Origin of the sequence: Staphylococcus petrasii, assembly GCF_002902565.1 — a bacterium.
Lineage (GTDB): Bacteria > Bacillota > Bacilli > Staphylococcales > Staphylococcaceae > Staphylococcus > Staphylococcus petrasii.
The window spans coordinates 1-46,072 of the sequence record NZ_PPRC01000004.1; the positions used below are offsets into that span (position 1 = coordinate 1).

Genomic DNA, 46,072 nt, shown 5'->3' on the forward strand with positions numbered 1-46,072 from the left:
GTCACACCTGTTCCCATGCCGAACACAGAAGTTAAGCTCCTTAGCGCCGATGGTAGTTGGATTTACGTTCCGCTAGAGTAGGACGTTGCCAGGCAATTAAATCGTATGGATGCGATGAGCCGATATCGAGACCGTAAGGTCTCTTTTTTTATGTCTAAAATTAAAGTAATTATACTTGGGTATGTTTATTTAGCTTTATGAAGAGAAGATGTGCACCTCAAAAGTTGGATTTAACTTCTAACTTATTAAGGTGCATTTTTATGCCGAAAATTAAACATTGATTGTTATTTAAGTTGAGTGTATTACCGTTAATTTTACATAAAAATATAATAATATTTGTATTGATTTAAGTTGTTGTAAATAGTATTCTAAAATATGAGCATGGAGAAAGATAGATAAACCTCCTAATAAGTATATTAATAAGGAGAAAAGAAATAATTGAATAGAAATAACAACAAGAATAGACATTTTCAACCGAATATTCAAAACAAATATTCTATTAGAAAATTTTCAGTAGGCATCGCATCAATTTTAGTAGGATCTTTTCTAGTATTTGGGGTAAATAATGAGGCACATGCTGCCGAAGTAAAAGGTGATATTAAAGCTTCTGATAAACAAAATAAGGAAGAACAAAATCAAACGTCTTCAACAAATTTAACTTCTCCTCAAGTACAACCTAATCAAAATGATAATTTGAAAAAAACTAATTCTGAAGATAATACTTCAAATAATCCTAATGTAGAAAACATAGAAACTAATAATAATTTAAAAGCAGTGCCTTCGCAAACGAATGAACAAAAAGACACAGATAACAATAACCATTCATTAACAAATAATAATACGCAAAAAGTTGATAACGCTCAACAAGTTACACAAAAAGATGTAGATAATGGTACAAATGTTTCACAAAATAAAAAATCGGTATCTGAAAATAGCCATGATAATGTTGATAACCTTTTAAATAATAATACTAGCTCTAAACCTGTAAAAACTACTAGTCCAGTAATCAAAAAACGTACTAAACGAGATGTGAGCGATGATAGTTTAGCTGGTGATTTTGTATTTAGTGGTACAAGTAGCCATGATAAAAATTATAATATATCATCTGATCTTATAAATAATCGCCGTGAAATGAATACATCATTTTCATTTACAGGCTCTGGACATGGAGCTATTAATGATGGGAAATTAGTATATGAAGCACCTAAAAAATTTATTATTTCTGCACCTACATTTTCAAACTCTGAATATGTAACTAGAAAAACAGATTTATCTGATACAGACACTTGGCGCTACCAATTTGATTTAAGACCTATCGCTGGTACTTCAGCTGGTCAAATTAATATCAATCAAATTGTAGGTGGAATGATTTGGACTGGTCCTGGTGAGGGTGATGTAGTTACTACTACCATGAAGATGTATCAAGGTGATAATTTAGTAGCTACTAAACAAACTAATGCCACTTTTGACCATGTTAAAGGAGGTATATATGTAGATCGTGGGCAAACGCCTCCTAATTCAATTTGGAAATTAGCACCTAAACCCCCTGCTAATACAACACCGACTATTGGTATGTTAAAAGAAGATGGCACAGTATCTGACAAGAGTGATAATTACCGTTATCAAGTTCCTTTACCAAGTGATAAATGGTTCTTAGAAAATCGTGACGATGCTATTACGCCAAGATATTATAGTCGTTATACTGATTTTACTTATAATATTCAAAATGTACCAAGCTGGCTTGAACTAGACCCAGAGGCTAAAAGTAATCAGTTCTGGACACAAGATGCATCGGGTATTCATATGCATTTAAATGAAGGACAAATATTACCTTATATGGGATATTATCCAGTTCTAAAATTGAAAAAAGATGCTTTAACACCAGACGTTTTACAACAATTTAAAGATAATGGTTTTATTAAAACAAATATGAATTGGCAAACGGTTGGTCGCTTACCTAATGGACAAGATTACATTCAAAATGTACCAGACCCAGAAGGTATCAAGTTTAGAATGATCAATGAAGCCGGCAAAGCAACAAGTGATGTTTATTTTAATACATTGCGTACTTTAGATGCGTCTCGCTTATTCACTAAGAGTGATCATACACATGAACAATTTAGAATAACTAAAATGGTTAATAACCGAGATCAATCAAATAAATATGTGCCAACTTATATGCATTCAATTCAAATGCCGACAGGCCAAGATGGGGATTATTTTACAACATTTACCTTACCACCAGAGAAAATTAATTATAATAATGGTTCAGCAAATAAGGATGGTTCAAAAGGTATCGCATTAAAATCACCATTTGTTTTATATGGGGTAAATAGTGATGGTTCAACAACTAAATTAGCCCAATGGACTGAATTAAATAACAGTAATAAAACATATCATTTTGGTAAAAATAAATATAGTCATCTCGTATTACAAACACCAATAATAAGAGATACAGTATCACCAGATAGTGAAGTTCTAAAAGAAATTTATGGTTGGTCTGCTGATGTGACTTATGCAGTAGATGATCATAGATGGGACACAGCGGCTAAAGATGATAATGTACAACGCATGCAAAATGGTTTGATTGTGGATCAAGTCCCTCAAAATAGTCTTCCAACGGCAAGCAGTGTACCAACTCGTAGTTTATCGGGCCATTTACTTAATGGTAATTATTCATATATTCATACAAAAGAGGCATTTCCTCACACTCTAACGCAAACTGTAGTTAGAAATACAAATGCTTCTTCTGGAAACTTACTAAATTATAATGATAAAGCCAATGTCGTTATCAAAGCTAATACAAAAGAATATATGAAGTATTTAAGTGAGGAAGCATCGAATAATACTTCGGATATTGTGAATGATAAACTGGATAATATTAAAAATGTTTATTTATCATTAAGTGTGCCAGATGGTACAGCACTTGGTAACGCCCGTTTATGGAGTAACAATGAACTTATCCGTACATCTAATGGATGGACTGATGGATACTATGAAACGACATCGACAAATATTTTGAAAAAACGACCAGTTATAGAACCAGTAAAAGTGGTTACTAACTATAAAAATAGTGGAAGAACTTTATATATTTATAAAGCTCCTGAAGGTTATGATTGGAATAAATCAGAAAAGAACGCTATAACATCACGTAGCTCATTATCTCAAGACACAGCAGAAATGACTTTTGATATTTATAATAGAGGAACGTTACCAGTAGGTACTTATTCAATTCGTTATGCGACTATTTGGGATAAAAATTCTGAAATGGTACGTCCAACAACTGCACAATCGCTTGATAATAACCAACTTGAGTTATCAGATGTTATCACCGAAGATTTAAGTGCTAATGAAAAATATGTGTCAGTCATTGATATACCATTTAAAATTGCATTAGCGAAAGAATTTGCCTCTACTTTAACTATTGGTAAAACGTCATCAAATAGTTTTGATAAATCTCAAGTTGATGTCAATCTTGGAGATAGTGTTAATTTACAGACATCAACAGTAAACTTTACTAATAGTGATGGTGTATTGAAAGAGATTGTAGTCACAATTCCAAAAGATAATGTAAAAACAAATTTAACTGCTTTAGTTCCTGATACTGACAAATATAGAGTTGTTTATACTACTGATAGTGATGTACAGAATGGCACTTATACTTCAAATCCAACTGATTTAACAAAAGTTACGGCGGTTAAATATGTTTTCGATACACCGCTTGTATTGAAAAAAGGAGATAACTTCCAAACGAACGTGCGTGTTACCGTTCCAGAAGATGCTCCTATTTTAACTAAATCACATTCTCAAATCTTCACACGCGGAGTAGATAATTCATGGCTAGCAGGTAATAAAGTAGAGCTTGAAACTGAAGATAATAGAGGTACTTTAGTTGTTAACTATACTGATGAAAACGGTAATGTTATTCAAAGTCCAATTACATCTCAAGGACCTAAAAATACTGAATATAATGCAAGTGTTCCTCAACTAATTAATAATCAAAATAGACATTATAAATTTATTAGAGTAGATAATCAGTTTGAACCAATTTTAGGTCAATATATTAAAGCAGAAACTAAAACTGTACATTTAATTTATACTGAAGTATTTGAAGGAAATGTAATAGCAGACTTTAAAACGGCGGATGGAGAAGTACTAAGTCCACAAGTGACTGTCGCTAACCGTGAAATTGAAGGTACGAACTATACAGCTACAGCTGCGACAATTCCAAATCGTGTTTCTTATGAGGAAAATGAAAATGGACGCGTTAAGAAAACAATAAGTTATCGTTTAGTTGCAACTCCTGAAAATGAGAGTGGTACGGTAGTTGGTAAACAGACTATAGAAGTTCATTATGTCTATGAACCAGTAGTAACTTATGAACAGGTTCCAAATGATCCGCCACAAGTGGAAATACCAGTATTAGAAGTGACGCGATATGTAGATACCGAAGGTAATGAACTCAAAGATACAGAGGAAGGAACATTACCACCACCAGGCATTATTGGAGATAAATGGCAATATACAAAACGAATGACACAAGAAGACGGTATTACAACATATGTCTATGAACGTATCCAAACAGAGATACCAAATGATCCACCACAAGTAGAAATACCAGTATTAGAGGTAACACGATATGTAGATACTGAAGGTAATGAACTTAAAGATACAGAAGAAGGAACATTGCCACCGCCAGGTATTATTGGAGATAAATGGCAATATACAAAACAAATGACGCAAGAGAATGGCATCACAACGTATGTGTATGAACGTATTCAAACAGAAATACCAAATAATCCACCACAAGTGGAGATTCCAGTATTAGAAGTGACGAGATATGTAGATACTGAAGGTAATGAACTCAAAGATACAGAAGAAGGAACATTACCACCACCAGGCATTATTGGAGATAAGTGGCAATATACAAAACAAATGACTCAAGAGAATGGCATCACTACATACGTATATGAACGTATCCAAACAGAGATACCGAATGACCCACCACAAGTGGAGATTCCAGTATTAGAGGTAACACGATATGTAGATACCGAAGGTAATGAACTCAAAGATACAGAAGAAGGAACATTACCGCCACCAGGCATTATTGGAGATAAATGGCAATATACAAAACAAATGACACAAGAAGACGGTATTACAACATATGTATATGAACGTATTCAAACAGAGATACCAAATGATCCACCACAAGTGGAGATTCCAGTATTAGAAGTAACGCGATATGTAGATACCGAAGGTAATGAACTCAAAGATACAGAGGAAGGAACATTACCACCACTGGGTATTATCGGAGATAAGTGGCAATATACAAAACAAATGACACAAGAAGACGGAATTACAACGTATGTGTATGAACGCATCCAAACAGAAATTCCGAATGACCCGCCACAAGTAGAGATTCCAGTATTAGAAGTAACGCGATATGTAGATCCTGAAGGAAATGAACTCAAAGATACAGAGGAAGGAACATTGCCACCACCAGGCATTATTGGAGACAGATGGCAATACACAGGTAAAGTCACAAGCGAGGACGGAATTACAACATATGTGTATGAACGCATTCAAACAGAGATACCAAATGACCCACCGCAAGTGGAGATTCCGGTATTAGAAGTGACGAGATATGTAGATACCGAAGGTAATGAGCTCAAAGATACAGAAGAAGGAACGTTACCGCCACCAGGCGTCATTGGAGATAAATGGCAATATACAGGCAAAGTTACAACTGAAGATGGCATCACAACGTATGTGTATGAACGCATCCAAACAGAAATACCGAATAATCCACCACAAGTGGAGATCCCGGTATTAGAAGTGACAAGATATGTAGATCCTGAAGGAAATGAACTCAAAGATACAGAAGAAGGAACATTACCGCCGCCAGGCATCATTGGAGATAAATGGCAATACACAGGCAAAGTCACAAGTGAAGATGGCATCACAACATATGTATATGACCGTATTCAAACAGAGATACCGAATGACCCACCACAAGTGGAGATTCCGGTATTAGAAGTAACAAGATATGTAGACCCTGAAGGAAATGAGCTCAAAGATACAGAGGAAGGAACATTACTACCACCGAGTGTTATCGGAGATAAATGGCAATATACAGGAAAAGTTACAACTAAAGATGGTATCACAACGTATGTATATGACCGTATTCAAACAGAAATACCGAATGATCCACCGCAAGTGGAGATTCCAATATTAGAAGTGACAAGTTATGTAGATATAGATGGCAATGAAGTGAAAGTTCCAGAGGAAGGAACATTACCGCCACCAGGCATCATTGGAGATAAATGGCAATACACAGGCAAAGTCACAACTAAAGATGGCATCACAACATATGTGTATGAAAAAATTCAAACCCAAATACCAAATGATCCACCGCAAGTGGAAATACCAGAATTAGAAATAACAACATATATAGATACAGATGGAAATGTAGTGAAAGACCCAGAAAAAGGTATTGTACCGCCGCAAGGCATCATTGGAGATAAATGGCAATATACAGGCAAAGTTGTAACTAAAGATGGTATCACAACGTATGTATATGAAAAAATCCAATCAAAAATACCAAATAATCCACCACAAGTGGAAATACCGGAATTAAAAATAACAACATATATAGATACAGATGAAAATGTAGTGAAAGATCCGGAAAAAGGTATTGTACCGCCACCGAGTGTTATCGGAGATAAATGGCAATATACAGGCAAAGTCATAACTAAAGATGGCATCACAACGTACGTATATGAAAAAATCCAATCAAAAATACCGAATCATGCGCCACAAGTGGATATTCCTGAACTACAAATTACGCGCTATATCGATAAAAATGGTCATGAAATTACAACAGTAGAAAAAGGTAAAAAACCACCTTACTTATTAATTGATGGTGGATGGAGATATACAGGTATTGTGATTGAAAATAATGGCATCACAACATATGTGTATGAAAAAGTGAAAGATAAAACATCACATGAGCCTAAAAAAGTTCATACGTTTACAAAAGAAAAAGAGAAACAACCTTTAAAACCACATACTACGCAAAAACCTAAGACAGCTTTATCTACTGAGGTAAAACCGCATAAAGTTGAATTACCGAAAACTGGGGAAACTAATACTAACCCAAGTGCATTAGCTAGTATTTTATTAGCTATTGGTTCATTATTTGTCTTCAGAAGAAAAAAAGAAGACGTTAAAAAGAATCAACATTGATAAAATACATGTGTGAAAAACTCATGACGAATCATAGAAGGAATCTGAGACTGCAATAGTGTCTCAGGTTCCTTTTTTATATTGAAGTATGTTTTTTCTTTATTAATAATTAAGTTATTGATTTACATTTTTAATGCAATTCCATAGAATTTTAAGCGAAGGAGTGCTTAAAAATGATAATTAGAGCTTTGGAAGAAACTGATTTGAAATTTGTGCACCATTTAAATAATGAATATTCGATTATGGCTTATTGGTTTGAAGAACCGTATCAATCGCTTAGTGAACTAGAAAATCTTTATCAAAAGCATATTTTGGATGAGTCAGAGCGACGATTCATCATTGAAGATAATCATATTTCACTGGGTGTAGTGGAATTAGTAGAAATTAATTTTGTACATCGAAATTGTGAAATCCAAATTATTATTGATCCCATACACAGTAATAAAGGTTATGCTAAAAAAGCTTTTAAGATGGCAATTGATTATGCTTTTTTAGTATTGAATATGAATAAAGTCTATTTATATGTAGATGTAAGAAATGAAAAAGCCGTACATATTTATAAAAGTAATAATTTTATTGTTGAAGGTAATTTACAAGAACATTTTTACACGCGTGGTGAATATAGAGACTGTTATGTAATGGGATTATTAAAATCTAATTGGTTAAATAAACGCCAAGGGGATAATGATTTATCCAATATTCGATAATTATTTTAAGAAAGTGTGTCTACCTTGAATACGCCAATTACTCAAAAATTAAATGAATTGATTGATCATAAAGCAATTCCTCTGCATGTGCCAGGTCATAAGAATATGACTATAGGACATCTTAATAAATTAAAATTTGAAATGGACATGACAGAAATCACTGGTTTAGATGACTTACATCATCCTGAAGAGATTATTTTAGAGAGTATGCAGTCTATTAATAAACACCCAGATTATGAGGCATACATGCTAGTCAATGGGACGACTTCAGGCATTTTATCTGGGATTCAAGCATTTTCTTCTATTGAAGGTAATTATTTAATAAGTAGAAATGTACATAAATCTGTTTTTCATGGGATTGATTTAACTCAACAAAATGCTGATATTATGCCCATGATGATTAGCGATATGAGTCGTCAGTATATCGCTCCTGATTTGACTCAGGCTCAATTTGATAAACAGAAGTTAGCTATTATGACATATCCTAATTATTACGGTGAATGTTTTGACATTAAAGAAGCAGTGGAAACGTTGCATCAACATGATATTCCAGTATTAGTAGATGAAGCGCATGGCGCGCATTTTAACTTGCCACATTTTCCTAAATCAGCGTTAGAGGTAGGGGCTGATTATGTGGTGCAGTCTTATCATAAAACATTGCCTGCATTGACGATGGGTTCGGTGTTATTTATTCATAAAGATGCACCGATGAAAGAGGAAGTTATTCGATATTTAGGGTACTTTCAAACGTCGAGTCCTTCCTATTTAGTAATGGCAAGTATTGAATTAGCTCATCAGTTTTTTAAAGACTATGATAGTACTTTATTTTTTGAAAAAAGAGACCTACTACTGCAAGTTTTAGAAAAAACAGGATTTGAAGTAATTAAAGTAGCCGACCCTCTAAAAGTACTTATTCGTTACCCTGGTTATTCAGGACATGAAATCCAAACATGGTTTGAAGCGCAACATATTTATCCTGAATTGGCTGACGAATATCAAGTTTTACTTGTCTTGCCATTATGGCATCAGCAAGATAACTACCCATACACTGACTTATTGGATAGAATAAGAGCGATAGAATTGCCGCCTCCTAAAACAACGGTAGATGAAGCGTTCCCTCTACCTGTTAATGAAGGGACATATATACCACGCGCTATAACCTCTGCGACATGGGTCGATTTAGACCACGCGATAGATCAAGTTTTAGCGAAACATATTATTCCGTATCCTCCAGGGATACCCATTTTCCTAAAAGGCGAACGCATTACACAGAATATGATAAAATTGATGCGATATTATCTTCAACAAGGTGGTAGAGTTGAAGGTATTAATAACGATAAAATATTAGTTAAGGATGAATAATATGTCTGCATTTATAACATTTGAAGGACCAGAGGGATCAGGGAAAACGACTGTGCTTAAACGTGTAGCTGAGAAATTAGCGCAAGAGTATGACGTTATAGCAACGAGAGAACCTGGTGGCGTCCCAACTGGGGAAGAGATTCGTAAAGTTGTACTTGAAGGGGATAAAATGGATATTCGCACAGAAGCCATGTTATTTGCTGCTTCAAGAAGAGAGCATTTAGTGGAAAAAGTCATACCTGCATTAAGTGAGGATAAAATTGTATTATGTGATCGATATATTGATAGTTCGCTTGCTTACCAAGGCTACGCACGGGGTATAGGTATTGAAGAAGTGAAAAAGTTAAATGATTTTGCGATAAATGGTCTTTATCCAGATGTCACAATCTATCTTGATATTACGCCGGAAGTAGGACGAAATAGAATATTACAAAATCAACGTGATCAAAATCGACTAGATAAAGAAGATATGGCTTTTCATGAAAAAGTGATTGAAGGTTATCACCAAGTTATTGATGAATCGCCGAATCGTTTTAAAGTAGTCGATGCTACGCAAAGTATTGAAGAAGTAGTAACAGAAACATATGAGATTATTTTAAATTATTTAAAAAAATTATGATATAATATCTAGAAGAGGTGTTTTAATAATGAAAATGATTATAGCGATCGTCCAAGATCAAGATAGTCAAGAACTTTCAGACCAACTCGTAAAACATAACTTTAGAGCTACAAAATTAGCAACTACTGGTGGCTTCTTAAGAGCGGGAAATACTACATTCCTATGTGGTGTAGATGATGACCGTGTCGACGATGTTTTATCAGTAATTGATAATACTTGTGGTAACAGAGACCAACTTGTTTCTCCAATGACGCCAATGGGTGGTAGTGCTGATTCGTACATACCTTATCCAGTGGAAGTTGAAGTTGGAGGCGCTACAGTATTTGTAATGCCAGTCGAAGCATTCCACAGATTTTAATAATTAAGATAATTAATGTAGGAACAAGAATTTAATGACACCTTAGATGATGATACAATATTCGGCTGCTGTGATAGGCAGCCTTTTTATATAAGTAAAATGAATAAGGGGTATGCAAAATGGATGAACTACACAAACTAGCTAATGCGTACCGTTCGAATAAACTCTCTCATGCGTATTTATTTGAAGGCGATGATGCCGAGTCCATGCGTCACGTAGCTATGGAATTTGCAAAACTTATTCTTTGTGATGGAGACCAACAATGCGAGTTGAAAGTGGATCACTACAATCAACCGGATTTTATGTATGTAGCTTCAGAAGAAAATGCAATTAAGAAAGAACAGATTGAGCAACTTGTGCATCGCATGAATCAACTTCCAATTGAAGGTAAGTACAAAGTTTATATTATAGAAGATTTTGAAAAGTTAACTGTTCAAGGGGAAAATAGTATATTAAAATTTTTAGAGGAGCCGCCTGATAATACAGTGGCGATTTTAATGTCTACGAAACCTGAACAGATATTAGACACTATTCATTCACGTTGCCAACACGTTTATTTTAAACCAAGTGATAAGCAACATTTTATAGATAGATTAGTGGAACATGACATAAATCGTGCAGTAGCTGAAATGTTGAGTACGTATACAACACAATTAGATACTGCTAAAGATTTAAATGAAGAACACGATTTAATCGCGCTTAGGAAAGTGATTGTTCACTGGTGTGAATTATTAATAACGAATCAACCTATGGCGTTAATTGGGATTATAGATTTATTAAAGAATGCGAAAAATCGTAAATTACAAACGCTCACTTTATCTGCAGTGAATGCTTTCTTTGAAGATATTATGCATGCTAAAGTAGAGACGAAAAATGAATATATTTATTCGGATTTGCAAGCAGAAATTGAATCATATGCAAAACAACTAACATTTAATCAAATTATATTAATGTATGATCAAATTACAGAAGCACACAAAAAATTAATGCAAAATGTTAATCCGACGCTTGTATTTGAACAAATAGTTATAAAAGGTGTGAGATAAAATGCCAAACATCGTAGGTGTACAATTTCAAAAAGCCGGGAAATTGGAATACTATGCGCCTAAAGATTTAGACTTACAGAAAGACGACTGGGTCGTTGTCGAATCTAAGCGAGGCATTGAAATTGGTAATGTGCAATTTCCATCTAAAGAGGTGGACGAAGGGGATGTCGCATTACCTTTAAAAGAAATTATAAGAGTAGCCACTGAGGAAGATATCCAAACTTACTATCGTAATGAAGCGGATGCTGATGATGCATTAACTCTATGCAAAGAATTAGTGAAAGAACAACAATTAGATATGCGTTTAGTAAATTGTGAATATACGCTTGATAAATCTAAAGTGATATTCAACTTTACTGCAGATGACCGTATCGACTTTCGAAAATTAGTTAAAGTTCTGGCACAAAATTTAAAAACACGTATCGAATTAAGACAAATTGGCGTGCGTGATGAAGCTAAATTACTCGGAGGCATTGGTCCGTGTGGACGCTCATTATGTTGTTCTACATTTTTAGGGGACTTTGAGCCAGTGTCTATTAAAATGGCGAAAGATCAAAACTTATCCCTTAATCCAACCAAAATTTCTGGTGCGTGTGGACGTTTGATGTGCTGTCTTAAATATGAAAATGATTTCTATGAAGAGGCAAGAGCGCAATTACCAGATGTGGGCGACCAAGTGAAAACGCCAGAAGGCCAAGGCCGCGTAGTTGGTTTGAATATATTAGACATTTCAATGCAAGTTAAAATTGAAGGTCTTGAACAACCGCTAGAGTATAAAATGGAAGAATTAAAAGCTTTAAATTAAGGAAGGTGCGTCACGTTTGAATCGTAATGACTTATTTGAAAAAATAATTCAACTTGAAAGTAATGTATCACGTTTAAATGAAGAGATGACTGAGCTTAAATCGCTAACGATTGACCTTATAGAAGAGAATGTTGCGCTACAAGTTGAAAATGATAATTTAAAAACATTAATGGCAAAAAGTGAACAAGATTCTGAAGTGAACAAACCTGTTTATCCTACAACTCAGAACACGACAACTTCAAAAGAGAATGAAGAAGACAAACGTTCTACTAAAAATGTGAAAAAACCATTACCAAGTAAAGATAATTTGGCTGTTTTATATAGTGAAGGTTTCCATATTTGTAATGGTGAATTGTTTGGTAAGCATCGTTTAGGTGAAGACTGCTTACTATGTTTAAACGTGTTAAATAGTTAACAATGAATAAAATTTTAATACTGGATAAAGAGGTTTATGCCAGTTTTTAATAGACAGAGATGGATTTCAACACGAGTTGATTTTATAGTGTGTTGTAAAGACATCTCTTTTTTAGGAGTAAATATATGCTGAAAGATCAAGAAAGATTGGATGAATTAATAAAAGAAGATTTAAAAATAATTCAAAATGATGATGTGTTTTCTTTTTCAACGGATGCGTTATTATTAGGGCATTTTACTGAAGTGAGAAAAAATGACAAGATTTTAGATTTGTGTGCAGGTAATGGCGTGATTTCCTTATTATTGTCTGCGAAAGGCACACAAATGATTGAAAGTGTTGAGATTCAAGAGAAACTTGTAGATATGGCACGTCGTAGCTATGCGTACAATCAACTCGAGGATCGTTTAAAGATGCATCATTTGGATTTAAAAGAGGTATATCACAATTTTAAGCCGTCACAATATACACTCGTCACTTGTAATCCCCCTTATTTTAAAGAAAATCAGCTCAATCAACATCAGAAAGAAGCGCATAAGATTGCGCGTCATGAGATTATGTGTACGTTAGAAGATTGCATGTTGGCTGCGCGTCATTTATTAAAACAAGGTGGCCGTTTAATGATGGTACATCGAGCGGATAGACTGATGGACGTCTTAACTGAAATGCGCAAGGTTAGTATTGAACCTAAAAAAGTAGTGTTTGTTTATAGTAAATTAAACAAATCAGCGGTGACGATTGTGGTGGAAGGACGTATGAATGGTAAACCAGGTCTAGAAATTGCGCCTCCTTTCTACATCTATAATAGTGATGGGGAATATAGCGAAGAAATGAGAGAAGTGTATTATGGATAACCATTACGTCTATATTGTAAAATGTAAAGATAATAGTTTATATACTGGGTATGCCAAGGATGTTAATGCGCGTGTAGCGACTCATAATGCTGGAAAAGGGGCCAAATATACTAAAACAAGACGTCCGGTAGAGTTAGTTTATCAAGAAACGTACACTTCGAAATCAGAAGCCATGCGAAGAGAGTACGAAATAAAGACCTTCACAAGACAACAAAAATTAAAATTAATTGAGGAGAATGCAGATGGCGACTTTATATTTAGTAGGCACGCCGATAGGTAATTTAGGTGATATTACATTTCGAGCGATAGAAACGTTAAAAAGTGTAGATTTTATAGCATGTGAAGATACAAGAGTAACGAAAAAGTTATGTCATCATTATGATATTCAAACGCCATTAAAATCGTATCATGAACATAATAAAGAGCAACAAACAGCTTATTTAATCAATTTATTGAATGAAGGAAATGATATTGCTTTAGTATCAGATGCGGGTTTGCCATTAATCAGTGATCCGGGTTATGAATTGGTCGTTGAAGCACATCAACACGATATTGCAGTGGAAACAGTTCCCGGTCCTAACGCAGGGTTAACAGCACTTATGGCTAGTGGTCTACCGTCATTTACGTATACGTTCTTAGGCTTTTTACCACGTAAGGAAAAAGAAAAAATAGATGTCCTACAAGAAAGAATGTATCAAGATAGTACGTTAATTATTTATGAATCACCATTTAGAGTAATAGAAACGTTAAAAGCGATTATTAAAGTAGATGCTTCAAGACGTGTAGCAGTAGGACGAGAGCTAACGAAGAAGTTTGAACAAATTGTTATGCAAGAAGCGGAAGCATTACTCGATGCTTTTGAAAAAGAAAAGATTCCCCAAAAAGGTGAGTTTGTCATTCTTATAGAAGGTGCGAAACCACTTGAAACTGAACAGTGGTTTGAGTCATTGTCTATTGAAGAACATGTAGACCATTATATTGCTGAACAGAATTTGAAACCTAAAAAAGCGATTAAGTTAGTAGCTGAAGACCGTCATATGAAGACGGGCGAAGTGTATGACATTTATCATGAAATTAAATAACTTTGTGGTGTAAAAGTCGGGGCAAGAGGGACAGTCATTTTCAAAAAATAGACCTTTAAAACGGCTTGAAATACTCCATAATATAATCAATTTGTGGTAATGTTAATAAGATACGACAATAAATTTAATATATGCGTTATAATTAAAATGTAACGAAAAACATTAACTTATAAGTCTTTAACGTGGGCTTACATGACATTATAAATAATGTTATATAGGAAGAGGAGGACCATTGATGGCGAAAGAAACATTTTATATTACAACCCCTATTTATTATCCTAGTGGTAATTTACATATTGGCCACGCATATTCAACGGTTGCAGGTGACGTAATTGCGCGTTACAAACGTATGCAAGGTTACGACGTGCGTTATTTAACAGGTACGGATGAACATGGTCAAAAAATTCAAGAAAAAGCGCAAAAAGCGGGTAAAACGGAATTAGAATACCTAGATGAAATGATTAACGGCATTAAAAGTTTATGGAACAAATTAGAAATTTCTAATGATGATTTTATTAGAACAACTGAAGAACGCCATAAACAAGTGGTTGAAAAAGTATTCGAACGTTTATTAAAACAAGGTGATATTTATCTTGGTGAATATGAAGGCTGGTATTCAGTTCCTGATGAAACATACTACACTGAGTCACAACTTGTAGACCCTGTTTATGAAGATGGTAAAATTGTCGGCGGTAAAAGTCCTGACTCAGGTCATGAAGTGGAATTAGTGAAAGAGGAAAGTTATTTCTTCAATATCAATAAATATACAGATCGTTTATTAGAGTTTTATGATGCAAATCCTGATTTCATTCAACCACCTTCAAGAAAGAATGAAATGATTAACAACTTCATTAAACCAGGTTTAGAAGATTTAGCAGTATCACGTACTTCATTTGATTGGGGCGTACGCGTACCTTCAAACCCTAAACACGTCGTTTATGTATGGATTGATGCGTTAGTTAACTACATTTCAGCATTAGGATATTTATCAGATGATGATGAATTATTCCAAAAATATTGGCCAGCAGATGTACATTTAATGGCGAAAGAAATTGTACGTTTCCACTCTATTATTTGGCCAATCTTATTAATGGCTTTAGATTTACCACTTCCTAAGAAAGTCTTTGCGCATGGCTGGATTTTAATGAAAGACGGGAAAATGAGTAAATCAAAAGGTAACGTAGTAGATCCTAACGTATTAATTGATCGTTATGGTTTAGATGCTACACGTTACTATTTAATGCGTGAATTACCATTCGGTTCAGACGGTGTGTTCACACCAGAAGCCTTTGTAGAACGTACAAACTATGATTTAGCGAATGACTTAGGTAACTTAGTGAACCGTACGATTTCTATGATTAATAAATACTTCCAAGGTGAACTTCCAGCTTATGAAGGTCCAAAACATGAATTAGATGAAGATATGGAAGCACTTGCGCTTGAAACAGTGAAAAACTTCAATGAGAACATGGAAAGCTTCCAATTCTCAGTTGCTTTATCTACGGTTTGGAAATTCATCAGTCGTACAAATAAATACATTGATGAAACAACACCATGGGTATTAGCTAAAGATGACAACCAAAAAGAAATGCTTGGCAATGTAATGGCGCATTTAGTTGAGAACATTCGTTTCGCAGCTGTATTATTACGTCCATTCTTAACAAATGCACCAAGAGAAATCTTTAAACAATTAAACATTAATGATCCTGAATTATTCGAATTAGCTAGCCTTGAAAGCTATGGCGCGTTGAAACAACCAGTTATGGTTACTGAAAAACCAACGCCGATCTTCCCAAGATTAGACACTGAAGCTGAAATTGCATATATTAAAGAATCTATGCAACCAGATCAACCAGCAACTACTGTAGAAGAAGCGGTACCAGGTAAAGCACAAATCGATATTAAAGACTTCGATAAAGTTGAAATTAAAGCAGCAACGATTACTGACGCTGAAAATGTCCCTAAATCTGATAAATTGTTAAAAATTCAAATCGATTTAGGTAACGAACAACGTCAAATTGTTTCAGGTATTGCTAAATTCTACCGTCCAGAAGATATCGTTGGTAAGAAAGTAGCAGTCGTTACTAACTTGAAACCAGCTAAATTAATGGGCCAAAAATCTGAAGGCATGATTTTATCTGCTGAAAAAGATGGCGTCTTAACTTTAGTAAGCTTACCAAGTGCGATTCCAAATGGCGCTATTGTAAAATAAAACGAGCTTATCGATAAAATATAAAGAGGTTAGGGCATAAAGATAATGTCTTTTGCCCAGACCTTGAACGTTAGGAGAGATAGAATGTTAATCGATACACATGTTCACTTAAATGATGAGCAATATAATGAAGATTTAGAAGAAGTTATTTCTCGCGCTAGAGAAGCAGGTGTAGATCGCATGTTTGTGGTTGGATTTGATACGCCTACTATTGAACGTGCGATGGAATTAATCGATAAATATGACTTTATTTATGGTATTATCGGTTGGCATCCAGTTGATGCAATTGATTTCACTGAAGAACGCCTTGAGTGGATTGAACAATTAGCACAGCATCCTAAGATTATTGGTATTGGCGAAATGGGTCTTGATTATCATTGGGATAAATCGCCTGCCGATGTTCAAAAAGAAGTATTTAGAAAGCAAATTGCACTCGCTAAAAGAGTGAAATTACCTATTATTATCCATAATCGTGAAGCGACTCAAGACTGCGTAGATATTTTAATGGAAGAACATGCTGAAGAAGTTGGAGGCATTATGCACAGCTTTAGCGGTTCTCCTGAAATTGCAGATGTAGTCATTAATAAATTGAATTTCTACGTATCTTTAGGCGGTCCAGTGACATTCAAGAATGCTAAGCAACCGAAAGAAGTTGCTAAGCATGTGCCGATGGATAGATTGCTTGTAGAAACAGATGCGCCTTATTTATCGCCACATCCTTATAGAGGTAAACGTAATGAACCTGAAAGAGTGACACTCGTTGCTCAACAAATTGCTGAATTACGTGGTATGACATACGAAGAAGTATGCCGTCAAACGACTGAGAATGCGGAACGATTATTTAATTTAAATCAATAAATTGCTGTGAGAAAGATGTTGAACAAGTGATGTCGTGGTATCATTTTATGAGGAAATCACGATATAAATGCCAGCATCTTTCTCATTTTTTATTTTTGAAAAGTTAAAACAATAACGAATAGCTTGAAAGGTAATGATAATCAATTATGAAGATAAATGAATTTATCGTAGTAGAAGGCAGAGACGATACGGAACGTGTTAAGTCAGCAGTGGAATGTGACACTATTGAAACGAATGGTAGCGCAATAAACAAGGAAACACTAGCTGTTATTCAAAATGCACAAGAAACGCGAGGCGTGATTGTGTTAACGGACCCTGATTTTCCGGGAGATAAAATTAGAAATACTATCACTGAACATGTTAAAGGTGTTAAACATGCATATATTGACCGTGAAAAAGCTAAAAATAAACGAGGGAAGATTGGCATAGAACATGCACATCCAGAGGATATTAAAGAAGCACTCATGCATGTCAGTTCGCCGTTTGAAGAAGCGGAAGAAACAATAGATAAAAGTGTACTCATCGATTTAGGATTGATTATCGGCAAAGATGCGAGACGTAAAAGAGAAATATTAGGTCAAAAACTGCATATCGGACATTCCAATGGCAAACAATTACTAAAAAAACTTAATGCATTCGGCTATACTGAAAGGGATGTACGTGAAGCTTTATCAATGGATAAGGAGAGTGAATAAAAGGTGGAAAGAAAAGATATCGCAACGCCTTCTCGAACGAAAGAATTATTAAATCAATATGGTTTTAATTTCAAAAAAAGTTTAGGACAAAACTTTTTAATAGATGTGAACATTATTCATAAAATTATTGATGCAAGTCAAATCGATAAATCAACTGGTGTAATTGAAGTAGGACCAGGTATGGGATCGTTAACTGAACAATTGGCTAAACATGCGAAAAAGGTAATGTCGTTTGAAATCGATCAACGTTTAATTCCTGTACTTAAAGATACACTTGCGCCGTATGACAATGTAACCATCATCAATGAAGACATTTTAAAAGCGGATATAGCTAAAGCAGTGGAAACACATTTGAATGACTGCGACAAAATTATGGTTGTAGCTAATTTACCATATTATATTACAACGCCTATCTTGCTGAATTTAATGCAACAAGACATTCCTATTGATGGTTATGTTGTTATGATGCAAAAAGAAGTGGGCGAACGTTTGAATGCTGAAGTGGGCACAAAAGCGTATGGCTCTTTATCTATCGTTACTCAATATTATACAGAAACAAGCAAAGTATTAACTGTGCCGAAATCTGTCTTTATGCCACCACCAAACGTGGATTCTATTGTAGTGAAATTAATGCAACGAGAAACGCCACTCGTTAAAGTGGACGATGAACAAGCCTTCTTTAAACTTGCTAAGGCAGCATTTGCTCAACGACGTAAAACTATCAATAATAACTATCAGAACTTCTTTAAAGATGGTAAAAAATTTAAAGAAAGTATCTCAAAATGGCTTGAACAAGCAGAATTTGATCCTAAACGACGTGGTGAAACGCTTTCGATACAAGATTTTGCACGTTTGTATGAAGAAAAGAAAAATTTCCCAGAATTAGAAAATTAAATTGTTGACAAAGTTCTTTTACACTGATAAAATTTAAATTTTATTTGACAAATCGCTATAAAATGTGGTATTATGTAACTTGTAGCGAGGTGGAGCAATATGCCAAAATCAATTTTGGACATCAAAAATTCTATTGATTGTCATTTAGGAAATCGTATTGTACTAAAAGCCAACGGGGGTCGTAAAAAAACAATTGAACGTTGTGGTGTGTTAAAAGAAACATATCCTTCAGTATTCATTGTTGAATTAGACCAAGATAAGCATAATTTTGAAAGAGTTTCGTATACATATACGGATGTTCTTACAGAGAACGTACAAGTTTCATTTGAAGAGGATAATCATCAAGAAGCAGTTGCACACTAATTTGAACATATAAATATAGAGTAGTTCGATGTTATGCAAACTCTATAATAAAAATGATTGAGTATTGGGCTTAAATTGAGTTCAATGCTCTTTTTCATTATGGCCGCTTTTAAAAAAAGAATAAAAATTTCTAAAGACTATTTTTACATATTTTTTACATAATATTTATATTAATATTGTCGTTCATCTTAAAAAACGGATATTAGGAGATTTTAAAATAGCTTTCATTAAGATTTTACATAAATTTACGGTGTATCTATCAAATATTTTAAGTCTTTATGTTAAAATCATCTTATTACTATTGATGAAGAGAGGGCGGAAAAATGATATATGAAACGGCACCTGCCAAGATAAATTTGACGCTCGATACACTTTTCAAAAGAGATGATGGATATCATGAAATTGCGATGGTCATGACAACTGTGGATTTAAATGATCGCCTTTCTTTTCAAAAAAGAAATGATAAAAAAATTGTTGTAGATATAGAGCATAATTATGTTCCAAATGATCATAAAAATCTTGCTTATCGGGCTGCAAAATTGATGATGGAGACCTATGATTTAAATCAAGGTGTGACCATTACGATTGATAAAGATATTCCAGTGTCAGCTGGGTTAGCAGGAGGTTCTGCTGATGCTGCTGCTACAATGCGAGGCATGAACCGTTTATATAATCTGAATAGACCGTTAGAGGAATTAAGTGAATTAGGTATACAAATTGGTACAGATATTCCATTTTGCATATATAATAAAACTGCTATATGCACTGGTAGAGGAGAAAAAATTACGTTTTTAAATAAGCCGCCATCCGCGTGGGTGGTCTTAGCTAAACCTAATTTAGGGATATCTTCACCAGATATATTTAAAGCACTTAATTTAAATTATGCGCATCATGTACATACGAAGATGTGTGAGGAAGCGATTAATAATGGCGATTATCAAAGGTTATGCCAAAGCTTATCTAATCGTTTAGAGCCAGTTTCAATGTCATTGCATCCTGAAATTGAAAAGATAAAAAATAATATGTTGCAATGTGGTGCAGATGGCGCACTTATGAGCGGAAGTGGGCCTACCGTTTATGGCCTTGCACAAAAAGAAAGTCAAGCGAAGAAAGTTTATAATGCAGTCAACGGCTGTTGTAATGAAGTATATTTAGTTAGATTATTAGGATAGAAGGGTTGGACTTATGAGGTATAAAAGAAGCGAACGTATCGTCTTTATGACACAATATTTAATGAATCACCCAAATCAGTTAATACCTTTAACATTTTTCGTGAAAAAATTTAAACAAGCAAAGTCCTCAATTAGTGAAGACGTTCAAATTATTAAAAACACGTTCCAAAAAGAAAAATTAGGAACTGTGATTACAACTGCTGGCGCAAGCGGTGGGGTAACGTATAAACCAATGATGAGTAAAGAGGAAGCGAAAGAAATCATTGATGAAATCATCGCTTTATTACAAGAGAAAGAGCGTTTATTACCAGGCGGTTATTTATTCTTATCTGACTTAGTTGGCAATCCTTCTTTATTAAATAAAGTAGGTAAATTAATTGCCAGTATTTATATGGATGAGAAGTTAGATGCTGTCGTGACGATTGCCACAAAAGGTATATCGCTTGCCAATGCAGTAGCTAACGTATTAAATTTACCAGTAGTGGTAATTAGAAAAGACAATAAAGTAACAGAGGGTTCTACTGTTTCTATTAATTATGTTTCAGGATCATCTCGTAAAATTGAAACAATGGTTCTATCTAAACGTACATTAGCTGAAAATTCTAACGTACTTGTGGTAGATGATTTTATGAGAGCAGGTGGTTCAATAAATGGCGTTATGAATCTTATGAATGAGTTTAAAGCCGAAGTAAAAGGGGTATCTGTACTTGTAGAATCAAAAGAAGTTAAACAAAGATTGATTGAGGATTATACTTCTTTAGTCAAATTATCAGATGTTGATGAATATAATCAGGAATTTAAAGTAGAACCTGGCAACAGTTTGTCTAAATTTTCGTAAAAGGAGTTTTTACAGCATGAAAACAATTAATACAAATAAAGCACCGGAAGCTTTAGGACCATATTCACATGCAATGGTTGTGAACAATTTAGTATTTACATCAGGACAAATCCCATTAGATGCTGAAGGGAATATTGTTAGCGATGATGTAAAAGAACAAACAAAACAAGTACTTGAGAACTTATCTGTTGTACTTGAAGAAGCAGGTTCAGATTTAGAATCTGTAGTAAAAGCAACTATCTTTATTTCTGACATGAATGAATTTCAACAAATAAACGAAGTTTATGGAAGTTATTTCAGTGAACATCAACCAGCACGTAGTTGTGTTGAAGTTGCACGCTTACCAAAAGACGTTAAAGTTGAAATTGAAGTAGTAGCTAAAGTTAAAGGATTATAATTTTCTTAATTAAAAAATTGTCAAGCTTCTAACCAATCAAAGATATATACTAGGGGGGCTCACTGCATGAAAGTGACAGATGTTAGACTTAGAAAAATACAAACAGATGGCAGAATGAAAGCACTTGTTTCAATTACACTTGATGAAGCGTTTGTAATCCATGATTTACGCGTAATTGAAGGTAACTCAGGTCTTTTCGTTGCTATGCCAAGTAAACGTACACCAGATGGTGAATTCCGTGATATCGCGCATCCAATCAACTCTGATATGAGACAAGAGATTCAAGATGCCGTTATGAAAGTATATGACGAAACAGATGAAGTGATTCCTGATAAAAATGCTTCATCAGAAGAATCAGACGAAGCTTAATCAAATATATAAATTTTCTACAGGTTCAGCGCATGTTTTGTTGAACCTGTTTTTTTATGACAAGATTAGCGAAAACAAAGAGGTTTCAGAGATGGAAACGAAAGTTAAGAATATGAAAAATTCTTTTTTATTAAATCAGGTTTCTGGCTGTCTCCTATATTGAAACTCGAAGTTGAGTTAAATTATAATAACTATGAAGTGTAAAATTTATTGGAGGGTTACCATTCATGCAAAGAAATGCGGTAATATTAGCAGCTGGCAAAGGCACAAGAATGAAATCAAAACAATATAAAGTGCTACATAAAGTTGCTGGCAAATCAATGATTGACCATGTACTAACAAACGTAAAACGTGCAGGGGTAGATGAAATTGTTACGATTGTAGGTCATGGTGCAGATCAAGTGAAAGAAACATTAGGCGATCAATCGTTATATAGTTATCAAGAAGAACAACTAGGAACAGCACATGCGGTTAAAATGGCACAAGAACACTTAGAAAATAAAGAAGGCACAACGCTAGTTGTATGTGGTGACACGCCTTTAATTACAGCTGAAACACTAAATAAATTAATTGAACATCATAAACAAGCTAAAGCGCAAGCAACGGTATTATCTGCTACGGCTCAAATTCCATTTGGCTATGGTCGTATTGTTCGCGATGATAATAATCAACTTAGCCGTATCGTAGAAGAAAAAGATGCGACAGAAGAAGAAAAGCGTTTAACTGAAATTAGTTCAGGAATTTTTGCATTTGATAATAAAGTTTTATTTGAAAAACTTGCTCAAGTTAAAAATGATAATGCCCAAGGTGAATATTACTTGCCAGATGTGATTGCCTTAATTTTAGAGGATAAAGGTATCGCAGAAGTTTATCATACGGATGACTTCAACGAAATTATGGGTGTTAATGATCGCGTAATGTTAAGCAATGCAGAAAAAGCATTACAACAACGCATTAACATTCAACATATGCAAAATGGGGTAACAATTATCGATCCTACGACTACATTTATTGGTCCAGATGTTGAAATTGGTATGGATACAATTATCGAACCCGGCGTGCGCATCAATGGCACAACTAAAATCGGTGAAGAAACAGTGATTGGCCAATACTCAGAAATCAATAATAGTCAGATTGGTTCACATGTTGATATTAAACAATCTGTTATTAATGATTCAGTCGTTGGTGATAAAACAAAAGTAGGGCCATTTGCTCAATTACGTCCAGGCTCAAATTTAGGCAATGAAGTTAAAGTAGGTAATTTCGTAGAAGTGAAAAAAGCAGAACTTAAAGATGGCGCGAAAGTATCTCACTTAAGTTATATTGGTGATGCAGAAATCGGTGAACGTACGAACATTGGTTGTGGTTCTATTACTGTTAACTACGATGGTGTTAACAAATTTAAAACAATTGTTGGCAAAGATGCATTTATCGGATGTAATACAAACTTAGTGGCCCCAGTAACTGTCGGTGATGGTTCTTTAATTGCAGCTGGTTCTACTATTACGGACGATATTCCACAAGACAGCTTAGCACTTGCTCGTGCGCGTCAAGTCACTAAAGAAGGCTATGTTAAAAAATAGTTTTTTAATAATATAAAGAACTTCTTTTTTTAGTTTTTTTGTTGAACATAGTAAAAGTTATTGATTTTTTATATAATAAGAGTGTCTAAGTAAAAAATTGGAGGACTATAAATGTTAAATAATGAATACAAAAATTCATCTTTAAAGATTTTCTCTTTAAAAGGGAATGAACCGTTAGCACAAGAAGTTGCTGATCGAGTAGGGATTGAATTAGGTAAATGTTCTGTAAAACGCTTCAGTGATGGTGAAATTCAAATTAATATCGAAGAAAGTATTCGTGGTTGTGATGTCTTCATTATTCAACCAACATCATACCCTGTTAATTTACACCTAATGGAATTATTAATTATGATTGATGCTTGTAAACGTGCATCTGCAGCGAATATTAATATTGTAGTTCCTTATTATGGTTATGCACGTCAAGATAGAAAAGCACGTAGCCGTGAACCTATTACAGCGAAATTAGTAGCTAACTTAATTGAAACAGCTGGTGCAAACCGTATGATCGCATTAGATTTACATGCGCCTCAAATTCAAGGATTCTTTGATATTCCTATCGACCACTTAATGGGCGTACCAATCATTGGTCAACATTTTGAAAATGACCCTAACATTGACCCAGAAGAATGCGTAGTTGTTTCACCTGACCATGGTGGTGTAACACGTGCACGTAAATTAGCTGACATTTTAAAAACTCCGATTGCTATTATTGATAAACGTCGTCCAAAACCAAACGTAGCTGAAGTCATGAATATTGTTGGTGATATTCAAGGACGTACAGCAATTATTATTGACGACATTATTGATACAGCAGGTACAATCACATTAGCTGCCCAAGCACTTAAAGATAAAGGTGCTAAAGAAGTTTATGCATGTTGTACACACCCTGTTTTATCAGGTCCTGCTAAAGAGCGTATCGAAAATTCAGCAATTAAAGAATTAATCGTGACTAACTCAATCTTACTTGACGATAGTCGCAAACCAGCAAATACAAAAGAATTATCTGTAGCTGGATTATTAGCACAAGCAATTATTCGCGTATATGAAAGAGAATCAGTGAGTGTATTATTTGACTAAAATTTACAAATGCGTTTGACTTCTCATTTCCAACCGTGTATAATACATTCGTTCGTGGTTTTACGAACTAATAAACACTTGCAAGCAACTATTAAGTTGATGGGTAAGTGAGGATAAGTTTAGACATTTCATTAATATATGAGAACATCGCATATTGACAGGTGTTGTCAGATAATAGTACGTGTCAAAACTTTAATATGAAAGGTGGAAATACGAATGGCTGCATTAAAGTCAATCATCCGTCAAGGTAAACAAACTCGTTCTGACCTTAAAAAATTACGTAACACAGGTAAAGTACCTGCAGTAGTTTATGGTTATGGTACTAAAAATACTTCAGTTAAAGTTGATGAAGTTGAATTCATCAAAGTTATTCGTGAAGTTGGACGTAATGGTGTAATTGATTTAGGCGTAGGTTCTAAAACAATTAAAGTAATGGTATCAGATTATCAATTTGATCCACTTAAAAACCAAATTACACACATCGACTTCTTAGCAATCAACATGACTGAAGAACGTACTGTTGAAGTACCAGTTCACTTAGTAGGTGAAGCTGCTGGCGCTAAAGAAGGCGGCGTAGTTGAACAACCATTATTCGACTTAGAAGTTACAGCTACTCCAGAAAACATTCCTGAAGCAATCGAAGTAGACATCACTGAATTACAAATCAATGATAGCTACTCAGTTGCTGATATTAAAGTATCTGGTGACTTCACTATCGAAAACGATCCTGAAGAATCTGTAGTAACAGTAGTACCTCCAACTGACGAACCAAGTGAAGAGGAAATCGAAGCTATGGAAGGTGAAGCTGCAACTGAAGAACCAGAAGTTGCTGGCGAAGATAGCGAAGAAGAAAAAGAAGAAAATAAAGACGAAGAATAATTCGTTGCAAACTGTCGACAAAGTTTCTGACTTTGTGGGCAGTTTTTTTATTCTCATGGGCTGGGTTGTAAAGAAATTCTTAGATGAACATTTACTCATTTTTGTTGCGACGCTTTCTTGCGGGAAAGGCTTAAGCCTGTAGTCTTGTAAAGCAGTTCTTAAATGGATTGACATTACACTTAAGTTGAGACGCTTGCCTAGGGGGCTGGGTCGAGCCTTGGTCTCGACACTCATCCTGCTCCCTCAGGCGTCGCTCAACTACGTTCCATTATCCATTTTAGAACTACTTACCTAAGTGCTATAGCACTTAGGTTCATTAATAATTAGCATAGGAGTCTTCACAACTACACTTCGTAATCTACCTTAGAACTACTTACTTAAGTGGGCGAACACTTAAGTTCAACATAGTACTGGTCCTTCGAGAGTCAGTTATAAATTTTTCCAGAGACGAAGAATAGTTCGTCAGATTCTCTTTTTTAAATATAGAATAATTCAACAAAATGATAAATGGTTTTTAAGGATCTAGAATAAAAGATAATATTTTAAAGCTACAACTCAAATTTATAGTAGTGAACTGAGTGGAGGAGACGATTATATCAAGCTCATCTCCGCTCTACTCATCCTTGCGGGGGTGGAACAATGAATTCTGTTCCGCTCCTTTTTTGTGTTATGATAGGGAATGTTATAGAATAATGATTAATCAATATGACGGACATCTGAACTGGTGAAAACGTCTATTAAAACACATTGGAGGTTGCACGTATGAAATGTATTGTGGGTCTTGGAAATATAGGTAAACGTTTCGAACTAACAAGACACAATATCGGCTTTGAAGTGATTGATTATCTTTTAGAGAAACATCACTTTTCATTAGATAAACAAAAGTTTAAAGGCGCTTATACGATTGAACGCCTTAATGGCGATAAAGTCCTATTTATCGAACCGATGACAATGATGAATTTGTCAGGTGAAGCGGTAGGACCATTAATGGATTACTATAATGTTGATGTAGAAGATTTAATCGTCCTTTATGATGATTTAGATTTATCTCAAGGTCACATCCGTTTACGTCAAAAAGGAAGTGCTGGCGGTCATAACGGTATGAAATCTATTATTAAACATCTTGGTACCGATCAATTTAAACGTATTCGTATTGGTGTGGGGAGACCAACGAATGGTATGTCAGTTCCGGATTATGTATTACAGAAATTTTCAAAAGATGAAATGATAATAATGGAGAAAGTGATTGAACATGCTGCAGAAGCAGTAGAGTCATTTATTGAAAGTTCACGCTTCGACCATGTTATGAATGAATATAATGGAGAAGTCAATTGAGAACCATCATTTCAGATTATATACAGAAAGATAAACGATTCCAGGAACTCGACCAAGTCTTCGGCCAAGAGAATATTCTTGTAACTGGCCTCTCTCCCTCGGCAAAAGCGACGATTATTGCTGAAAAGTATCTCAGCGATCAACGCCAAATGTTATTAATCACAAATAATTTATATCAAGCAGATAAGTTAGAAACAGACATCTTACAATATGTAGACAGTTCAGAAGTTTATAAATATCCCGTTCAAGATATTATGACGGAAGAATTCTCAACGCAAAGCCCTCAACTTATGAGTGAACGTGTGCGCACGTTAACTGCCTTAGCTCATAATGAGAAAGGGTTATTTATCGTTCCATTAAATGGCTTGAAAAAATGGCTCACGCCTGTAGAGATGTGGAAAGACCATCAAATCACGCTTAATGTTGGTGATGATATTGATGTTGATGGTTTATTAAATAAATTAGTAAACATGGGTTATCGTCGTGAAAGCGTCGTGTCGCATATTGGTGAATTCTCTCTACGTGGGGGCATCATCGATATCTATCCATTGATAGGACAACCGGTCAGAATTGAATTATTCGACACAGAAGTAGATTCAATTCGTGATTTTGACGTCGAAACACAGCGTTCCAATGACAATATTGAAAGCGTAGATATCACAACTGCGAGCGATTACGTGATTACTGATGAAGTCATTCAGCATCTTCAAAAGGAATTGCAAGCAGCTTATGAACATACACGCCCTAAAATCGACAAATCAGTTCGTAATGATTTGAAAGAAACGTACGAAAGTTTCAAATTATTTGAAGCCACATTTTTCGATCATCAATTATTGCGTCGTCTTGTGGCGTTTATGTATGAGAAGCCATCGACGCTTATTGATTATTTTGAAAAGGATGCCATCATTGTAGCCGACGAATATAATCGTATTAAAGAAACTGAGAAGACGTTAACAACTGAAGTCGATGATTTTATTCAGAATCTAATTGAAAGTGGTAATGGATTTATCGGTCAATCATTCATGCAATATGACGGATTTGAAACGTTAATTGGACATTATCCGGTAACTTATTTCACATTATTTACGTCTTCAATGCCAGTAAAATTACAGCACATAATTAAGTTTTCATGTAAACCAGTACAGCAATTTTATGGTCAATACGACATCATGCGTTCTGAATTCCAACGTTATGTGCACAATGATTATACGATTGTTGTGCTTGTTGAAACAGAAACGAAAGTGGACCGTATTCAGTCAATGTTAAATGAAATGCATATTCCGACCGTGACAAATATTCATAGCGAAGTTCAAAGTGGCCAAGCTATCGTGACAGAAGGTAGTTTATCTGAAGGTTATGAACTACCGTATATGCAATTGGTCGTAATTACTGAGCGAGAGCTTTTCAAAACAAAACAGAAAAAACAACGTAAACGTACGAAAACGATGTCGAACGCTGAGAAAATTAAATCTTACCAAGATTTAAATGTAGGCGACTATATCGTTCACGTACATCATGGTGTGGGACGTTATTTAGGCGTTGAAACGCTTGAAGTAGGAGACGTTCACCGCGACTATATTAAATTGCAATATAAAGGTACGGACCAACTGTTTGTACCTGTCGATCAAATGGACCAAGTCCAAAAATATGTCGCTTCTGAAGATAAATCACCGCGTCTTAATAAATTAGGTGGCTCTGAATGGAAGAAGACGAAAGCGAAAGTTCAACAAAGTGTTGAAGACATTGCAGATGAACTCATCGCACTTTATAAAGAACGTGAAATGTCTGTCGGTTATCAGTATGGCGAAGATACGGCGGAACAAACCGCGTTTGAAATGGATTTCCCTTACGAACTTACACCAGACCAAGCGAAATCAATTGAAGAAATTAAAGGTGATATGGAACGTGAACGTCCTATGGATCGCTTACTTTGTGGTGACGTAGGTTACGGTAAAACAGAAGTGGCCGTACGTGCAGCCTTTAAAGCGGTGATGGAAGGGAAACAAGTGGCATTCTTAGTGCCAACAACAATTTTAGCGCAACAACATTATGAAACATTAATTGAGCGTATGCAGGATTTTCCAGTTCAAATTGAACTTATTAGTCGCTTCCGTTCTGCAAAAGAAGTTAAAGAAACGAAAGAAGGATTGAAATCTGGTTACGTTGACATTGTCGTCGGCACTCACAAATTATTAAGTAAAGATATTCAATATAAAGACTTAGGTTTATTAATCGTCGATGAAGAACAACGTTTCGGTGTACGCCATAAAGAACGTATTAAAACATTAAAAACGAACGTCGATGTATTAACACTTACAGCGACACCAATTCCTAGAACATTGCATATGAGTATGTTAGGGGTACGTGATTTATCTGTTATTGAAACACCACCAGAGAACCGCTTCCCAGTCCAAACTTACGTACTTGAACAAAATAGTAATTTTATTAAAGAAGCTTTAGAACGTGAATTATCACGTGATGGCCAAGTGTTCTATCTTTATAACAAAGTACAATCGATTTATGAGAAACGTGAACAACTTCAAATGTTAATGCCAGAAGCTAACATTGCGGTCGCACATGGTCAAATGACTGAGCGTGACCTTGAAGAAACAATGTTAAGTTTCATCAATGGGGAATACGACATCTTAGTGACTACAACCATCATTGAAACAGGTGTAGACGTACCAAACGCTAATACATTAATTATTGAAGAAGCGGATCGCTTTGGTTTAAGTCAGCTGTATCAATTACGTGGACGCGTAGGTCGTTCAAGTCGTATAGGTTATGCTTATTTCTTACATTCAGCGAATAAAGTCTTAACTGAAACTGCCGAAGAACGTCTACAAGCAATTAAAGAATTTACTGAATTAGGTTCAGGCTTTAAGATTGCCATGCGTGACTTAAATATCCGTGGTGCAGGTAACTTATTAGGTAAACAACAACATGGCTTCATCGATTCAGTCGGTTTCGACTTGTACTCACAAATGCTTGAAGAAGCGGTTAATGAAAAACGTGGCATTAAAGAAGAAGCGCCTGATGCTCCAGAAGTAGAAATGGAATTACACCTTGATGCTTACTTACCGGCGCAATATATTCAAAATGAACAAGCTAAAATTGAAATTTATAAAAAGCTACGTAAAGTAGAAACAGAGGAACAACTTTTCGATATCAAAGACGAATTAATTGATCGTTTCAACGATTATCCAGTAGAAGTAGAACGCCTATTAGAAATGGTAGAAATTAAAATCCATGCCTTACATGCAGGTGTGACGCTGATCAAAGATAAAGGCAAACAAATTGAAGTCTTCTTGTCAGCGAAAGGCACAGAACAAATCAATGGCGAAGAACTATTTAAACAAACGCAACCTTTAGGACGCGCAATGAAACTTGGTGTAAAAGAAGGTAAAATGCACGTCACTTTAACGAAATCAAAACAATGGCTCGAGAATCTGAAATTCTTAGTTAAATGCTTAGAAGGAAGCATGGTTATTGAACATGAACTCTAAACACCCATCAAGACAAGCACCACCATCATCGACATCCAAAGAAACATCAACTAATCAGACATCAACGAATCCAGCATCATCGAAAGGTTCATCTCAACAACATGCTGCTTTCAATGGCGTCGTCGTACTAACCTTAGCGCTCATCATCGTGAAAGTCTTAAGCGCCATTTATCGCGTCCCATATCAAAACGTGCTTGGCGACACAGGCCTCTACGCCTATCAACAGATTTATCCAATCGTCGCATTAGGCATGATCCTGTCGATGAACGCCATCCCAAGCGCCGTCACACAAACATTAGATAGCAACGGGCAGGCCTCTGCCTTTTCCAGAGTGCTCATCGGATTCCAACTAATAGGATTGGCCATCTTCGCCATCATCCTAGTCCTAGCCCATCCCATCGCAATACTCATGGGCGATCCACACCTAGCACCCATGCTGAGAATGGCAAGCCTAAGCTACCTCTTCATCGGCGTACTCGGCGTATTTCGCGGCTACTACCAAAGCAGACAACGCATGCACATACCTGCCATTTCCCAGGTAATAGAACAATTCATCCGCGTCGGCATCATCATCGTTGCCATCACACTATTCATGTTGAAACACTGGACTATATACCAAGCCGGCACACTCGCCATCCTAGCCTCAGCACTAGGATTCCTAGGATCAAGCCTATATTTAATGTTCACTAAGCCTTTCCCTTTGAAAAGGCAGAACCCAACAGCCCACATCCCGTGGAAACAACTACTAATAGCAACCGTCATATTCGCCTTAAGTCAGCTATTAGTCATCATGTGGCAATTTATAGATAGCTTCACAGTCGTTCATACCTTACAGTCATTTGGACTTCAATTCAAACAAGCTATCATGCAAAAGGGCATATACGATCGAGGCGCCTCTTTCATTCAAATGGGGCTCATCGTCACAACGACATTTAGCTTTGTACTCATTCCATTGTTAACACAAGCAATTGAAGACCATAATAAAGTACAAATGAATCGCTACGCCAACGCCTCACTGAAGATTACAATTTTAATCAGTGCGGCTTCAGGCGTCGGATTGATTAATCTATTACCGATTATGAACCAGGTCTTCTTTAAAACGGATAGTTTAAGTTTCACATTAGGTTTTTATATGTTAACCGTAATATGCGTGTCGCTTATCATGATGGATATTGCTTTACTGCAAGTATTTAATCGTATTCGCCCAATAATAACTGGCGTTATAATAGGGTTGGTCTCTAAAACCATTCTGAACATCGTACTTATCCATCATTTCGGTATTGCAGGCGCAAGTGTAAGCACCGTTCTTTCACTTGTCTTGTTTGTCATCGTGTTACACATTGAAGTTATGAAACATTATCGTTTTAATCGCATGCGTTATTTTATATTAAAGACACTATTCGCCTTAGCTATTATGTCGCTTGTAGTGCAATGTGTGATGTATATCATGCCACCCGTGGGACGTTTAGGCGGACTCGTAGAACTGCTGATTGTAGCCGTTATTGGCGTCGGTGTTTTACTCGTCTTAGTTATGCTGATGAACATTTTAGGATATAAAGAACTTAAACATTTACCATTTGGAGATAAACTTTATCACATGAAGAAAGGAAGACGTTCATGACACACACAATTACTATTGTTGGTTTAGGAAACTATGATATAGATGATTTACCGCTTGGTATCTATCGTTTCCTTAAAGAACAGCAACACATTTATGCACGTACGCTTGATCATCCGGTAATTGCTAGCTTACAGAACGAATTAACATTTGAAAGTTTCGACAGCATTTATGAGAATAACGATGATTTCGCGTCAGTGTATCAACAAATTGTAGATACATTGATTGAGAAAGCAGAAACTGGTGATATCGTATATGCAGTGCCAGGCCATCCTCGCGTAGCCGAAACGACAACGGCTAAGTTGCTTGAATATAGCGCAACTCATGACGATGTAGACGTTAAAGTATTAGGTGGCAAAAGCTTTATTGATGATGTATTTGCTGCCATTGATGAAGATCCTAACGATGGTTTCACTTTATTAGATGGGACTGCTTTATCTGAAAATGTGTTAAACATTCGCACGCATACACTTATCACACAAGTATATAGTGCTATGGTTGCCGCGGATATTAAAATCACATTAATGGAACGCTATCCAGATGATATGTTAGTCAAAGTCGTGACTGGCGCTCATAGTACAGGCGCTAATGTAGTAGAAGTCCCATTGTTCGAGTTAGACCGTGACGAAGACATTTTCAATAATTTAACGAGTGTCTTTGTCCCTAAAGTAACGAACGATGAAGCGATGTACCAAGACTTCGATTTCGCAGTTCAGACAATCGACCGCTTAGTAGACGACGAGAATGGTTGTCCATGGGATCGCGTTCAAACGCATGAGTCGTTAAAACGTTATTTAATTGAAGAAAGTTTCGAACTCTTTGAAGCCATAGACAATGAAGACGATTGGCATATGATTGAAGAACTTGGTGATATTCTATTACAAGTGTTATTACATGCCAGCATTGGCAAAAAAGAAGGCTACATGGATATTAAAGAAATCATTGAAAGCTTAAATGCGAAGATGATACGTCGTCATCCACATATTTTCGGAGAGGAAGAAGCGGAATCTATCGATGACTTAAAAGATATTTGGGCGACAGCGAAAAGTAAAGAAGGCAAAACACCTCGCGTAAAATTTGAGAAAGTATTTGCAGACCATTTCATGTCATTGTATGATAAAACAAAAAATAAGGATTTTGATGAAGAAACCCTTAGAAATTTCTTACAACAAGGGGAGCGTAATTCATGAGATTAGATAAATATTTAAAAGTATCACGACTAGTAAAACGTCGTACATTAGCAAAAGAAATCAGTGACCAAGGTCGTATCACTGTGAATGGCAACGTAGCCAAAGCAGGTACAGACGTAAAAGTAGAAGACGAATTAGTGATTCGTTTCGGTCAAAAACGCGTTACTGTGAAAGTTACAGGTTTAAGCGAACATGCATCAAAAGAAAATGCTAAAGGTATGTATGACCTAATTAAAGAAGAACGTATTAACAATGAATTCAATGAAGAATAGATTGAAGGAGGTGGCAAGCTATGAGTAATAAGGTAGAAAATATTGGTAACCAGTATACCTCTGAAAGAAATCGTAAGAAAAAGCGTCAACAAAAAAAGATGCGCGTGGTACGCCGTCGTATCACAGTCTTTGGAGGCTTGCTGTTAGCTATTATCATTATTCTATCTATCATGCTTGTCGTCCAAAAGCACAGTAATGATCAAGCAGCCGTTGAACGTAAACATAAAGAAGAACAATTCCAAAAGAAACAAGATGAAGAACTAGCATTAAAAGAAGAACTCAATAATCTAAATGATAAAGATTATATAGAAAAAATCGCAAGAGATGATTATTACTTGAGTAATAAAGGCGAAGTCATATTTAAATTGCCAAATGATAAGAAATCATCAGATTCTCAATCCTCCGATAGCAACTAGATAATTGGAAGATAGTTAGAAAATAGCGATGGTTATCTTGTACAAAATAATCATTTTATAGCATTGTGAAAATATTAAAACAGGAATATAATAAGGTTAAAATCGAATCAAAATCGGGAGGATTTATTTAGAATATGTCAATCGAAGTAGGAAATAAGCTAAAAGGTAAAGTTACTGGTATCAAAAAATTTGGTGCGTTCGTAGAGTTACCTGAAGGGAAAAGCGGCTTAGTTCATATCAGTGAAGTAGCTGATAACTATGTTGAGAATGTAGAAGACCATTTATCAGTTGGAGACGAAGTTGAAGTAAAAGTTTTATCAATTGCTGAAGACGGTAAAATCAGTCTTTCAATTAAAAAAGCGAAAGATCGTCCACGCAGACCACATCATAAATCTCATCAAAACAAATCACCTCAACAAAAAGGTGAAGATTTTGAAAAGAAATTAAGTAACTTCTTGAAAGATAGTGAAGATAAATTAACTTCAATCAAACGCCAAACTGAATCAAGACGCGGCGGTAAAGGTTCAAGACGTTAATTTGAATATACTCTAGAGGTCAAAGTTAAACTATAACTAGGGACGGGCATGCATGCTCTATGAAATGTATAGTTTATATGCGCAACAGGTAATCGACTTCTGGTACTTATTATCTGTGCGGGGGTGGGGCCATGAATTCTATAGTTAGAATTCAGTCCCACTCCTTTTTTGATAATAACACCCACCAGATGCGAAGATAGAAGAAAGAAGTAGGAGGGCGACAAAGTGGAAGTGAACACATCACTATGGGATGAAAAAGATCATATTGTCATCGCAGTATCTACTGGTATAGATAGTATGTGTCTTTTACATCGCTTACTGCATGAGCTTTCTCATACTTATGCGCGTATCTCATGTTTACATATTAACCACGGCTTAAGAGAAGCCTCACAACAAGAAGAAGTATTTATTCGTGACTTTTGTGCGCAACATAATGTGCCTTGTTACGTAAAGCGTTTAGATTTATCTGGATTAGTGCAACAAGGTAAAAGTATTCAAGCAGATGCTAGGCAACAACGATATGCATGGTTTGATAAGATGATGCAACAACTTGAAGCGGATGCTTTGTTAACTGCCCATCATTTAAATGATCAACTAGAAACGATTTTTTATCGTGTATTTACTGGAAGGTCGACGCGTAGTTCACTTGGCATGGATAACGTGTCTTGGCGCGCACATTATAAATTATGTCGACCATTATTAAATACGTATAAAGCTGATATTCGTAGCTACCAACAATCGCATCAGGTTCCTTACTATGAAGATGCTTCAAATAGTGACAATAAATACGCACGCAATGATATTCGCAATCGACTTTTGCCTTCTATTGATGACAATGCAGACCTCGATACAGCTCAATTATTAAAATTAAAAGCATGGCATGATATACAATTACAACATACACGCCAACGCGTGAATGAATTTATTCAACAAGAAGTTGCAATCAACACAGACCGCACACATATGCAATTTTCACGAGAGGCTTTCAATCAACTGGATAATATAACTAAAATGGTATTACTGGATCAATTGTTTGAGTCTATCCATTTGTGGAATTCATTTTCAGAAAAAAATTATGAAGAGTGGTTTGAACAAATTAGCAGTCGAGTAGCACAAATTGAGATTACTCTTTCTGAAACATGGATAATTCAAATTGCTTATGATAAATTTATAATAATGGCTAAAAAAGAAGCACCTGTACTCAAAGAGCAAGTGGTGACACAACCTGGAACTTACCGTTTCGGAGACTATGTCATCACCATTCATGCGCATAACGCTTGCTGGGAAGGGCCTTTAACGATTCGCACACGTCGAAACGGAGATAAAGTTAAGATGAACGGACGTGAAGGTCATAAAAAGGTGAGTCGCTTGTTCATTGATAATAAAGTGAGTAACGATGAACGTGCACAAATGCCATTGATTGAAGACCAACAACATACTATTATTGCTGTGGGCCATTTATATATAAAATCAAATTATAAGGATAATATAGAGATTAAAAAAATTGGAGATGAATGATAAATGAAGGACGATTTAAAAAGCATTTTATTAACAGAAGAAGATATTCAAACGATTTGTAAAGAATTAGGTGAGCAAATCACTCGCGACTATAAAGATAAACCACTTGTATGTGTAGGTATCTTAAAAGGTTCTGTAATGTTTATGGCAGACTTAATCAAACGTATTGATACGCATTTAGCGATTGATTTCATGGATGTTTCAAGTTATCACGGCGGTACAGAATCTACTGGAGAAGTTCAAATCTTAAAAGACTTAGGTTCTTCTATTGAGAATAAAGACGTGTTAATTATTGAAGATATTTTAGAAACTGGTACAACTTTAAAATCAATTACTGAATTACTTCAATCACGTAAAGTTAATTCTTTAGAAATCGTAACATTATTAGATAAACCAAACCGTCGTAAAGCGGATATCGAAGCGAAATATGTAGGTAAGAAAATTCCTGACGAATTCGTTGTAGGTTACGGTTTAGACTACGCAGAACACTATCGTAACTTACCATACATCGGAACATTAAAACCTGAAATTTACAGCAAATAATTAAAGGTTTTTGAACTAATAAAAAAGTCTGTGACATGAGACTTTTTGCTCTGGGAAACTCTAAATAGAACTTAGAAACTAATTGTTTCTAAGTAAGTAAAACTAGTTATTAAAATAACTGTTTTGCTTTAGCTTCCCAAAAGCAGGATTTTTGGTAGCGGGGCCCCAACACAGAGAATTTCCTTAAGAAATTCTACAAGCAAAGCAAGTTGGGGACTCACGACTCGACAAAATTTGAAAAACAATTTTTCTCATCGTTCGGTTCTGCTCAAATCCTAAGCGCTTTTGTCCAGACCTTGTTTAACTATACTTAATTTATAATTTAGTGTAGACTTCATTTTATATTAATTATTTTTACTCTGAAAAGTATGGGATGGTTATGAAAAATTTGATTTCTTTTTTCAAAAAGAAACGGTTCGAAGGTAGAAATAATGATATTGGGAAATTGAAAAATAGAAAAGTGCTACAAAAGTTGAAATGCTAGCCTTCAAGAGAAGTGTTGTGTTACAATTTTTGTTAGCTTTATTATAGAAATAGGAGGAAATGACGCATGCAGAAAGCTTTTCGCAATGTGCTAGTTATCGCAATTATTGGCGTTATTCTATTCGGCGTCTTCTCATATATAAATGGGAATGGCACTCAACCGAAACAACTTTCCTATTCACAATTTGTAGAAAAATTGGATAAAGGTGATCTTAAATCCTTACAAATCCAACCTGAGCAAAATGTGTACTTGGTAAGTGGTAAAACGAAAAATGATGAAGATTATTCTTCAACGATTTTATACAATAACGATAAAGACTTACAGAAAATTACAGATGAAGCACGCAGTCAAAAAGGACTAGATTTTAAAGTTAAAGAAGAAGAAAAACAAAGTGTATTTGTCAGCATGTTGACTACACTCATTCCAGTATTAGTAATTGCTTTATTATTTATCTTCTTCCTTAGCCAAGCACAAGGTGGCGGCGGTGGCGGTCGTATGATGAACTTTGGTAAATCTAAAGCGAAAATGTACGACAACCAAAAACGTCGTGTTCGTTTCACTGATGTTGCTGGGGCAGATGAAGAAAAGCAAGAATTAATCGAGATTGTTGACTTCTTAAAAGATAATAAGAAATTCAAACAAATGGGTTCAAGAATACCTAAAGGTGTTTTATTAGTGGGCCCTCCAGGTACAGGTAAAACATTATTAGCACGTGCCGTTGCAGGTGAAGCTGGCGCCCCATTCTTCTCAATCAGTGGTTCTGATTTCGTTGAAATGTTCGTCGGTGTAGGTGCGAGCCGTGTACGTGATTTATTCGAAAATGCTAAGAAAAATGCACCATGTATCATTTTCATCGATGAAATTGATGCTGTTGGTCGTCAACGTGGTGCTGGTGTTGGTGGCGGACACGATGAACGTGAACAAACACTTAACCAATTATTAGTTGAAATGGATGGTTTCGGTGAAAATGAAGGAATTATCATGATTGCTGCAACTAACCGTCCTGATATCTTAGACCCTGCGTTATTACGTCCAGGTCGTTTCGACAGACAAATTCAAGTTGGTCGCCCAGATGTAAAAGGTCGTGAAGCGATTTTACATGTACATGCTAAGAATAAACCACTTGATGAAACAGTAGATTTAAAAGCTATTTCTCAAAGAACACCAGGATTCTCAGGTGCCGATTTAGAGAACTTATTAAACGAAGCGTCATTAATCGCAGCACGTGAAGGTAAAAACAAAATTGATATGCGTGATATTGAAGAAGCTACAGATCGCGTTATTGCAGGTCCAGCGAAGAAATCACGTGTTATCTCTGATAAAGAGCGTAACATTGTAGCACACCACGAAGCTGGTCACACAGTTATTGGTATGGTACTTGATGAAGCAGAAGTCGTGCATAAAGTAACTATCGTACCTCGTGGTCAAGCTGGTGGTTATGCGATGATGTTACCTAAACAAGATCGTTTCTTAATGACAGAACCAGAATTATTAGATAAGATTTGTGGATTATTAGGTGGACGTGTATCTGAAGATATTAACTTCCATGAAGTATCTACAGGTGCTTCTAATGACTTTGAACGTGCCACTCAAATTGCGCGCTCAATGGTTACTGAATATGGTATGAGTGAAAAACTTGGACCATTACAATTCTCATCAAGCGGTGGCGGACAAGTATTCTTAGGTAAAGATATGCAAGGTGAACCTAACTACTCTGGTCAAATCGCTTATGAAATTGATAAAGAAGTACAACGTATCATTAAAGAACAATATGAACGTTGTAAACGCATCTTATTAGAACATGAAGAGCAATTAAAACTTATTGCTAAGACATTATTAACTGAAGAAACATTAGTAGCTGAACAAATTCGTTCATTATTCTACGATGGTGTATTACCTGAAGTTGATTACGATGCTGCTCGCGTTGTTAAAGATGATGACGATTCAGAATTCAGTCAAGGTAAATACGGTAAATCTTATGACGACATTCGCAAAGAACAATTAGACGAAGGTCATGAAAAAGAAGAGGAAGACCGTGAAGAACGCCGTGACATTAATAACGAACGTAGACATCGTCAACGTGAAGGTAGACCATATCATGATGAACAGGATCGCTTACGTGATGGTTCTCATGAGGATCGTCATTCAGGTTCTCGCAGAGATTCAGACGATGAGGATGATACAGGCTACGAACAATCACCAAATATTGACAAGCCTTATAATCCAAACGATCCTAAATAGATAAATACTATCTTTGAAGATTAAAATCTCTTTCACTGAGGTACATGCCTTAGTTGAAAGAGATTTTTTAATACGTTATATATAGCGTCTCGAGTGATGGGCGTAAAGCAAGTTACTTCATATTCTTATTAAACAAGTGTAGAATAAGTGTCCTTAAAGATAACAAATTATTAGGTTTTTAATTTTCCAAAAAATAAGTAATATAAAAATATAAACTGCAATAAAGGAGATAAATAAATGACACATGATTATATAGTAAAATCATTAGCTTTCGATGGAGAAATTCGTGCTTATGCTGCTTTAACTACTGAATCTGTCCAAGAAGGTCAAACACGTCATTACACATGGCCAACAGCATCAGCTGCAATGGGCAGAACAATGACAGCCACTTTATTAATGGGGGCAATGTTAAAAGGCGATCAAAAATTAACAGTCACAGTAGATGGTAAAGGACCAATTGGACGTATTATTGCTGACGCCGATGCGCAAGGTAATGTACGTGCATACGTTGATCATCCTCAAACACATTTCCCACTTAATGCACAAGGTAAATTAGATGTGAGACGTGCAGTTGGAACAGATGGTTCAATTCAAGTTGTTAAAGATGTAGGCATGAAAGACTACTTCTCAGGGGCTAGCCCAATTGTATCTGGTGAATTAGGTGAAGATTTCACATATTACTTTGCTACAAGTGAACAAACACCATCATCAGTAGGATTAGGTGTATTAGTTAATCCAGATAATTCAATCAAAGCAGCAGGCGGATTTATCATTCAAGTAATGCCTGGTGCGAAAGATGAAACCGTTACTAAATTAGAAGAAGCAATTAATAACATGCAACCTGTATCTAAATTAATTGAACAAGGTTTAACGCCAGAAGGTATCTTAAATGAAATTCTTGGAGAAGATAATGTTCAAATCTTAGAAACAATGGATGCGCAATTTGAATGTAACTGTAGCCACGAAAAATTCTTAAACGCAATTAAAGGATTAGGTGAAGCAGAAGTTCAAAGCATGATTGAAGAAGACCACGGTGCTGAAGCGATTTGTCACTTCTGTGGTAATAAATATCAATACTCTGAAGGTGAATTAGAAGAGTTGCTTGCTACTATGAAATAGGTGATTCGGGAAATTATATGTGCAGACTGTAGAGTGTAGGTAAACTATCGCAGTCTGTATATTTTAATTAATTTTTCGACGAGCAAACTCTGCACAATCTTCTGTGTTTATTAAAATGGGTTTGTGGGAAAGTTATCATATATAAGAAAAAAGTAACTTTATTAGTCATGTAAAAATAATTATCTTTGTCTTTTTAGAAAATTCTGATAGAATATAACTATATCCGATAGAAAAACTAAGTTTTAAATTAGAATGTTAAAGGAGCGTTTTTTCAATGGCACAAAAACCAGTAGATAATATTACACAAATCATTGGCAATACACCGGTAGTAAAATTAAGAAACGTAGTAGACGAAGATGCAGCAGATGTTTATGTAAAATTAGAATATCAAAATCCAGGCGGTTCAGTAAAAGACCGTATCGCATTAGCTATGATCGAAAAAGCTGAAAAAGAAGGCAAAATTAAACCTGGCGATACAATCGTAGAACCTACAAGTGGTAACACTGGTATTGGATTAGCTTTCGTATGTGCTGCTAAAGGTTATAAAGCAGTATTCACAATGCCTGAAACAATGAGTTCAGAACGTCGTAACTTATTAAAAGCTTACGGTGCTGAATTAGTATTAACACCAGGATCAGAAGCTATGAAAGGTGCTATTAAAAAAGCCAAAGAATTAAAAGAAGAACATGGTTACTTTGAACCACAACAATTCGAAAACCCAGCTAACCCAGAAGTACATGCATTAACAACTAGCCCAGAACTTGTTGAACAATTCGAAGGTAAAGAAATCGATGCCTTCTTAGCAGGTGTAGGTACAGGCGGTACATTATCTGGCGTAGGTAAAGTATTAAAAGAAAAATATCCTAACATCGAAATCGTTGCAATCGAACCAGAAGCTTCACCAGTATTAAGCGGTGGCGAACCTGGTCCACATAAATTACAAGGTTTAGGTGCAGGTTTCGTACCAGACACATTAAACACAGACATTTATGAAAGCATCATTAAAGTTGGCAACGATACTGCAATGGAAATGGCACGTCGCGTCGCTAAAGAAGAAGGTATCTTAGCAGGTATTTCTTCAGGCGCAGCAATCTATGCAGCTATCCAAAAAGCTAAAGAATTAGGTAAAGGTAAAACAGTCGTAACTGTATTACCAAGTAACGGTGAACGTTACCTATCAACTCCATTATATTCATTCGACGACTAATTAAACGTCGGTATTCATACGCTAGTGAAGCTTCATTGCTTTGCTAGCTTTTTTATTTTTTGAAAAGGCACTGCAATAAACGCACATATTCTAAACTAATTCTATAATTACGAACACTGCAATGTTCCTCAAATGAGTGTATCATTAAAAGTGAGTAAAAAATTGAAATGTAGCTGTAGAGTTACGTTTTCATTTTCAAAATAGCGAAGGGTGACAATAATGACGAAAACAAAAATTATGGGCATCTTAAATGTGACGCCTGACTCATTCTCTGATGGAGGAAAATACAACTCAGTCGAAAACGCCGTGGCACGTGCCAAAGAAATGATTGAAGAAGGCGTAGATATTATAGATGTTGGGGGCGTATCTACAAGACCAGGCTACACTGAAGTGCCATTAGAAGAAGAATTGGAACGTGTCGTACCTGTTGTAGAAAAATTAGTGCCATTAGGTGTACAAATATCGGTTGATACGTATCGTAGTGAAGTAGCCGAAGCTTGCTTGAAACTTGGTGCAACTATGATTAATGACCAATGGGCAGGATTATACGATCCTAAAATTATAGATAAAGTCGCTGAATATGATGCAGAAATTGTATTAATGCATAATGGAGATGGTCATCGTGATCAACCTGTAGTAGAAGAAATGTTGTTATCTTTAATGACTCAAGCAAATAAAGCTGAAATGGCTGGTATCCCGCAACATAAAATTTGGTTAGACCCAGGTATTGGTTTCGCGAAAACGCGTGAAGAAGAAAATGAAGTCATGGCGCGATTAGACGAGCTAGTAGCGACAGAGTATCCAATTTTATTAGCGACAAGCCGTAAACGTTTTATAAAAGAAATGATAGGTACAGAAACGAAAGCCCTAGAACGTGATGAAGCCACAGCTGCTACTACGGCCTATGGTATAATGAAAGGCGTTAAAGCCGTACGCGTACATAATGTTCAATTAAATGCACGTTTAGGCCAAAGTATGGACTTCTTAAAGGAGAATGAAGATGAACGACATAATCTTTCTTAAAGGTATGCGTTTTTACGGATATCACGGTGCACTTTCTGCAGAGAATGAAATTGGACAAATCTTCGTAGTCGATGTGACATTGAAAGTAGACTTAGCTGAAGCGGGTCAATCAGATGATGTCACTGATACAGTGCACTATGGCGAAGTATTCGAAGATGTGAAAGAGATTGTGGAAGGACCACCTTGCAATTTAATTGAGCATCTAGCTGAACGTATTGCAAAACGTATAAATTCACACTATAATCGTGTAATGGAAACGAAAGTCAGAATCACTAAAGAGAATCCACCTATACCAGGGCATTATGATGGTGTAGGCATAGAGATAGTGAGGGAGAATCGTTAAATGGTACAAGCATATTTAGGTTTAGGAAGTAATATTGGAGATAGAGAACAACAATTACAAGAAGCCATTCGACTGCTTGATAGTACAGAAGGTATCGAGGTGGTTCAAACTTCCCCAATCTATGAAACCGCACCAGTCGGCTATACGGATCAACCTAATTTTCTAAATTTATGCATAGAAATCAACACAGAATTAAAGCCTCAAGCACTTCTAAAACATTGTTTAGAAACGGAGCAACATTTGCATAGAGTTAGAGAAATTCGTTGGGGCCCTAGAACGCTAGATGTAGACATCTTACTATATGGCGACGAAGTAGTCGAAGAAGAGGATTTAAGCATTCCGCATCCTCGCATGAATGAACGTGCCTTTGTATTAATACCTTTAAATGATATAGCCTCAAATAAAGTGGAACCTCGTTCTAATCAAACTATCGGCGAGCTAGTTATGGCAGACGATACCGTTAAGAAGTATAAAGATTAAGAGGTTATTATTTGAAAAGGCTCCGGGTAAGGATAAAGGAGAAAATGCTTTATTACCTTTCCATCGTTTAGTAGAATTAAAAGGTGAAAATGGTGAAATGAAAATGCTTCAACATGCATCTTAGTACCTCAAACGTGCAAAGTTAACAGTCAAGCATAAGAAACATTAAACCAGGCTAATACTGAACAAAAATGATAGATATCTTGCTTGTAAAACTTCCAAAATGAATAAATGGAATGACTTGTAAGAATAACGAAGCTAAAGGAGAGAAAGTTATGTCAGAAGAAATGAATGACCAAATGCAGGTCCGTCGTCAAAAACTACAAGAATTAATCGATTTAGGAATCGATCCATTTGGTAAACGTTTTGAACGTACGGCGACAGCTAGTGAATTAAAAGAACAATGGGATCAATTCTCTAAAGAAGAGTTACATGATAAAGAAGACGACAGCCATGTTTCAATCGCTGGTCGCTTAATGACAAAACGTGGTAAAGGTAAAGCTGGATTTGCACACGTTCAAGATTTATCAGGCCAAATCCAAATTTATGTACGTAAAGACCAAATTGGAGAAGAAGACTTCGATAATCTTTGGAAAAGTGCTGACTTAGGCGACATCGTTGGTATTGAAGGTGTAATGTTCAAAACAAATACAGGCGAATTATCAGTTAAAGCTAAATCATTTACATTATTATCAAAAGCTTTAAGACCATTACCTGATAAATTCCATGGTTTACAAGATATTGAACAAAGATATCGTCAACGCTATTTAGACTTAATTACAAACGAAGAAAGCACACGTACATTTATCAACCGTAGTAAAATCATTCAAGAAATGAGAAACTACTTAAATCAAAGAGGTTACCTAGAAGTTGAAACACCAATGATGCATCAAATCGCTGGTGGTGCTGCTGCACGTCCTTTCGTTACACACCATAATGCATTAGATGCTACATTATACATGCGTATCGCGATTGAATTACACTTAAAACGTTTAATCGTAGGTGGACTTGAAAAAGTTTACGAAATTGGTCGTGTGTTCCGTAATGAAGGTGTATCAACACGTCATAACCCAGAATTTACAATGATCGAATTATATGAAGCATACGCTGACTATCACGATATCATGGATTTAACCGAATCAATGGTTAGACATATCGCACAAGAAGTCTTAGGTTCAGCAAAAGTTCAATATAATGGTGAAGAAATCGATTTAGAATCTGCTTGGACACGTTTACACATTGTAGATGCTGTTAAAGAAGCGACAGGTGTAGACTTCTATCAAGTTAAATCTGATGATGAAGCTAAAGCTTTAGCTAAAGAACATGGTATTGAAATTACAGAGAACATGAAATACGGTCATATCTTAAATGAATTCTTCGAACAAAAAGTAGAAGAAACATTAATTCAACCAACATTTATTTATGGTCACCCAATTGAAATCTCTCCATTAGCTAAGAAAAATCCTGAGGATCCAAGATTTACTGACCGTTTCGAATTATTCATCGTAGGTAGAGAGCATGCAAATGCATTTACTGAGTTAAATGATCCTATCGATCAACGTCAACGTTTCGAAGCTCAACTTGTTGAAAAAGAACAAGGTAATGACGAAGCACATGAAATGGATGAAGACTACATTGAAGCATTAGAATATGGTATGCCTCCAACAGGTGGACTAGGTATCGGTATTGACCGTCTAGTTATGTTATTAACAGACTCACCATCTATCAGAGACGTATTATTATTCCCATACATGAGACAAAAATAATAAATAGCAAATTATTTAGGCGCTATCTACCTGAGTGTAGATAGCGTTTTTTGTATTTAGAGGAATATGTATTTAGAGGAATATGTATTTAGAGGAATATGTATTTAGAGGAATATGTATTTAGAGGAATATGTATTTAGAAGGGGTTTGTATGCATAAGTTAATAATGATAAGCTTTGTTGAGAAATTGAAAAGATATTAATAAAACGTTAAAGAAGTATTAAAACAGACTAAAATTCAATAATAATAGCAAAAGTAAAAAAGAGTGAAAAATTCATTAGAAATTTATTGAAAAAAGAGTAGTCACAGAGCCAATGATGTGCTAATATATTATGAGTGTTCTCGAAAAAGAACAAACTAATTAGTGATTTCAAAAACTAATTAAAAAATTAAAAAAAGTATTTGACATTATCATTTAAATGTTATATGATATAAAAGTCGTCAAAAACGAAAGTTAATTTTGTAAAACGCTTGTAAAAGAAATTTTAACAAAGTGTAAAATTGGCTATTGAAAGTTAAAATAATCGATAGTATAATTGATTGAGTAAGTTATTGTCTGGTGACAATGGCAAGGAGGTCACACCTGTTCCCATGCCGAACACAGAAGTTAAGCTCCTTAGCGCCGATGGTAGTTGGATTTACGTTCCG

At 35.5% G+C, this 46,072-nt stretch carries 39 protein-coding genes and 2 rRNA genes; all 41 read left to right on the forward strand.

The features are described 5' to 3' along the window. A 5S ribosomal RNA gene (gene rrf / locus CD127_RS00390) occupies positions 1–94 on the forward strand; the annotation flags it as partial. A gap of 344 nt (positions 95–438) precedes the next feature. Continuing rightward, positions 439–7,245, forward strand: a complete 6,807-nt coding sequence (locus CD127_RS12910) for a MucBP domain-containing protein (RefSeq protein ID WP_103365360.1) — start codon at positions 439–441, stop codon at positions 7,243–7,245. Between the two features lie 173 nt (positions 7,246–7,418). Then, the gene (locus CD127_RS00400) at positions 7,419–7,952 is read left to right on the forward strand and encodes a GNAT family N-acetyltransferase (protein WP_103298596.1); all 534 of its coding nucleotides are present in this window, start codon (positions 7,419–7,421) and stop codon (positions 7,950–7,952) included. Positions 7,953–7,976: 24 nt separating this feature from the next. Continuing rightward, the gene (locus CD127_RS00405) at positions 7,977–9,314 is read left to right on the forward strand and encodes an aminotransferase class V-fold PLP-dependent enzyme (protein WP_103365361.1); all 1,338 of its coding nucleotides are present in this window, start codon (positions 7,977–7,979) and stop codon (positions 9,312–9,314) included. A gap of 1 nt (position 9,315) precedes the next feature. Further along, positions 9,316–9,933 carry a dTMP kinase gene (gene tmk / locus CD127_RS00410; RefSeq protein ID WP_103365362.1) on the forward strand — a complete coding sequence of 206 codons (618 nt, stop codon included), beginning with the start codon at positions 9,316–9,318 and terminating at the stop codon, positions 9,931–9,933. 28 nt (positions 9,934–9,961) lie between these two features. Further along, positions 9,962–10,291: a cyclic-di-AMP receptor gene (locus CD127_RS00415; RefSeq protein WP_103298599.1), complete on the forward strand. Its 330-nt coding sequence runs from the start codon at positions 9,962–9,964 to the stop codon at positions 10,289–10,291. 119 nt (positions 10,292–10,410) lie between these two features. Further along, a complete protein-coding gene (locus tag CD127_RS00420) occupies positions 10,411–11,337 on the forward strand; it encodes a DNA polymerase III subunit delta' C-terminal domain-containing protein (protein WP_103365363.1) in 927 nt (308 codons plus the stop codon). 1 nt (position 11,338) lies between these two features. Continuing rightward, positions 11,339–12,142 (forward strand): PSP1 domain-containing protein, encoded by an 804-nt coding sequence (locus tag CD127_RS00425; protein WP_103365364.1) that lies wholly within the window; start codon positions 11,339–11,341, stop codon positions 12,140–12,142. Between the two features lie 16 nt (positions 12,143–12,158). After that, positions 12,159–12,557 carry a DNA replication initiation control protein YabA gene (gene yabA, locus CD127_RS00430; RefSeq protein WP_103298602.1) on the forward strand — a complete coding sequence of 133 codons (399 nt, stop codon included), beginning with the start codon at positions 12,159–12,161 and terminating at the stop codon, positions 12,555–12,557. A gap of 125 nt (positions 12,558–12,682) precedes the next feature. After that, positions 12,683–13,408, forward strand: a complete 726-nt coding sequence (locus CD127_RS00435; protein ID WP_103365365.1) for a tRNA1(Val) (adenine(37)-N6)-methyltransferase — start codon at positions 12,683–12,685, stop codon at positions 13,406–13,408. After that, entirely contained in the window at positions 13,401–13,688 is a 288-nt protein-coding gene (locus CD127_RS00440; protein ID WP_103365366.1) for a GIY-YIG nuclease family protein, read from the forward strand. Before CD127_RS00435 ends, CD127_RS00440 begins: the two co-directional genes overlap by 8 nt. Then, positions 13,651–14,490, forward strand: a complete 840-nt coding sequence (gene rsmI, locus CD127_RS00445; RefSeq protein WP_103365367.1) for a 16S rRNA (cytidine(1402)-2'-O)-methyltransferase — start codon at positions 13,651–13,653, stop codon at positions 14,488–14,490. The genes CD127_RS00440 and rsmI overlap by 38 nt, the downstream gene beginning before the upstream one ends. A gap of 235 nt (positions 14,491–14,725) precedes the next feature. Further along, the gene (metG, locus tag CD127_RS00450) at positions 14,726–16,702 is read left to right on the forward strand and encodes a methionine--tRNA ligase (protein ID WP_103365368.1); all 1,977 of its coding nucleotides are present in this window, start codon (positions 14,726–14,728) and stop codon (positions 16,700–16,702) included. 84 nt (positions 16,703–16,786) lie between these two features. Beyond that, entirely contained in the window at positions 16,787–17,560 is a 774-nt protein-coding gene (locus tag CD127_RS00455) for a TatD family hydrolase (RefSeq protein WP_103365369.1), read from the forward strand. Positions 17,561–17,706: 146 nt separating this feature from the next. Next, entirely contained in the window at positions 17,707–18,255 is a 549-nt protein-coding gene (rnmV, locus tag CD127_RS00460) for a ribonuclease M5 (protein ID WP_103298608.1), read from the forward strand. A 3-nt stretch (positions 18,256–18,258) separates the two neighbouring features. Then, positions 18,259–19,149: a 16S rRNA (adenine(1518)-N(6)/adenine(1519)-N(6))-dimethyltransferase RsmA gene (gene rsmA, locus CD127_RS00465; protein WP_103365370.1), complete on the forward strand. Its 891-nt coding sequence runs from the start codon at positions 18,259–18,261 to the stop codon at positions 19,147–19,149. 99 nt (positions 19,150–19,248) lie between these two features. Further along, positions 19,249–19,512, forward strand: coding sequence for a biofilm formation stimulator Veg (gene veg / locus CD127_RS00470; RefSeq protein WP_002461480.1), 264 nt, complete (start codon positions 19,249–19,251; stop codon positions 19,510–19,512). Positions 19,513–19,835: 323 nt separating this feature from the next. Continuing rightward, on the forward strand, positions 19,836–20,684 hold the full coding sequence (ispE, locus tag CD127_RS00475; RefSeq protein ID WP_103365371.1) for a 4-(cytidine 5'-diphospho)-2-C-methyl-D-erythritol kinase: 849 nt from the start codon (positions 19,836–19,838) through the stop codon (positions 20,682–20,684). 13 nt (positions 20,685–20,697) lie between these two features. Then, positions 20,698–21,522 carry a pur operon repressor gene (purR, locus tag CD127_RS00480; protein ID WP_103298611.1) on the forward strand — a complete coding sequence of 275 codons (825 nt, stop codon included), beginning with the start codon at positions 20,698–20,700 and terminating at the stop codon, positions 21,520–21,522. 16 nt (positions 21,523–21,538) lie between these two features. Then, complete coding sequence (locus tag CD127_RS00485) at positions 21,539–21,919, forward strand: RidA family protein (protein WP_103365372.1); 381 nt, start codon at positions 21,539–21,541, stop codon at positions 21,917–21,919. Positions 21,920–21,985: 66 nt separating this feature from the next. Further along, positions 21,986–22,288, forward strand: a complete 303-nt coding sequence (spoVG, locus tag CD127_RS00490; RefSeq protein WP_103298613.1) for a septation regulator SpoVG — start codon at positions 21,986–21,988, stop codon at positions 22,286–22,288. Positions 22,289–22,515: 227 nt separating this feature from the next. Continuing rightward, on the forward strand, positions 22,516–23,871 hold the full coding sequence (gene glmU, locus CD127_RS00495; RefSeq protein ID WP_103365373.1) for a bifunctional UDP-N-acetylglucosamine diphosphorylase/glucosamine-1-phosphate N-acetyltransferase GlmU: 1,356 nt from the start codon (positions 22,516–22,518) through the stop codon (positions 23,869–23,871). Between the two features lie 111 nt (positions 23,872–23,982). Continuing rightward, positions 23,983–24,948: a ribose-phosphate diphosphokinase gene (locus tag CD127_RS00500; protein WP_103298615.1), complete on the forward strand. Its 966-nt coding sequence runs from the start codon at positions 23,983–23,985 to the stop codon at positions 24,946–24,948. Between the two features lie 216 nt (positions 24,949–25,164). Then, positions 25,165–25,827 carry a 50S ribosomal protein L25/general stress protein Ctc gene (locus tag CD127_RS00505; protein ID WP_103298616.1) on the forward strand — a complete coding sequence of 221 codons (663 nt, stop codon included), beginning with the start codon at positions 25,165–25,167 and terminating at the stop codon, positions 25,825–25,827. Positions 25,828–26,589: 762 nt separating this feature from the next. After that, positions 26,590–27,162, forward strand: coding sequence for an aminoacyl-tRNA hydrolase (pth, locus tag CD127_RS00510; RefSeq protein ID WP_103365374.1), 573 nt, complete (start codon positions 26,590–26,592; stop codon positions 27,160–27,162). Further along, positions 27,159–30,668, forward strand: coding sequence for a transcription-repair coupling factor (gene mfd / locus CD127_RS00515; protein ID WP_103365375.1), 3,510 nt, complete (start codon positions 27,159–27,161; stop codon positions 30,666–30,668). Before pth ends, mfd begins: the two co-directional genes overlap by 4 nt. Further along, positions 30,658–32,289, forward strand: a complete 1,632-nt coding sequence (locus tag CD127_RS00520; protein ID WP_103365382.1) for a polysaccharide biosynthesis protein — start codon at positions 30,658–30,660, stop codon at positions 32,287–32,289. The genes mfd and CD127_RS00520 overlap by 11 nt, the downstream gene beginning before the upstream one ends. Then, the gene (locus CD127_RS00525; protein ID WP_103365376.1) at positions 32,286–33,476 is read left to right on the forward strand and encodes a MazG nucleotide pyrophosphohydrolase domain-containing protein; all 1,191 of its coding nucleotides are present in this window, start codon (positions 32,286–32,288) and stop codon (positions 33,474–33,476) included. Before CD127_RS00520 ends, CD127_RS00525 begins: the two co-directional genes overlap by 4 nt. Then, positions 33,473–33,748 carry an RNA-binding S4 domain-containing protein gene (locus CD127_RS00530; RefSeq protein WP_103298342.1) on the forward strand — a complete coding sequence of 92 codons (276 nt, stop codon included), beginning with the start codon at positions 33,473–33,475 and terminating at the stop codon, positions 33,746–33,748. The genes CD127_RS00525 and CD127_RS00530 overlap by 4 nt, the downstream gene beginning before the upstream one ends. A gap of 20 nt (positions 33,749–33,768) precedes the next feature. Continuing rightward, positions 33,769–34,164 carry a cell division protein DivIC gene (gene divIC / locus CD127_RS00535; RefSeq protein ID WP_103298341.1) on the forward strand — a complete coding sequence of 132 codons (396 nt, stop codon included), beginning with the start codon at positions 33,769–33,771 and terminating at the stop codon, positions 34,162–34,164. Between the two features lie 134 nt (positions 34,165–34,298). After that, a complete protein-coding gene (locus CD127_RS00540; protein WP_103298340.1) occupies positions 34,299–34,700 on the forward strand; it encodes a S1 domain-containing RNA-binding protein in 402 nt (133 codons plus the stop codon). Positions 34,701–34,925: 225 nt separating this feature from the next. After that, entirely contained in the window at positions 34,926–36,218 is a 1,293-nt protein-coding gene (gene tilS, locus CD127_RS00545; protein ID WP_103365377.1) for a tRNA lysidine(34) synthetase TilS, read from the forward strand. Between the two features lie 3 nt (positions 36,219–36,221). After that, positions 36,222–36,761 carry a hypoxanthine phosphoribosyltransferase gene (hpt, locus tag CD127_RS00550; RefSeq protein WP_103365378.1) on the forward strand — a complete coding sequence of 180 codons (540 nt, stop codon included), beginning with the start codon at positions 36,222–36,224 and terminating at the stop codon, positions 36,759–36,761. Positions 36,762–37,311: 550 nt separating this feature from the next. Next, complete coding sequence (ftsH, locus tag CD127_RS00555) at positions 37,312–39,486, forward strand: ATP-dependent zinc metalloprotease FtsH (RefSeq protein ID WP_103298337.1); 2,175 nt, start codon at positions 37,312–37,314, stop codon at positions 39,484–39,486. A 237-nt stretch (positions 39,487–39,723) separates the two neighbouring features. Further along, a complete protein-coding gene (gene hslO / locus CD127_RS00560; RefSeq protein WP_103298336.1) occupies positions 39,724–40,605 on the forward strand; it encodes an Hsp33 family molecular chaperone HslO in 882 nt (293 codons plus the stop codon). Positions 40,606–40,879: 274 nt separating this feature from the next. Further along, the gene (gene cysK / locus CD127_RS00565) at positions 40,880–41,812 is read left to right on the forward strand and encodes a cysteine synthase A (protein WP_103365379.1); all 933 of its coding nucleotides are present in this window, start codon (positions 40,880–40,882) and stop codon (positions 41,810–41,812) included. 219 nt (positions 41,813–42,031) lie between these two features. After that, positions 42,032–42,835: a dihydropteroate synthase gene (gene folP, locus CD127_RS00570; RefSeq protein ID WP_103365380.1), complete on the forward strand. Its 804-nt coding sequence runs from the start codon at positions 42,032–42,034 to the stop codon at positions 42,833–42,835. Further along, positions 42,813–43,178: a dihydroneopterin aldolase gene (gene folB, locus CD127_RS00575; protein ID WP_103298333.1), complete on the forward strand. Its 366-nt coding sequence runs from the start codon at positions 42,813–42,815 to the stop codon at positions 43,176–43,178. The genes folP and folB overlap by 23 nt, the downstream gene beginning before the upstream one ends. Next, on the forward strand, positions 43,179–43,658 hold the full coding sequence (folK, locus tag CD127_RS00580; protein ID WP_103298332.1) for a 2-amino-4-hydroxy-6-hydroxymethyldihydropteridine diphosphokinase: 480 nt from the start codon (positions 43,179–43,181) through the stop codon (positions 43,656–43,658). A gap of 275 nt (positions 43,659–43,933) precedes the next feature. Further along, on the forward strand, positions 43,934–45,424 hold the full coding sequence (gene lysS / locus CD127_RS00585; protein WP_103365381.1) for a lysine--tRNA ligase: 1,491 nt from the start codon (positions 43,934–43,936) through the stop codon (positions 45,422–45,424). Positions 45,425–45,979: 555 nt separating this feature from the next. Further along, a 5S ribosomal RNA gene (rrf, locus tag CD127_RS00590) occupies positions 45,980–46,072 on the forward strand; the annotation flags it as partial.

Coding starts and splice junctions, on each gene's coding strand:
- rnmV (WP_103298608.1), top strand. CDS start 17,707: ATGAAGATAAATGAATTTATCGTAGTAGAAGGCAGAGACGATACGGAA.
- CD127_RS00415 (WP_103298599.1), top strand. CDS start 9,962: ATGAAAATGATTATAGCGATCGTCCAAGATCAAGATAGTCAAGAACTT.
- CD127_RS00500 (WP_103298615.1), top strand. CDS start 23,983: ATGTTAAATAATGAATACAAAAATTCATCTTTAAAGATTTTCTCTTTA.
- CD127_RS00440 (WP_103365366.1), top strand. CDS start 13,401: ATGGATAACCATTACGTCTATATTGTAAAATGTAAAGATAATAGTTTA.
- hpt (WP_103365378.1), top strand. CDS start 36,222: ATGAAGGACGATTTAAAAAGCATTTTATTAACAGAAGAAGATATTCAA.
- glmU (WP_103365373.1), top strand. CDS start 22,516: ATGCAAAGAAATGCGGTAATATTAGCAGCTGGCAAAGGCACAAGAATG.
- pth (WP_103365374.1), top strand. CDS start 26,590: ATGAAATGTATTGTGGGTCTTGGAAATATAGGTAAACGTTTCGAACTA.
- hslO (WP_103298336.1), top strand. CDS start 39,724: ATGACACATGATTATATAGTAAAATCATTAGCTTTCGATGGAGAAATT.
- tmk (WP_103365362.1), top strand. CDS start 9,316: ATGTCTGCATTTATAACATTTGAAGGACCAGAGGGATCAGGGAAAACG.
- CD127_RS00485 (WP_103365372.1), top strand. CDS start 21,539: ATGAAAACAATTAATACAAATAAAGCACCGGAAGCTTTAGGACCATAT.
- spoVG (WP_103298613.1), top strand. CDS start 21,986: ATGAAAGTGACAGATGTTAGACTTAGAAAAATACAAACAGATGGCAGA.
- CD127_RS00420 (WP_103365363.1), top strand. CDS start 10,411: ATGGATGAACTACACAAACTAGCTAATGCGTACCGTTCGAATAAACTC.
- ftsH (WP_103298337.1), top strand. CDS start 37,312: ATGCAGAAAGCTTTTCGCAATGTGCTAGTTATCGCAATTATTGGCGTT.
- lysS (WP_103365381.1), top strand. CDS start 43,934: ATGTCAGAAGAAATGAATGACCAAATGCAGGTCCGTCGTCAAAAACTA.
- CD127_RS00400 (WP_103298596.1), top strand. CDS start 7,419: ATGATAATTAGAGCTTTGGAAGAAACTGATTTGAAATTTGTGCACCAT.
- folK (WP_103298332.1), top strand. CDS start 43,179: ATGGTACAAGCATATTTAGGTTTAGGAAGTAATATTGGAGATAGAGAA.
- CD127_RS00525 (WP_103365376.1), top strand. CDS start 32,286: ATGACACACACAATTACTATTGTTGGTTTAGGAAACTATGATATAGAT.
- purR (WP_103298611.1), top strand. CDS start 20,698: ATGAGGTATAAAAGAAGCGAACGTATCGTCTTTATGACACAATATTTA.
- folP (WP_103365380.1), top strand. CDS start 42,032: ATGACGAAAACAAAAATTATGGGCATCTTAAATGTGACGCCTGACTCA.
- CD127_RS00505 (WP_103298616.1), top strand. CDS start 25,165: ATGGCTGCATTAAAGTCAATCATCCGTCAAGGTAAACAAACTCGTTCT.
- metG (WP_103365368.1), top strand. CDS start 14,726: ATGGCGAAAGAAACATTTTATATTACAACCCCTATTTATTATCCTAGT.
- veg (WP_002461480.1), top strand. CDS start 19,249: ATGCCAAAATCAATTTTGGACATCAAAAATTCTATTGATTGTCATTTA.
- divIC (WP_103298341.1), top strand. CDS start 33,769: ATGAGTAATAAGGTAGAAAATATTGGTAACCAGTATACCTCTGAAAGA.
- CD127_RS00435 (WP_103365365.1), top strand. CDS start 12,683: ATGCTGAAAGATCAAGAAAGATTGGATGAATTAATAAAAGAAGATTTA.
- CD127_RS00540 (WP_103298340.1), top strand. CDS start 34,299: ATGTCAATCGAAGTAGGAAATAAGCTAAAAGGTAAAGTTACTGGTATC.
- CD127_RS00425 (WP_103365364.1), top strand. CDS start 11,339: ATGCCAAACATCGTAGGTGTACAATTTCAAAAAGCCGGGAAATTGGAA.
- ispE (WP_103365371.1), top strand. CDS start 19,836: ATGATATATGAAACGGCACCTGCCAAGATAAATTTGACGCTCGATACA.
- rsmI (WP_103365367.1), top strand. CDS start 13,651: ATGGCGACTTTATATTTAGTAGGCACGCCGATAGGTAATTTAGGTGAT.
- CD127_RS00530 (WP_103298342.1), top strand. CDS start 33,473: ATGAGATTAGATAAATATTTAAAAGTATCACGACTAGTAAAACGTCGT.
- folB (WP_103298333.1), top strand. CDS start 42,813: ATGAACGACATAATCTTTCTTAAAGGTATGCGTTTTTACGGATATCAC.
- CD127_RS00520 (WP_103365382.1), top strand. CDS start 30,658: ATGAACTCTAAACACCCATCAAGACAAGCACCACCATCATCGACATCC.
- CD127_RS00455 (WP_103365369.1), top strand. CDS start 16,787: ATGTTAATCGATACACATGTTCACTTAAATGATGAGCAATATAATGAA.
- cysK (WP_103365379.1), top strand. CDS start 40,880: ATGGCACAAAAACCAGTAGATAATATTACACAAATCATTGGCAATACA.